Source organism: Sulfurovum sp., assembly GCA_026990595.1.
Lineage (GTDB): Bacteria > Campylobacterota > Campylobacteria > Campylobacterales > Sulfurovaceae > Sulfurovum.
The window spans coordinates 1-51,939 of sequence record JALXCZ010000030.1; the positions used below are offsets into that span (position 1 = coordinate 1).

The 51,939-nt window shown below is 38.9% G+C and carries 59 protein-coding genes and 2 tRNA genes; 15 read left to right on the forward strand and 46 right to left on the reverse strand.

The window, feature by feature from the left end; translation table 11 throughout:
- Window positions 1-243: 243 nt before the first annotated feature.
- From argJ to dbpA, 4 genes are all read left to right on the forward strand, one after another.
- Entirely contained in the window at window positions 244-1,440 is a 1,197-nt protein-coding gene (gene argJ / locus MVE01_RS06365; protein ID WP_472561340.1) for a bifunctional glutamate N-acetyltransferase/amino-acid acetyltransferase ArgJ, read from the forward strand.
- 67 nt (window positions 1,441-1,507) lie between these two features.
- The gene (locus tag MVE01_RS06370) at window positions 1,508-2,416 is read left to right on the forward strand and encodes a hypothetical protein (RefSeq protein WP_472561341.1); all 909 of its coding nucleotides are present in this window, start codon (window positions 1,508-1,510) and stop codon (window positions 2,414-2,416) included.
- A 105-nt stretch (window positions 2,417-2,521) separates the two neighbouring features.
- A complete protein-coding gene (locus MVE01_RS06375) occupies window positions 2,522-2,746 on the forward strand; it encodes a YdcH family protein (RefSeq protein WP_472561342.1) in 225 nt (74 codons plus the stop codon).
- Between the two features lie 82 nt (window positions 2,747-2,828).
- Window positions 2,829-4,190, forward strand: a complete 1,362-nt coding sequence (gene dbpA, locus MVE01_RS06380) for an ATP-dependent RNA helicase DbpA (RefSeq protein ID WP_472561343.1) — start codon at window positions 2,829-2,831, stop codon at window positions 4,188-4,190.
- Here dbpA and MVE01_RS06385 read toward each other — a convergent pair.
- The 28 genes from MVE01_RS06385 to gpmI all read right to left on the reverse strand — a co-directional run bounded on the left by MVE01_RS06385 (window position 4,187) and on the right by gpmI (window position 27,818).
- Window positions 4,187-4,801 (reverse strand): DedA family protein, encoded by a 615-nt coding sequence (locus tag MVE01_RS06385; RefSeq protein WP_472561344.1) that lies wholly within the window; start codon window positions 4,799-4,801, stop codon window positions 4,187-4,189. The two genes, dbpA and MVE01_RS06385, sit on opposite strands and share 4 nt — an antisense overlap.
- A 21-nt stretch (window positions 4,802-4,822) precedes the next feature.
- The gene (gene accA / locus MVE01_RS06390; RefSeq protein ID WP_472561345.1) at window positions 4,823-5,758 is read right to left on the reverse strand and encodes an acetyl-CoA carboxylase carboxyl transferase subunit alpha; all 936 of its coding nucleotides are present in this window, start codon (window positions 5,756-5,758) and stop codon (window positions 4,823-4,825) included.
- Window positions 5,759-5,767: 9 nt separating this feature from the next.
- The gene (locus MVE01_RS06395) at window positions 5,768-6,985 is read right to left on the reverse strand and encodes a beta-ketoacyl-ACP synthase II (RefSeq protein ID WP_472561346.1); all 1,218 of its coding nucleotides are present in this window, start codon (window positions 6,983-6,985) and stop codon (window positions 5,768-5,770) included.
- A gap of 93 nt (window positions 6,986-7,078) precedes the next feature.
- Window positions 7,079-7,306, reverse strand: a complete 228-nt coding sequence (gene acpP / locus MVE01_RS06400; RefSeq protein WP_008244620.1) for an acyl carrier protein — start codon at window positions 7,304-7,306, stop codon at window positions 7,079-7,081.
- A gap of 234 nt (window positions 7,307-7,540) precedes the next feature.
- The gene (locus tag MVE01_RS06405) at window positions 7,541-8,044 is read right to left on the reverse strand and encodes a hypothetical protein (RefSeq protein ID WP_472561347.1); all 504 of its coding nucleotides are present in this window, start codon (window positions 8,042-8,044) and stop codon (window positions 7,541-7,543) included.
- Window positions 8,041-9,009 carry a hypothetical protein gene (locus MVE01_RS06410; RefSeq protein ID WP_472561348.1) on the reverse strand — a complete coding sequence of 323 codons (969 nt, stop codon included), beginning with the start codon at window positions 9,007-9,009 and terminating at the stop codon, window positions 8,041-8,043. Before MVE01_RS06410 ends, MVE01_RS06405 begins: the two co-directional genes overlap by 4 nt.
- A complete protein-coding gene (locus tag MVE01_RS06415) occupies window positions 9,006-9,692 on the reverse strand; it encodes an ABC transporter ATP-binding protein (protein ID WP_472561397.1) in 687 nt (228 codons plus the stop codon). The genes MVE01_RS06410 and MVE01_RS06415 overlap by 4 nt, the downstream gene beginning before the upstream one ends.
- A complete protein-coding gene (locus MVE01_RS06420) occupies window positions 9,692-10,870 on the reverse strand; it encodes an ABC transporter permease (protein ID WP_472561349.1) in 1,179 nt (392 codons plus the stop codon). Before MVE01_RS06420 ends, MVE01_RS06415 begins: the two co-directional genes overlap by 1 nt.
- Window positions 10,860-11,114 carry a hypothetical protein gene (locus MVE01_RS06425; RefSeq protein ID WP_472561350.1) on the reverse strand — a complete coding sequence of 85 codons (255 nt, stop codon included), beginning with the start codon at window positions 11,112-11,114 and terminating at the stop codon, window positions 10,860-10,862. The genes MVE01_RS06420 and MVE01_RS06425 overlap by 11 nt, the downstream gene beginning before the upstream one ends.
- Window positions 11,115-11,789 carry a nitrous oxide reductase accessory protein NosL gene (locus MVE01_RS06430; protein WP_472561351.1) on the reverse strand — a complete coding sequence of 225 codons (675 nt, stop codon included), beginning with the start codon at window positions 11,787-11,789 and terminating at the stop codon, window positions 11,115-11,117. It lies immediately after the preceding gene.
- A gap of 151 nt (window positions 11,790-11,940) precedes the next feature.
- Window positions 11,941-12,678, reverse strand: a complete 738-nt coding sequence (locus MVE01_RS06435; protein ID WP_472561352.1) for a nitrous oxide reductase accessory protein NosL — start codon at window positions 12,676-12,678, stop codon at window positions 11,941-11,943.
- Window positions 12,679-12,745: 67 nt separating this feature from the next.
- A complete protein-coding gene (locus MVE01_RS06440; protein ID WP_472561353.1) occupies window positions 12,746-13,267 on the reverse strand; it encodes a PAS domain-containing protein in 522 nt (173 codons plus the stop codon).
- 11 nt (window positions 13,268-13,278) lie between these two features.
- Window positions 13,279-13,791 carry a nitrous oxide reductase accessory protein NosL gene (locus MVE01_RS06445; protein ID WP_472561354.1) on the reverse strand — a complete coding sequence of 171 codons (513 nt, stop codon included), beginning with the start codon at window positions 13,789-13,791 and terminating at the stop codon, window positions 13,279-13,281.
- Between the two features lie 9 nt (window positions 13,792-13,800).
- On the reverse strand, window positions 13,801-14,628 hold the full coding sequence (locus MVE01_RS06450) for an ABC transporter permease (RefSeq protein ID WP_472561355.1): 828 nt from the start codon (window positions 14,626-14,628) through the stop codon (window positions 13,801-13,803).
- The gene (locus MVE01_RS06455) at window positions 14,628-15,098 is read right to left on the reverse strand and encodes a hypothetical protein (protein WP_472561356.1); all 471 of its coding nucleotides are present in this window, start codon (window positions 15,096-15,098) and stop codon (window positions 14,628-14,630) included. Before MVE01_RS06455 ends, MVE01_RS06450 begins: the two co-directional genes overlap by 1 nt.
- A complete protein-coding gene (locus MVE01_RS06460) occupies window positions 15,085-15,726 on the reverse strand; it encodes an ABC transporter ATP-binding protein (protein WP_472561357.1) in 642 nt (213 codons plus the stop codon). Before MVE01_RS06460 ends, MVE01_RS06455 begins: the two co-directional genes overlap by 14 nt.
- Window positions 15,727-16,638, reverse strand: a complete 912-nt coding sequence (locus MVE01_RS06465; protein ID WP_472561358.1) for a NapH/MauN family ferredoxin-type protein — start codon at window positions 16,636-16,638, stop codon at window positions 15,727-15,729.
- A 16-nt stretch (window positions 16,639-16,654) separates the two neighbouring features.
- Window positions 16,655-17,185 carry a c-type cytochrome gene (locus MVE01_RS06470; RefSeq protein WP_472561359.1) on the reverse strand — a complete coding sequence of 177 codons (531 nt, stop codon included), beginning with the start codon at window positions 17,183-17,185 and terminating at the stop codon, window positions 16,655-16,657.
- A complete protein-coding gene (locus MVE01_RS06475; protein ID WP_472561360.1) occupies window positions 17,185-17,760 on the reverse strand; it encodes a c-type cytochrome in 576 nt (191 codons plus the stop codon). The genes MVE01_RS06470 and MVE01_RS06475 overlap by 1 nt, the downstream gene beginning before the upstream one ends.
- A complete protein-coding gene (locus tag MVE01_RS06480) occupies window positions 17,753-18,547 on the reverse strand; it encodes a 4Fe-4S dicluster domain-containing protein (protein WP_472561361.1) in 795 nt (264 codons plus the stop codon). The genes MVE01_RS06475 and MVE01_RS06480 overlap by 8 nt, the downstream gene beginning before the upstream one ends.
- Window positions 18,547-19,770, reverse strand: a complete 1,224-nt coding sequence (locus MVE01_RS06485) for a nitrous oxide reductase family maturation protein NosD (protein ID WP_472561362.1) — start codon at window positions 19,768-19,770, stop codon at window positions 18,547-18,549. Before MVE01_RS06485 ends, MVE01_RS06480 begins: the two co-directional genes overlap by 1 nt.
- A gap of 1 nt (window position 19,771) precedes the next feature.
- On the reverse strand, window positions 19,772-20,554 hold the full coding sequence (locus tag MVE01_RS06490; RefSeq protein WP_472561363.1) for a cytochrome C: 783 nt from the start codon (window positions 20,552-20,554) through the stop codon (window positions 19,772-19,774).
- Window positions 20,555-20,751: 197 nt separating this feature from the next.
- The gene (nosZ, locus tag MVE01_RS06495) at window positions 20,752-23,355 is read right to left on the reverse strand and encodes a Sec-dependent nitrous-oxide reductase (RefSeq protein WP_472561364.1); all 2,604 of its coding nucleotides are present in this window, start codon (window positions 23,353-23,355) and stop codon (window positions 20,752-20,754) included.
- Window positions 23,356-23,569: 214 nt separating this feature from the next.
- A complete protein-coding gene (locus MVE01_RS06500) occupies window positions 23,570-24,409 on the reverse strand; it encodes a sensor histidine kinase (protein WP_472561365.1) in 840 nt (279 codons plus the stop codon).
- Window positions 24,406-25,059, reverse strand: a complete 654-nt coding sequence (locus tag MVE01_RS06505) for a response regulator transcription factor (RefSeq protein ID WP_472561366.1) — start codon at window positions 25,057-25,059, stop codon at window positions 24,406-24,408. The genes MVE01_RS06500 and MVE01_RS06505 overlap by 4 nt, the downstream gene beginning before the upstream one ends.
- 81 nt (window positions 25,060-25,140) lie before the next feature.
- Window positions 25,141-25,884, reverse strand: a complete 744-nt coding sequence (gene fabG / locus MVE01_RS06510; RefSeq protein ID WP_472561367.1) for a 3-oxoacyl-ACP reductase FabG — start codon at window positions 25,882-25,884, stop codon at window positions 25,141-25,143.
- Between the two features lie 50 nt (window positions 25,885-25,934).
- Window positions 25,935-26,273, reverse strand: a complete 339-nt coding sequence (locus MVE01_RS06515) for a tellurite resistance TerB family protein (RefSeq protein ID WP_472561368.1) — start codon at window positions 26,271-26,273, stop codon at window positions 25,935-25,937.
- Window positions 26,274-26,336: 63 nt separating this feature from the next.
- On the reverse strand, window positions 26,337-27,818 hold the full coding sequence (gene gpmI / locus MVE01_RS06520; RefSeq protein ID WP_472561369.1) for a 2,3-bisphosphoglycerate-independent phosphoglycerate mutase: 1,482 nt from the start codon (window positions 27,816-27,818) through the stop codon (window positions 26,337-26,339).
- A 76-nt stretch (window positions 27,819-27,894) separates the two neighbouring features.
- Between gpmI and mraY the strand changes: the two genes are divergently transcribed.
- The 8 genes from mraY (at window position 27,895) to tilS (ending at window position 35,170) form a co-directional block, all read left to right on the forward strand.
- Window positions 27,895-28,953, forward strand: a complete 1,059-nt coding sequence (gene mraY, locus MVE01_RS06525; protein ID WP_472561370.1) for a phospho-N-acetylmuramoyl-pentapeptide-transferase — start codon at window positions 27,895-27,897, stop codon at window positions 28,951-28,953.
- A 78-nt stretch (window positions 28,954-29,031) separates the two neighbouring features.
- Window positions 29,032-30,312, forward strand: coding sequence for a UDP-N-acetylmuramoyl-L-alanine--D-glutamate ligase (gene murD / locus MVE01_RS06530; RefSeq protein ID WP_472561371.1), 1,281 nt, complete (start codon window positions 29,032-29,034; stop codon window positions 30,310-30,312).
- A 120-nt stretch (window positions 30,313-30,432) separates the two neighbouring features.
- Window positions 30,433-30,508 (forward strand) — tRNA-Phe (locus MVE01_RS06535).
- Between the two features lie 276 nt (window positions 30,509-30,784).
- Window positions 30,785-32,047, forward strand: a complete 1,263-nt coding sequence (locus tag MVE01_RS06540; RefSeq protein WP_472561372.1) for a hypothetical protein — start codon at window positions 30,785-30,787, stop codon at window positions 32,045-32,047.
- Window positions 32,048-32,216: 169 nt separating this feature from the next.
- Window positions 32,217-32,453, forward strand: a complete 237-nt coding sequence (locus tag MVE01_RS06545) for a hypothetical protein (protein WP_472561373.1) — start codon at window positions 32,217-32,219, stop codon at window positions 32,451-32,453.
- A complete protein-coding gene (locus MVE01_RS06550; protein WP_472561374.1) occupies window positions 32,450-32,734 on the forward strand; it encodes a type II toxin-antitoxin system RelE/ParE family toxin in 285 nt (94 codons plus the stop codon). Before MVE01_RS06545 ends, MVE01_RS06550 begins: the two co-directional genes overlap by 4 nt.
- A 5-nt stretch (window positions 32,735-32,739) precedes the next feature.
- A complete protein-coding gene (rimO, locus tag MVE01_RS06555) occupies window positions 32,740-34,059 on the forward strand; it encodes a 30S ribosomal protein S12 methylthiotransferase RimO (protein ID WP_472561375.1) in 1,320 nt (439 codons plus the stop codon).
- 145 nt (window positions 34,060-34,204) lie between these two features.
- Complete coding sequence (gene tilS / locus MVE01_RS06560) at window positions 34,205-35,170, forward strand: tRNA lysidine(34) synthetase TilS (RefSeq protein WP_472561376.1); 966 nt, start codon at window positions 34,205-34,207, stop codon at window positions 35,168-35,170.
- Window positions 35,171-35,281: 111 nt separating this feature from the next.
- Here the strand turns inward: tilS and MVE01_RS06565 are convergent, their stop codons facing one another.
- Genes MVE01_RS06565 through MVE01_RS06580 form a run of 4 tightly spaced genes read right to left on the reverse strand, consistent with a single transcriptional unit; the run spans window position 35,282 to window position 38,313 of the window.
- Window positions 35,282-36,121, reverse strand: coding sequence for a tyrosine-type recombinase/integrase (locus MVE01_RS06565; protein ID WP_472561377.1), 840 nt, complete (start codon window positions 36,119-36,121; stop codon window positions 35,282-35,284).
- Between the two features lie 10 nt (window positions 36,122-36,131).
- Window positions 36,132-36,752 carry a lysophospholipid acyltransferase family protein gene (locus tag MVE01_RS06570; protein WP_472561378.1) on the reverse strand — a complete coding sequence of 207 codons (621 nt, stop codon included), beginning with the start codon at window positions 36,750-36,752 and terminating at the stop codon, window positions 36,132-36,134.
- A 7-nt stretch (window positions 36,753-36,759) separates the two neighbouring features.
- Window positions 36,760-38,058 (reverse strand): tRNA (N6-isopentenyl adenosine(37)-C2)-methylthiotransferase MiaB, encoded by a 1,299-nt coding sequence (gene miaB / locus MVE01_RS06575; protein WP_472561379.1) that lies wholly within the window; start codon window positions 38,056-38,058, stop codon window positions 36,760-36,762.
- A gap of 15 nt (window positions 38,059-38,073) precedes the next feature.
- Window positions 38,074-38,313 (reverse strand): HP0268 family nuclease, encoded by a 240-nt coding sequence (locus tag MVE01_RS06580; protein WP_472561380.1) that lies wholly within the window; start codon window positions 38,311-38,313, stop codon window positions 38,074-38,076.
- Window positions 38,314-38,498: 185 nt separating this feature from the next.
- On the opposite strand from MVE01_RS06580, the gene nusA reads away from it, so the two are divergent.
- The gene (nusA, locus tag MVE01_RS06585; RefSeq protein ID WP_472561381.1) at window positions 38,499-39,662 is read left to right on the forward strand and encodes a transcription termination factor NusA; all 1,164 of its coding nucleotides are present in this window, start codon (window positions 38,499-38,501) and stop codon (window positions 39,660-39,662) included.
- 30 nt (window positions 39,663-39,692) lie between these two features.
- On the opposite strand, the gene MVE01_RS06590 is transcribed toward nusA, so the two are convergent.
- The 3 genes from MVE01_RS06590 to gap are packed head-to-tail and all read right to left on the reverse strand — an operon-like array spanning window position 39,693 to window position 42,611.
- The gene (locus MVE01_RS06590) at window positions 39,693-40,382 is read right to left on the reverse strand and encodes a triose-phosphate isomerase (protein ID WP_472561382.1); all 690 of its coding nucleotides are present in this window, start codon (window positions 40,380-40,382) and stop codon (window positions 39,693-39,695) included.
- A 21-nt stretch (window positions 40,383-40,403) separates the two neighbouring features.
- The gene (locus MVE01_RS06595) at window positions 40,404-41,597 is read right to left on the reverse strand and encodes a phosphoglycerate kinase (protein WP_472561383.1); all 1,194 of its coding nucleotides are present in this window, start codon (window positions 41,595-41,597) and stop codon (window positions 40,404-40,406) included.
- A gap of 15 nt (window positions 41,598-41,612) precedes the next feature.
- Window positions 41,613-42,611 carry a type I glyceraldehyde-3-phosphate dehydrogenase gene (gene gap / locus MVE01_RS06600; RefSeq protein WP_472561384.1) on the reverse strand — a complete coding sequence of 333 codons (999 nt, stop codon included), beginning with the start codon at window positions 42,609-42,611 and terminating at the stop codon, window positions 41,613-41,615.
- A gap of 61 nt (window positions 42,612-42,672) precedes the next feature.
- On the opposite strand from gap, the gene nadD reads away from it, so the two are divergent.
- Complete coding sequence (gene nadD / locus MVE01_RS06605; RefSeq protein ID WP_472561385.1) at window positions 42,673-43,593, forward strand: nicotinate (nicotinamide) nucleotide adenylyltransferase; 921 nt, start codon at window positions 42,673-42,675, stop codon at window positions 43,591-43,593.
- On the opposite strand, the gene MVE01_RS06610 is transcribed toward nadD, so the two are convergent.
- The 10 genes from MVE01_RS06610 to MVE01_RS06655 form a co-directional block, all read right to left on the reverse strand.
- A complete protein-coding gene (locus MVE01_RS06610; protein WP_472561386.1) occupies window positions 43,590-43,919 on the reverse strand; it encodes a hypothetical protein in 330 nt (109 codons plus the stop codon). The two genes, nadD and MVE01_RS06610, sit on opposite strands and share 4 nt — an antisense overlap.
- Before the next feature lie 54 nt (window positions 43,920-43,973).
- Entirely contained in the window at window positions 43,974-45,671 is a 1,698-nt protein-coding gene (gene argS / locus MVE01_RS06615) for an arginine--tRNA ligase (protein WP_472561387.1), read from the reverse strand.
- 139 nt (window positions 45,672-45,810) lie between these two features.
- The gene (locus tag MVE01_RS06620) at window positions 45,811-46,032 is read right to left on the reverse strand and encodes a Sec-independent protein translocase subunit TatA/TatB (protein ID WP_472561388.1); all 222 of its coding nucleotides are present in this window, start codon (window positions 46,030-46,032) and stop codon (window positions 45,811-45,813) included.
- 78 nt (window positions 46,033-46,110) lie between these two features.
- Window positions 46,111-46,731, reverse strand: coding sequence for a guanylate kinase (gmk, locus tag MVE01_RS06625; RefSeq protein WP_472561389.1), 621 nt, complete (start codon window positions 46,729-46,731; stop codon window positions 46,111-46,113).
- A complete protein-coding gene (locus tag MVE01_RS06630; protein WP_472561390.1) occupies window positions 46,732-47,520 on the reverse strand; it encodes a hypothetical protein in 789 nt (262 codons plus the stop codon).
- Between the two features lie 261 nt (window positions 47,521-47,781).
- Window positions 47,782-47,858, reverse strand: a tRNA-Arg gene (locus tag MVE01_RS06635).
- Window positions 47,859-47,908: 50 nt separating this feature from the next.
- A complete protein-coding gene (locus tag MVE01_RS06640) occupies window positions 47,909-48,607 on the reverse strand; it encodes a uracil-DNA glycosylase family protein (RefSeq protein WP_472561391.1) in 699 nt (232 codons plus the stop codon).
- Window positions 48,597-48,926, reverse strand: coding sequence for a sigma-70 family RNA polymerase sigma factor (locus tag MVE01_RS06645; RefSeq protein WP_472561392.1), 330 nt, complete (start codon window positions 48,924-48,926; stop codon window positions 48,597-48,599). Before MVE01_RS06645 ends, MVE01_RS06640 begins: the two co-directional genes overlap by 11 nt.
- Entirely contained in the window at window positions 48,927-49,817 is an 891-nt protein-coding gene (gene mqnP, locus MVE01_RS06650; RefSeq protein ID WP_472561393.1) for a menaquinone biosynthesis prenyltransferase MqnP, read from the reverse strand.
- Window positions 49,818-49,834: 17 nt separating this feature from the next.
- Window positions 49,835-50,392, reverse strand: coding sequence for a CDP-alcohol phosphatidyltransferase family protein (locus MVE01_RS06655; protein WP_472561394.1), 558 nt, complete (start codon window positions 50,390-50,392; stop codon window positions 49,835-49,837).
- 64 nt (window positions 50,393-50,456) lie between these two features.
- Here MVE01_RS06655 and miaA point away from each other — a divergent pair, with 64 nt between their 5' ends.
- Window positions 50,457-51,353, forward strand: coding sequence for a tRNA (adenosine(37)-N6)-dimethylallyltransferase MiaA (gene miaA / locus MVE01_RS06660; protein WP_472561395.1), 897 nt, complete (start codon window positions 50,457-50,459; stop codon window positions 51,351-51,353).
- Between the two features lie 25 nt (window positions 51,354-51,378).
- Here miaA and MVE01_RS06665 read toward each other — a convergent pair whose 3' ends face one another.
- On the reverse strand, window positions 51,379-51,777 hold the full coding sequence (locus MVE01_RS06665) for a proton-conducting transporter transmembrane domain-containing protein (protein WP_472561396.1): 399 nt from the start codon (window positions 51,775-51,777) through the stop codon (window positions 51,379-51,381).
- Window positions 51,778-51,939: the final 162 nt, after the last annotated feature.

The following is a 51,939-nucleotide window of genomic DNA, read 5'->3' on the forward strand; positions in this document are numbered from 1 at the left end:
GTAAATTCATCCCTATGCCAAAAGGGGATACCATTATTATGCCTGAATCCAAACTGCTTCTGATCGGTACAGGTGACGGTATACGCCATGCAAAAAAGATCATCCGTAAAAAGACAAAACCTGAAGAACTTAAATTTGTTTAATGCCTCAGTTTTCGGAAAGTAAAGACTTTAGTCTCAAAAAATACAAGAGGTGGGACGAAAGTCTGCACTTCCACATAATGCTACAAAAAAGGTTATTTATATGTTAAACTATACTATTAAACCATTAGAAAATGGGCTGGAAAATGTGCAAGGATTTTTTTGTGGAGCAACCAATGTAGGTATGCGTCCAGATAAAAGAGAGGGAGATATAGCGTTCATACGCTCCAAAGTACCCTGTGACATCTCAGCGGTCTTTACATCAAATACCTTTCAGGCTGCACCCATTAAACATTTTCAGAAATATCCCAAGGATTTTAAAACAGACTTTATACTCATCAATGCCAAAAATGCCAATGCCATGACAGGCAAGAAGGGTATTGAAGATATTGAAACTATTTTTGATACACTCTCTTCCAAAATGGAGGTGCATAACCCTGTCATGTCCTCCACTGGAGTGATCGGGTACCGTCTACCGCTTGAGAAGATCATTTCAGCTTTTGACAAGTTGGATTTCAATGCCAAGAATTCAGACCACGCTGCACGTGCCATTATGACCACAGACAGCTTTAAAAAAGAGTTGGCATACAAAGTGCAACTGCAAAATGGTGAAAGTTTCAACATTGCTGCCATCTGCAAAGGTGCAGGGATGATAAACCCTGCCATGGCAACCATGCTCTGTTTTATTATCACTGATGCAGATATACCAAAATCCGATATGGATACCCTGCTCCCAAATGCAGCAGAACAGTCATTTAACCGTATCAGTGTAGATGGAGATACCTCTACCAATGATACAGTGATGCTGTTTGCCAATCAACAAAGTGATGCATATGACAAACATGCTTTCAAAGAAGTGCTTGAGAAGATCATGTTTGAACTTGCCATGATGATACTGCGTGACGGCGAAGGGGCAAGCAAATTGGTTGCTTTTGAGGTAAGGGGAGCAAAAAACATAGAGGATGCAAAAAAAGCTTCTACGGCACTCAGCAACTCACTACTTGTTAAAACAGCTCTTTTTGGTGAAGACCCGAATTGGGGACGTATTGCTTCTACCATAGGGGCAAGCGGTATAGCCTGTAACGAAAGCAAACTCACTATCTATTATGATGATCTACTTATCTATTCTGATGCATTTAGAGAATTAGACAAAGCACGTGAAGAACAAGCATATAAGATCATGAAACAGGAGAGTTACAAAGTAACATGTGATGTTGGTTTAGGGGATGCTGCCTATACTTCCTATGGTTGTGATCTCAGTTATGAATATGTAAAGATCAATGCGGAATATAGAACTTGACACTTTTGACTTTTTTTGACTTTTTTAATATATACTACCATTTAAATTTAATTTCAAAGGGGAGATAATGATCTCAAAAAATATCAAAAGAAGAGTTACTATACTGCTTGGTATAGCTGTATTAAGTTTTATTATAAACGGTTGTGGTGGCGGAGGAGGAAGTTCTTCTCCTCAAGCAAGTGCACCTACTGAAAAAGAACAGGCTCCCATTACACAACAAAACAGTAAAACTGTTTCCACTGTTGCAACAGATTCCATTAAGTTAGGTTTTGGTGCACAAAGAACTTCCGGTGGAGGACTCTTTAAGATCACAGGAGAAACACAAACTGATACTGCTGCTTTAAACTTAATACGAAATACCATTAGACTGGATAAGCGGGTTGAAGGATATTGCGAAAAAGGTTTTATTGATGTTACCAATGCCTCATCTACAAGCGGAACCGTTACATTCAGCAACTGTCAGACAAATAATATGATCTATGACGGTACAGTAATAGTTTCTACTAACAGCAGCCAGACCTCTTTTTCCGCAACTTACAGTGATTTTAAAATTACAGATCTTACAGATAATGCCTATGTCTATTTTGAAAGTATGAAACTTTCCTTTAAAAAAGATGACTACAGAATCACTGAACTTACAGTTGCAATGGACGGATATGCAGAAGATAACGGAGAAAGAATTGATTACAGAAACTATAACTTTAATATGAACCTTTCAACAACTGATATGATGCGTATCACAGTAAACGGATACATTAAAACAAAATGTTTAGATGGCTGGATCGGTATCAAAACAGACCGTACTATTATTACATCAAACAATGATGCTTGTCCAATAGCAGGAAAGATCATGGTTGACGGACAAGATTCTTCATTGGAAATGACTTTCAACAGTGATCATAGTATCGATGTTACAGTAGCTGGAGAAACAACCCATTATACTGACTGTAGTGAGCTTGGATCTGCCTGTAATTGATTGTCTGTCTTATGCTTTGTCAGATACATTATTGACAAAGCATATTTTCAATATTCTCTAACCCCAAAATAGTTACAATAAGATATATCAAAATGAGGAATTAACATGTTACACGAATATAGAGACGATATCCATGAACTTAAACAAAAAGATGCACACTTTGCAAGAATTTTTGAAAAGCATAATGAACTTGACCAAAAAATAGAGCATGCAGAATCAGGTGATGTTCCTATGACCGATATGGAACTTGAAACCCTAAAAAAAGAGAAGCTTCTTTTAAAAGATGAAGCCTACAAAATGATCATGGATCATAGAAAATCCAAAGCATAATCATGACGTGAGCTTCGGCTCACAACACTCTCTCCTCTTAACACAAAATATCCTATACTTACACAAAAAAGAGACAATAAATATGGCAGCATTCAATACAATTACCAATATTCCTCAGGCCCTTTTAGATACACTGCAAACACTTGATTTTACCACTATGACTGCAATACAGGAAAAAGCAATCAATCCTATACTGGAGAACAAAGATATCTTAGCACAATCCAAAACAGGGTCAGGAAAAACATTGGCCTTTGGTCTACCCTGTATAATGCGAACTGATACGAACAACTATAGACCTCAATCTATTATTATTACCCCTACCAGAGAATTAGCAGATCAAATTGCTACCCAACTCAGAAAGGTTGCTTCTTATAAAGCCAATCTCAAAATACTTACACTTTATGGCGGTGTGCCTCTCAGAGCACAGGCAGATTCATTGGCAAAAGGAGCACATATACTCATAGGTACACCTGGGCGGATACAAGATCATTTGGCAAAAGAAACATTAACACTCGAAAGTATTAAAACCCTCATACTGGATGAAGCTGACCGCATGCTGGATATGGGTTTTTATGACGAAATAGTCAAAATTGCCTCCAACATGCCAAGAGCTAAGCAAACACTCCTCTTTTCTGCAACATTCCCGGAAAAGATAGAAAAACTCTCCATTGCACTCCTCAAACAGCCACTCACCATTAAAGTAGATACGATCCAGGAAACTACAAAGATAGATGAAATTCTTTATGAAACAACAGATAAATTTAAAACACTTAGTGCACTCATAGGTTCATACAAACCTGAATCACTACTTATCTTCTGCAATACAAAAGCTGAAGTGATCTCACTCACTGACAGACTCTATAAACAGGGTCATTCTGTAATTGACTTGCATGGCGATCTGGATCAAAGAGAACGTAATGAGTCTGTAATCGTATTTTCCAACGGTTCCAAGCGTATTATGGTAGCCACTGATGTAGCCTCACGTGGACTTGACATTAAAGACATCTCGCTTGTTATAAACCATGACCTCCCTTTTGATGCAGAAGTCTATACCCACCGCATAGGACGAACAGGACGTGCCGATGCTGTAGGCATAGCACTCTCCCTTTTTTCACCCAAGGACAGCGATAAATGTGCTTACATACTTCAAAAGGCTAAAAAAGCTGAACCAAAAGAGTTACGGGTAGATGCAAAGTTTAAAATGGTAAGTGACTATGATACACTTTGCCTTAACGGCGGCAAAAAAACAAAGCTGCGCAAAGGTGATATTTTAGGTACCCTTTGCAAAGAAATAGGCATCGATAATCACTACATCGGGAAAATTGATATTACCGATACAAAATCCTATATAGCACTGCATCATACAGTGATAGATAAAGTATTTAAGGCTTTGAAAAAAGTAAAGATCAAAAAGAAGAAGTATATAGCATGGATATTGGACTAATCCTCCAGTATCTCTTTTCGTCTTCTGTTCCTGACTACATAAAAGATCGTGATTAATATTACACTAATCAGAGCGATCACTGTTGCTGATCGGAGATATTCAGAGATAAGTGCTTCATTAGAGCCCAGAAGATAGCCTAAAGCTACCAAAACGATCACCCAGATACCTGCACCTAATGCTGAATATAGAGAGAATTTTACTATATTCATACGTGCCAGACCTGCCGGAAGTGAGATAAGTTGACGGATACCGGGGATGAGTCTTCCATTAAATGTAGAGAGTTCTCCATGCTTAAAAAAGAAAGTCTCCAGTTTATCCAAAGTCTCCTTTTTAATAAAAAAATACCTACCATATTTCAAAATAAATTTTCTTCCAAAATGCATCGCCAGATAGTAGTTAAAAAGTGCTCCAGCCACTGAACCTATGATACCTACAATGACAACTATATAAAGATTCATCTCACCTTTAAATGCAAGATAACCTGCAGGAACCATAATAATTTCACTGGGAAAAGGGAAAAAAGTACTTTCGAGGAACATAAGAAAAAAGATACCCAAATAGCCCATCGAACCAATGGTATTTAAAAGATATTGGGCTATTTCGTGTATCATGAATTATATTTGATTCTAAACTTATTCGCTAAAAGCACCGACTGCAGTCAATTTTTTATAACGCAGATCAAGCATCTCATCTATTGAAAGCTCTTGTAGTGCTTTAACACTCTCCAAGAAATATGTTTTTAACACTTCTGCAGCTGTCACCTTATCCCGATGGGCACCGATCAGGGGCTCATCCAGTACATCATCAATAAGTTTATGTTCTAAAAGATCATTAGGTGTGATCTTAAGGGCTTTGGTTGCAGTCTCCACTTTGGATGGGTCATTCCATAAGATCGCAGAACACCCTTCCGGAGAGATCACTGCAAAAATAGAATAACGCATCATTGCCAGCTTATCTGATACACCGATAGCAAGTGCACCACCGGAACCACCTTCGCCGATGACCACTGAAACCATAGGTACTTTGACAGATGAAAATTCAAAAAGGTTTTTGGCAATAGCTTCACTTTGCCCTCTCTCCTCTGCACCAAGCCCTGGATAAGCACCCGGAGTGTCAATGAGCATCAATACAGGAATATCAAATTTCTCTGCCATTCTTACTGCTCGCAGAGCCTTTCTATAGCCTTCAGGATTAGGCATACCAAAATTTCTTTTGATCTTATTTTTAACCCCGCGCCCCTTCTGTTCACCGATCACCATGGTTTTTTGACCATCGATCCAACCAATATAACAAAGAATAGCAGGATCATCACGAAATGCTCTGTCCCCGTGAATCTCATAGGCATCATCCAAAAGTAGTTTAATATAGTCCAATGCATAAGGTCTGTCAGGATGACGTGCAAGTTGAAGTTTTTGGTAATCACTCAATGATCCAAAGGTCTTTGCAACCTCTTTTTCCAACTCTTTTTGATACTTTTCAACCGCTTCTAAATTGGCAATGGCATGGGCAGATACGATCTCTTCCTGTATCTTCTCAATTTTACTCTCAAAGTCTAAATAGGTTGCCATTTTGAATCCTTATATTTTCTTAAAGATGACCACACCGTTTGTTCCGCCAAAACCAAATGAATTACTCATTGCAATATTGATATTTGCTTTCCTTGCCCCCTCAGTCACATAATCAAGGTCACAGTTTTCATCAGGTGTTGTATAGTTGATAGTTGGGGGGATCACACCGTCCCTCATTGACATAAGCGAAATGACTGCTTCAATAGCACCAGCAGCACCAAGACAGTGTCCTATCTGACCTTTTGTAGAACTCACAGGAGGACAGTTCTCTTTTCCTCCAAGCAACTCTTTAATTGCAGCTGTTTCATTTTTGTCATTCACCGGTGTAGAAGTACCATGTGCATTGATGTAATCTATCTTGGGTTCACCAGCCATCTGGTAAGCACCTTTCATAGCACGAAGCGGTCCATCCATGGTCGGCGTGGTAATATGGTTTGCATCACCGCTCTCACCGAATCCAATAACCTCACCATAAATTGTAGCACCGCGTGCAACAGCATCTTCATAGCTTTCAAGTACCAATGCTCCTGCCCCTTCGCCCATGACAAAACCGTCACGATCTGCATCAAATGGTCTGGAAGCTGTTTTAGGATCATCATTTCTCGTAGAGAGTGCTTTCATAGCTGCAAAACCACCTACACCAACAGGACAGATAGCAGACTCTGCACCCACAACCAACATCTTGTCAGCAGTGCCTACCATAATGGATTTAGCTGCTTCTCCTATGGCATGTGTTCCCGCTGCACAGGCAGTGACAGAAGCAAGATTCGGCCCTCTGAGTTTTTGATAAATAGAAACAAATCCACCAAGCATATTGACCAGTGAAGAAGGGATGAAAAAAGGAGAAATTCTTCTTGGCCCTCTGTTTTCACATACAACAGAGTTTTTTTCAATATTCGGTAATCCGCCGATCCCTGATGCGGAAGCCACACCAAATCTGTCTCTATCCACATCTTCAGGAAGTTTTGCATCTTCTATCGCTTCCGCTGCAGCTTTGAGTCCAAGTTGAATGAATCTGTCTGCTTTTTTTGTCTCTTTAGCATCCATGACCGTAAGGGGATCAAAATCCATGATCTCACCTGCGATCTTTGCAGATTGCTTTTCAACATCAAATGACTCTATCACTTTGATACCGCATTTTCCCTCCAATATAGCAGAAAATGCACTCTCTTTTTCAAGTCCTAAAGAATTGATCATCCCTAAACCTGTCACTACTACTCTTTTCACTGCTTCTCCTATGTCTGCTTAAATAAGATATATATAAATATTTCGAAAAATAGTTAGATAACTCTTATTCCCCCGAAGGGAAATAAATTCAATTTATACGTTTTCGATAAATTTGATCGCGTCAGCTACCGTTGCAATAGCTTCTGCCTGGTCATCAGGAATTTCGATATCGAATTTCTCTTCAAGTGCCATTACCAACTCAACAACATCAAGACTGTCCGCCCCAAGATCTTCTACGAATTTAGACTCTTCTTTTACCTCATCCGGGCTCACATTTAGTTGTTCAACAACTACTTCTTTTACATCATCAAATAATGCCATTGATTACTCCTTAAGTTTGTTAAAAATACGCACAAGTATAACAAAAAAATGATAATAAAGCCTATAATTTTATATGAAATACCTGTTTGTGCTGTAATAAATCAAATTTTAGTGTAGAAAAAGTGAAAAAGTATTGACTTTCTCACCTTAGCTACGGCTAGGGTTTCAAAAGAGTGCCTAACCTAGACAAAAGCTAGAGATGTTGTGAACGTCTAGGTTATTCAGAGGGTTCAATTATTTGCCCAGAAGCTTTTTCTTGATGAAAGGGTCATGCAGGTTTTTACCTTGAAGCATCATTATTTTCATCTTATCATAATTGATAAGTCCCTCTTTTTTTACTTCTACTGCTGCAAATCCATACCCCATAGGGTCATGAGCAATACGTGAATACCATGCTTTTTTTGCATCTATCCATTGATGGGTATCGAGTGTTTGTGTGACTATTTTTACAACAGGAACTTTATGATTTTCAAGCCAAAGCACTACACAGCCGATATCATCAAAAAAATAAGTATCTCCATTTTCTGTAATGATCTGTGCAGCATACTCTAATTTCTCAACATCCATATTACATTCAGAACATTGATACTCTTTGGGTTTTATTGGCACGATTTGATGTGTTGTGTTTCCTTTATAGACATACCGGGCTCCCTCTTCACTTCCTAATGAGAGAAAAAGTATAACAATAATAGCTACGACTATCACAAGTGTTAAAAGATTAATGATTATTTTTTTCACAGGAAAACTCCATTTTTTAGATAATAGACTATGACATAACTTCCGCAAAGTATAACAAACAGACTGAGCAATAGTAACGAAATTCTCTTTAGAGCTTTGGTTTGTTGGTGAAACACAAACTGCATCAGTGCATTATCAATGGTGAAGAAAATACCAAAAAGTAAAAGACCCCAAACTGCATAACCTATATAATAGTAGTGATCCTGCAACATACAAAAAGGACATTTATGTGTGGGGAGTTCATAAATATACGTACCAAAGAAATAGACCACAGCATAATATGCCACGACACCAAAAAGTAGACTTGCACCGATACTAAGCATTGCCATATTGGAGAGTGTTGCTAAAACAACCAAAGCAAACAGCAGATAAAACAGTATCAAAAGTTTGGGAATATCCAAACCAAAAGGCAATCCGTTTGCCCCTGCTGTCTGTCCAAAGATAACAGAACAGCAACTAACCGGTTTAGTGGTTTCAATATGGGTAAAATAGAGAATATCCAAAAGAAACTCTGCACTCAACAAGAGAAAAATAAGCAGAAAGAACCATGCTTTCAGTTTCATATAGGGGTAACGCTTTGCTTTGAGGTCTAGCCCGTTGATGTTCAGCCAGAGTCCACTTAAAAAGAGGATCACAATTTTAAGTGCCAACAAAGGATTACCATAGGCATTTGCCTTGATGACACCGGCCCCACACATTGCACCGGGAACAAGATCGGAAAGAGCATCAATGGTATAGACAAAATAGGGCAGTAGTATCATCTTCAGTACCATAGCAAAAAAGATAATGGTCATCACTAGATAGGAGCGATTTTCAAGGTTAAACTGTTCTGTAGTAAAGTGATCAAAGTTCCACTTTTTGAGTAATCCAAGTGTGACAAGAAATGCAACAAAAAGCAGTATATAAAGTACTGTCTCGGAAAGCAGATAAACAATGACTGCATTGTTTAGGAGTATCTCATTCATTCTCGCTGCTCGCTGTTCACTATCTCACCATCTTCCATAGATAATACTTTGCTTACAAAAGAGAGTCCTTCAAACAGAGGATCATGTGTAGCAACAATGACTGTTTTTCCCATAGCGTGCAAGGATTGGAGTATCTCTATGAATTTCAGTGAATTGGCTCTGTCCAGATTGGCAGTAGGTTCATCACAGAGAATAAGTTCAGGCTCATGAACAAGTGCTCTGGCAATGGCACAACGCTGTTTTTCTCCACCTGAAAGTGCTTTGACTTCTTGTGATGCTTTGTGTGAAATAGCTGCAAGTTTCATGCTTTTCTCTGCCATAACAGTGATGGTCTGCATGTCTAATCCAGAATTGATCAAGGGAACAATGACATTCTCTTCTACACTGAGTGATTCTAAAAGATTAAAGTGTTGAAAAATAACACCAATCGTTTTAGCACGGTAGGCAGAAGCATGCAGATCAGGTAATTTAGAAATAAGTTCACCCTCTACAACAATCTTTCCTGAGCTTGGTTTATCAAGCCCGGCAATCAGTGAAAGAAGTGTTGATTTTCCACTTCCACTTACCCCACTTAAAATAGCTACCTCACCCTTGTTTATATGCATATCAATAGACTTCAATGCTTCAAACGCCTGAGATGTTCCCTCATTATAAATTTTGCTAACACTGTTTAATTCAACCATCATAACATCGCCTCTTTAGGTGGTGTCACTGCTATCTTCCATGCTGGTATGAGTACTGCTGCCAGAAAAGGCACGGCATAAAAAAGAAAAATAGAACCAAGGATACCAAATTTTATCACAGGTACAAAAGTAACATGATTTGCAAGATTGGCACTTCCAAGGAAAATATGATTAAGCAGTGGTGCATCAAGCATAAACACATAGAGGTATGCCAAGACTACCCCCAATGTGAAACTTACCAGAACGATTACCAAATTTTCATAAAATTTTAATTTCAGAATATCTTTAATGCTCCATCCTACCGCACGTAAAATACCTATCTCTTTTCGTTCTGTAGAATAGACCATAGAGTAACGCTGATAAAGAATGAGCATAAATGTCACAATACTTACAAGATAAAGGATCAAAAAAAGTCCTCCTTTATAGTTGTAAAGATTTTCATACGCTTTTTTCACTGCTTTTTTATCGACTACCCTCACATCATAGAACATGAGATGCAGTTTGGTAATAATATTGTCCCACTCTGCATCGTTGGGAACATTAAATGTAATATCTGTTACCTCACTCTCTTTCATACCAAAAATCTCTCGTGCAAGCTCTATAGGCATAACAATCATATCATTATCTATGAGTGAAGCTTGATGAGGAAGTGTTTGGACGATATGCACTTTTTTAAATGTTCCCTTGGGTGTTTTAAATGTAAAATTCTTTTTAAAATAATGTGCCTCAAGAAAATGCTTTACTCCGTTACCTACAAGCATACTGTCTTGGGACAAGAAATTTTTTAAATCTATATTTTTCACCAAAGCTTGCAATGCCTGAGCATTTTGTTCATCAAAAAAATCAATACCAACCACTAAAAAACTCTTTTGGCGTGGTGTGAAAAAATAGCGTCCATAGACTCTGGAGGCTACGTGGGTGACACCATTGACCTCAAGTATTTTATCAATCCATGCTACGGGTGTGTTGGCAGGTTTTCCTGCCTGTATGCGAGTCACCGTAAAATCTCCCTGCTTGTCTAATGTAGAGAGCAGAGAATCTTGCAATGAAGAAGAGAGAAAAAGTACACTGCTTAAAAGAAAAATAATAATGACAGAGATGAGTACTGCACCCATATGTTTACTTTTTTGTTTAAACAGCAGGAGCGTTAAAAAGTGTAAGAAAGCACTATTTTTCATAGACAAAATCCATTCTGTTTATTGGCTGCATCTGAGGATATGCAGGGTTTGAAGCTGTTTCATAAAAAAGTATTCTTGGTTCATAATAAGCTACGCTCAAGGAAGGTATAGAAAACTGTGTTAAAGCGGTTATCTTCTGATTTGCTTCTTGCAATACTTCTCTGTCATAACTAAGATAATGTCCTGCCATAAAAATAACAGACAATACCAGTAGCATTACCAGTGCAAAAAAAGGCTTGATCATTTACTGTTCTATCCCGTCTAATGCCATAACCATAGCATCGGTAATTTCATTAAATCTTACGATCTTTTTACCATGATGTTCAGTCATGAATGTCTGGGCACTTTTTTTATCCTTAAAGGCTATAAGTTCATGTCCCATCGGTCCAAATACATCTGCATCCAACACATAAAATGCTTCTTTTGCAGGGATCTCATCTATGGTGTAGTAGTCACTGACGATCATCTTGGAAATATGACTGCGGTCATAGGGAAAATCTCCATCAAAGATATAGTATTTCATCATATCTTTTACACCGTCAAAATAGTACACTTTTCCATCATGTTTCATCATTGCAGCCCATTTTGGATATTTGGAAACGAACATACCGCATACTGGACATTTTGCATCATCAGGAACTACTAAATGCTGACTGTTCTCTTTAATGCTTCCCTGCTGTAGATAATAGGCTACTGCTTCCAGTTTGTCAGGAGAGAGATGTTTACAAGATCCGGAAGAACGGATCTTTTTTTCAATTGTTTCAATATCACCTGTAACATGAGGAAGCTTACTTTGCTCACACATCACCTTGACAATACGTTCCCCTTTTTGTGCAAGTTTCATTGCTTTGATAGCATTACTCTCATCTGCAAAAAGAGATACCAGACTCCATAATGCTATAAAAATAATTTTTACCATGTTCATTTCCCTTGTGGGGTGTTGTCACGCGACAACACCATCAATATATAATTTTGTATCTCTTTGAATTATCAGTGTTGTAAGGGTACAAATATTAAAATGCAGTGCAAGCAAAGCACTAAATGCTGAGTCATACAACACTCTATGCACATTATCTGTTTTTCAGATACAATCCAACAGCCTGTAATTGTTTGCCGTTCAACCCCTTACAAAGTTCATTACTTACAATGAATGCTTTTGCTTCAGCAGTAGAAGCAAACTTCTTATCGGTTTTCTGACACATTTTAGCATACATCATTTTCCCTTTTTGAGCCATCATTGCCTGTTTTTTAGCAATCATCTGACTGTCTTTGGCAAACTCTGCTTTGGCTGCTTTAAGTGCTCCATTAAAGTCTGTCACCTTACCACCGTTTGCTTTGGCAAAAGCTTCTGCATCTACTTTTTTTGCAAACGCATATTTACTAACAGCTGACATTGTCCCTTTTTTACGACTTCCCACTACGTATATTGCTTTCTCTACTGGGATGAACTTCAGTGTTGTTACATCTACCACTTTCATTTCTGTAAGCTTGGTACCTTTTTGCAGATCTTCTGCCAAACAGTGAAGAGAACAATACTGCTTCACTTTACCATTAATAGTAGCTGCATGATTTGTTTTATAAAACATTGGAAGTGTCATACCACACTCAGGACAAAAGGCTTTTGCTTTTCCATCTTGCAGGAGTGTCGCTTTTTCTTTAGAAACAGACTGGAACATTTTCATCATTTTCTTAGGCATAGCAGATACCTTCATCGCTCCCCCACATTTTCCGGGTGCACACTTCATTTCAGCGTGTGAAAAACTTACCATAGTCCCCAATACCAACACAGCCAATAACAGTTTTTTCATTTTGTATCCTTATATTTTTAATAATTTATCATAATACATTAGTGTTAAATTAGTGTTAAGGAATCCTCTAATAAAGTCTATGTATCTCTTCAAGCATATTATCTACAGTAATATCATCCCCATGGGACTCTAAAAAATCAGTCAAATATTTTTCAGAGGCTTCCATACCTCCCTCTTTCTCTACTTCAACCAGTTTTTTATAAATAGGATCAAGTACATTAGTCACATGTTTGGAGATCTTTTTTCTTGAAGCTTTGTAACCTGTGGCATGACCATTCTCATCTTTAATGACTTCAAAATCTGTAAACACCCAATAGTATCTTCCGTCTTTTGCCAGATTTTTAACAGCTGCAACAAAATTATGTCCGTTTTCTATACGATTCCAAAGTATTTTAAAGAGTATTTTAGGCATATCCGGATGGCGGACAATGCTATGTGGTTGCCCGATCAGTTCCTCTTTGGTATATCTGGAAATTTCTGCAAAATAGTCATTGACATAGGTAATAATCCCCTTAAGATCGGTATCACTCTCTATATACACATTGTTTTTGAGTTCAATCTCTTCATTCATAGGTTCTGGTCTTTTCATTTTTTTTCCTTTTACATATCTAGGTAACGTAATAAACCTGCTGTAATTTTAGAATATGGCAACAGTTTGGTACCACCATGCTTCATCATAAACAGCTTTGCATTAGTCTCAGACACAAACGGAATGAGGTCATCTCCATGAGGCCCTACAACTCTACTTCCAAACACATAAAGCGCTTGTTTGGCATCTGCTTTCTCTCCGGTGAGATAATCTTTTATATAGATCTTATCAATAGGTGCTTCAAGAAGATTTCGTTTAAGAAAATAGTCCTGATGTAGATAGACCTGCATCATAGATTTTACTGAAATAAATTCTGCTTTATGTCCATTCTTAAGCAAGGCATTGGTATGCCATTTTGGATACTTACTTAAAGGGATATCAAACATAGGATCAAGCTTTTGTTGCAATTGTGTGATCTTTCCTGTAAAAGGTTGGACAGGTTGCACAGGTTTTGCCTTAAAAGGCTTTGGTGTTTCTGCCATTAGCAGAGCACCAAAAGTAATTAATACGATAAATTTTTTCATCATTTTTCCTTATAAAAGATCTTTTTTTCTAAAGGCAATATAGCCTATATAAGAGAGTAATAATCCTATCACAATAGGGTAAACAAAGGCATAGACGATCAACCATGTTGAACCTAGTGTATCAAGAAGATAGTAAGCAACCGGACCAATCACTGTCAACTCAGGGTCAAACAATGAAATTGCTCCGATGCGGAATACCTCTATGGGGTTGAGCATTGCCAGCGTGATCACAACGTCATCACTTACTCTATTTTGCAGCATCAAGCCCATAAGTGCAATATCGATAAATGCCAACAAAACAATCCAGACAACAAATGAAGCCCCTAATGCAATATCAGTTGATTTAAGTATAGTGGAAAGGAAAAATGCCAATCCTAAAAAGACAAAACTTAGAGAAAAAAGGAGTGCTGAGTAAAGAAATATCATCTTCCATGGAAGTACACCACCTTTAAGCATACCAAATACTACCCCCAGTATCAATGCTAAAAATACTGGTAGAAAAACAGTAGAAAAACGCCCAAGCATTTTCCCCCAGTAGTAGTCTTTCAAAGAGACAGGAAAAGAGAGCATATACTCTAAGACATTACTCTCTCTGTCTCCCGAGATAGATTTTACTGTGGTAATCAATATAAAAATAGGCAAGATAATAATCGTTACCTGTATAAAGATAAGTAGTGTACGGCTAAGCCCCGTAAATCCCATTACCACAGAGTCTGAAACACCGGTAATAAAAAAGAGTGCCATTAAACCACCAAAGACTACAGAATACACATAAAACCATTTTGAACGTAAAGACTCCTTGACATCCAAATATGCAATCAATAAAAGATTTTTCATTAATACGCCTTCACTTTTGTTGAATTTTCTTTCTCTATCTCTACTATTTTTTTAGCTACATAAGGGTAATCAAATACCTTATTCCCTTTGGGAAGTGTTGCATCAGAATAGGCTGCAAAACCATAGGCCATAGGCGTAATGGCATCATTTACATATTTTGCTTTTCTAGCATCCATCCATACACCTGTTTTGGCATCGGTGATCCAAATAATCGCCTGATCTGCCCAAGGAATTTTCTCTTCTTTTAACCACAGTACTGCACAGCCAAGATCATCAAATTTATAATCTTTTCCTGTTTTTGGGTCAATAATCTGTACTGCAAATTTACGCTCACTGATTGCCATTTTGCAGCGTTCACACATATCCCTGTCCCAGTGCATCTTCTCTACACCACCAATAGGTTTTTTTTCACATCCCGAAAATCCAAAGAGAAGGAGAAGCGTTAAAAAAAGAAAACTAAATCTTTTCATCTTCAACTACCTTTCCCAAATCCATATAGATTTGTCGATTAACCAGACCTTCTATCTCATCTAAACGGTGGGTAATAAAAAGCGTAGAACATGAAGGATCTATCTCTGTAAGTAACTCATAGAACTTCTCTCTGCCTTTAGGATCAAGGTTTGCTGTGGGCTCATCGAAAATAAGCAAATTACTTTTTTTAGACAGGGCAATAGCAATAAGAAGTTTCTGTTTCATACCGCCTGAAAGTTTAAAGAATGGTTTATTTAACTGATTTTTCAAATCCAAATCCATTCTCTCTGATTCTAAAAATATTTTTTCTCTGGAAATAGCAGAGCTTTTCTCTACAAAAGAAAGCAACTCTTCGATACTCAGCTTTACAGGAGGAGGCAATTGGGGAATAAAACTGATATGTTTCAGCACATCTACCCTGTTTTTTATGGGATCCGCTCCATTTACCCGAATCTCTCCACTGTCTATGTGGTAAAATCCAAGTAAAGCACGTACAATAGTCGTCTTCCCTGCACCATTTGGACCCATCATCGCAATGCGATCACCCTGATTAATCATTAAATTTACATTGTCAAGTACTTTAGTACCCATAAAACTTTTAGTTACATCTTTTGCAACAGCTAACATCTATACCAAATCCTTCAATCTAAATTCATAGTTATATGCATCTGTATGACACACATCAAAACATCTACCACACATGGTGCAGTCTCCATTAACAACCAACTGTGTCTCTATCCCTTTTTCTGCACGTTCTTTATCATGTTTAGGTTTAATAAATTCAAGTACATGGTCTTCAAAACAAGCATTTAGACAGGCACCACAGTGGTCACATTTGTTCATATCCCATTTTACTTTTGTCATACTGACCCAGCCTAGCATATTGTAGGTAGTTCCTACAGGACAGACATATTTACACCATGCTCTTCTGGAGTAGAATATCTCTATACCAAGCACGACAAAAACCCAAATAAATGCCAAACTCCACCCATATGTAATAGCTCTGCTTAAATACCCAATAGGGTTTATCACTTCAAAGACAAGATAGCTGTCTATAGCCGCGGCAACAAGGAAAATAATCCAAAAAACAAAACGTATATTAGGATTAAACTTATGTTCTTTGATGATCTTTCTACGTATAAGTATCTGGTGGATACGTTCTCCTATTTCACTGAGAAAACCATAAGGGCAAACCCAGGAACAATAAGCTTTCCCGCCTACAAGAAAATAAAAAACGATCAGCGTTACACTTCCGATGATCACATTAATGTGAAAATGATGTTCCGCTGCGAAGATCTCAAGTGCCGTAAAAGGATCAATCAGATGGAAGCCGAAAAGTCGTGAACCGTTCAATGTCCCTTCAAGCATCTGTATATCAATATGGAATGAAAGAAAAAAGAGCAAATTGATAATAAAAATACTCAACCATCTCCATGCTCTTATCGTAAGTCTGAACTTACCCTCTTTGGTTTTGTAGTACAGTGTGCTTAACAAAGAGGCATTCACAATCTCCTTGATGCTGCTGTTATATCTATCCATCTCTTATCCTTTCAGCTTACTGCTGTTGATACGCTTTAAGTTTCTGCTCAAACGATCCTATCTCATCAGAAAGTGCTTTTAACTGCTCCTCATCCATTTTACTGAGCAATCCATACATAACATAATTTTTTCTCTTTCCAGATTTAAAATCAGTCAATGCCTGATGTATTTCTCCCGCACTTTTACCAATAAGTTTAGGACCAATAATTCCTCCACCGTTGACGCCGTGACAAGAAGCACACTTTTGTTTATAGAGTGGACTTACCTTGAAAGCTGCCATATTTCCTGCTTTACTTTTCAGTGCACTGAGTTTGTCATCAAGCTCTTTTTTCTTTTTCGCCTGCTCTTTTTCTACCTCTTCGTTTGATGCTGTCTCTATTTTCTGCTGTGTTTCCGTCACATCGTTACCCAAATTTACTTTTACCTGTGACTTGGCAATGACTTTATTAATCTCATCAATTTTATGTACTTCACTGTCTGATTTATAGACTATAAATGCCGCTCCTACCGCTAAAAGTGTTGCTATTGCCGCTAGTATATGTTTCATTATCGTTTACTCCTCATCTCTTTAATTTGTCTGTTAAATCTCTCAATCTCTTTGGCGATCGCCTTAAGTCTTTTTTCATCAATACGATTCACTAACTGCTTCATAAGAGGATTTTTTCTCTTACCTGTTTTAAATTCTTGAATCTGATTAAAAATAAAGGTAGCATTTTTATCTAAAAGTGCAGGACCTACCACACCGTTGGCATAGTCGTCATGACATGCTGAACATAGTAGACGATAGTCAGGACTCAGTTGCTGGATCATAAGAGTAATCTGTATACGTTCATAGGGCGATCTAATATCCCTATACGCATCCAACTTCGTTCTTACTTTGGAGGTGTCGGCATTGTATTGACCCACTTCTTTATCTTTCTCTTTATTATATGAGTAATAGAACTGTCCGCTGTTCTCTTTACTTTTTGTCTCTTTTTTCAATGCCTTCACAGCATCTTCTGTTACAACAATCCCACTGGAATTTGCTACTTCGTTTGTCTGTGTTTTTGTTTTTTCATTGCTACAACCACTTAACACTAAGAGGGCTGTACCTAACGAAAAGATCATGGATCTTCTAAACATGGTTTGTTCCTTTTTTCTTTTCATACACATCGGCATAAGTTGCATATGGCAGGATTTGTAATACTTTGGTAGGGCAGAGCTCTACACAGGCACCACAGCCAACACAGGCATCTCGTATCTCAGGGAAAAGTCCACCACTTTTATCAACCATACCAATAGCTTTACTCGGATCAGGGGTAAATGGACAAAGGTCAGCACAAAGATTACAACTTTTACCTTCATGCGTATTCAACTTCTGTAAAAGTGTCTTTTGTAATCTTACTTTTTCCGTGTCGTTGTCATATATCTCTACTTTTCTGTTCACACGTTCTGATTCAGAGATCACAGCCGTATGATCATAGATCCTGCCGATCATCTCTTTGGTTACTTTTTTACCCTCCAAGGCAAGACAGGCACTCTCATTGACAACGATCGCCATACCCATATGTACTTTTTCTATAACATTTGATTCATGATCAAGTGCTCCTGTAGGACAGGCAAGCACACAAGGAAAAGCTTCACAAAGGTAGCATCCACGTGCCAACGGATCAATATATGCTGTTCCTACACCTGCTTTACCGTCTATATCTTCCAGCTTAATAGAATCATACGGGCACACTTGTAGACACTGTCCACACTTAATACACATAGTAAGAAATCTATCTTCCTCTACAGCACCGGGAGGACGCAGTCGGTTTTCGCCCCGTTTGAAATCTTTGGCTGCCCATATACCGCCTGCAGCAGCAAGACCCAATACACCGAGCCCTGCTGCCTGCCTCATAAACTGCCGTCTTTTTTTCTCTTGCATTACACCTCTCCTTCATACATTTTAGGATGTTTATCACTTAAAAGCAGTACCGGCTCAGAAAACGGTGCCAGCTTTGCCAAAAAATTCAATATAGAGATCACAGGCGAGCCGTAAAAGAATTTTATGTTGGGATTAAGTAACCATACTTTGTCTGCATAGGCAAAATAATTATATGGTCCATCACCTATCCCATCATTGTTTTTATCAAACCCCTCATAATCATCCCAGTAATTTCCGTCAAATTTATTTTCTGTCACCTTGGTATTGTAGGAATCATTGATCACATTTTCTATATTGCCTTTAAAAATATTATTGACAAATCGGTTATGCAGACTCAAAGAGTGAAAATGTATTCCTTCACTGTTATAGATGATCTTGTTGTTCTCTATCACATTGACCGTATCAGGTTCATAAGGCGAACGGTCAATAAACAGCCCTCTGGCACAATAGATGATCGTATTATTCTTCAGTACAAAATTACTGGCATCTTTCATCCCTATACCCAATCCTGTGGTTCCCAGAGAATTCTCTATCAAATTCCCCGTGGCAGTTGTATCTTGGGAATACATAAAAAAAATCCCTACAGAATTATGTTTATATATATTGTTTTTAACAATATTTTTACCTGTATACATAAAATGCAAAGAGTATCTTCCATATTCACCCAAATTTTTCTCTATCAGATTCCCATGTGAATACCACACCACAAAATCACGTGATTTGTAAAGATGATTACTGCTTAAATGATTGTCATTACTATACCATAGACGTACACCATCTCCTCTAAGACCCAGGTCAAAAGGTTTGGATTCAATATAATTTCCAATGATCTCCGATCTGCTTACCTGAGCCATATCGATACCAAAAAGACAATCTAAAATTTTACAATGTTTCACTGTGCACTGCTCTACTTTTTTCAATGCTACTCCTGCATCTACACGCTCATGCTCTGCACCACTGTGTCTGATAGTTACATTCTCAACTGTTACACGCGAAGCTGTAATGGTAATTACCGTCCCTTTACCATCACCTTCGATGATCGCTTTTTGATCTTTCCCATCAATGATCAATGGTTTGTCTATCACAATATTACCGTGGTAAACCCCTGCCGGCAACTCCAAACGTGAACCCGCCTTTGCATGATCAATAGCCTCTTGCAGTACATTGTTTGCACTGAGCAAACTTGACAGTAATAAGAGAGAGACTGTGATCATTTTTACCATTTTAGGCTACCTGCTCACTTTTTTGATATTTGCGTTTTGCCGCTAATGCTAAAATACTTAAAATACTGATCGCTACCAAAAGCCAAAAACCAATACTGGGATAAGAGTGTGTGGTAAACTGTGCCACTTTTCCGTCTCCAAATACCGTGGGGGTGAACGGCTTTATCTTAAACGCTCCCCATGCATGCATATGATGTCCGAACCAATAGAGCCAATAGGAGTAAAATCCTATAAAGATCAAAGGCAATGAGATAGGAATCAACATCAGCAAATTCCATATTCGACCGTCATAAATAAGGAACATTGCAAAGATCCATGCCACAAAGATCAAAGCATAGGGTGCCAGCATACGAAGGTATGGTGCACCTCTCTCCATAGGATCCATCCCAATGTAGTGATTGATGGTATTCATCTCATGCACGTCTCCACTAAATCCATCAAAATGGTAAAAGACGGGAATTCCTTCAGGGAATGCATCTTTAGGGTAATTAGGCGCCTCAAGTGAAACGTACCAAATCGGTGCTGTTACCACATTCAACTCCATATCATCTGCAAGCATTTTAGCCAAATCATTTGCATCTTCTTTGGGAATGTTCGGAGAAACATATTTTCCTTTTTGAAAGAAATCCCATGCTTTTATGGTAAGGGGTGATATTTTCTCCGCTTTCCCCTGTCGTCCCATTTCTACGACATTATGTGTCAGTACCGCAGGTACAACAAACCAATAAAGCAGTATACCCAGCGCCAGCAGTGCAAATATTTTTGATTTTGCAAGTGAACTCATTTTTTATCCTTTCTTCATACATAGTGTAAAAAACGCTTTACGTTCTTTAAACTATCCATACCATAACTTCTTTATTTTACAGCAAACCCTTTAGTATAACCTTGATAGGCATCAATTTAAATTATATTTCAAAAAAATAAGATGAAGTTATAATAAAGATACAGGGGAGATCGACTTCCCTTGTATCTTTAGTGTTTCTAGAAGAGGTTTGCGTTTTCGTCGATCCATTTTAGATATTCAATAATATCGTCTGTTTGCTCTTTTGTCATACCCTGGTTAGGCATACGAAGGTTGAAGTAGTTGATCATAGACTTGATATAGTCATCATCATACATTTTTTCAGGATGCATGATCCACTGTTCTGCCCACTTCTCACCATTTTCATGTCTCTGAAGTACACCTGTCAAGTCTGGACCGGAACTTACTTTTCCGATAACGTGACATCCGTTACATCCACCCTCTTTATAGGCTGCTTCACCACGTTTTGCTGCCTCGCTCATAGGCTTAGCTACCTTTTTAACCAAGAGATCTCTTGCTCTGATACCAACATCTGCGGTCTTAACCATATACTGCCAGATCATGTTTTCAAAGAGAATTGCCTTATTCAGATCTCCAGCTTTTACAGCCTCATCTGATTTTGCTTTTTGTGCAGCAATCTTACCATACTGATCAAGTGCATCTTCCACCAATGCTTTAATCGTTGGATACTTTTCATAATGGTTCTCTTTAAGGAACTTCACAACACTCTGGATGACTTTATCTGTGGCAGCATTCACTGCAACAGTCTGGTCATACTCTTTTTTAAGCTGTTCTGGACTCATTGATGCCATTTTAAGTTTTTTCGCTGCTGTATACTTCTTGTTAGGGTCTTTAACCAACAGGTAACCCATCATTTCCAAGTGTAGTGCAGAACAGAACTCTGTACAGTAGTAAGGGAATACACCTTCTCTGTCAGCTTTAAATGTCAAGGCAACTGTTTTACCAGGCTCGAGTGAAGCATGTACATTATATTGATCCACAGTAAATCCGTGTGTCTCATCTTCGGCTCTTTCAAGGTTAGTCAAATAGAAAGTGACTGTATCGCCTTTATTTACAGTAACGTGTTCCGGGTTAATATGTGATCTAACCATTGTTCCGTAAACATATACATGGTTACCCTTACGAACGATCTTCTCTTGACCACCAAGTGTTTTACCTCTATGAATTTTACCGGTAAACGGATTGGTTCCCATTTTGTATCTTACTTCATGCTTGATCTTGTCTGCACGGATCGCTACTGCCTGGTGAGGTTCACCTAGAGGGATCGGCATATCATAAAGCAGTTGCATTTTCTTACCGCGAATATCGATCAACTGGTGGTTTTGCGGGTGTAACGGCCCGATCTCGTTAAATCTGTCAATTGCAAGCTTGTTCAATGCAATGATGTAATCTCCCTGAGGGTCTTCCGTTTTACCTTCCATACCGCAAAGGTGACCAATGTTGTAGTTAACATTTTGTCTGTCTTCTACTTTACAGGTATGGTAGTTCCATTTTACCACTTGGGAATCTACATAAAGTGACGTATAGATTTCACCTTTATCTTTCCAGTTTTTACCAAACTGGTTATGTAATGGTCCAAGTCCCAACTCTGCTTGACAAGACATAGTTTTTTTCAGATCGAGAATAGGAATACCATACGGGTCTTTCCCTACATACTCTTTATTTTTGATTGCACTTTGAATTTTTGCAAAGTCATATACCGTTGCATGCGTATCAAGCTTACCACAAACGACAATATTTTTACCGTCTGGTGATACATCAACACCGTGTGGTGACTTTGGCTCAGGAATAAGGAAGAGACAATCATTTTTCACTGCTACATCCATTGGTATAACACGTGCACCATTGATGATCTTCACATTCTTGTCATCTTTGGCAAGTTCAGCCAGCTTTTTCCAGTTGTAAACATGTAAAAAGTCCGTATCGTTTCTTGAACATCCTGCCTCAAATGGCGGAAGTCCTTTTTCGATACCCCCTGTATACATCTCTGAGTTGAATGAGTTGGTGAATCCCCAACCATAACTCGCCTCTTTACCGGCATCGGAAAGATCCTGCATATATGGAGGCATTTCAATTACAAATGATTTTTTCGGTTCAATTTTCCCTATTTCGTGATTAAACTTCCAAACCATTACTCCACCACGATAAGTTTCTTTATATTCATCCATTGGATGATAGTTATTATCAAGTGGTGCAGCATACTGACATGCTTCAAGAATATACTCAGAATTTGGCGTAAAGAATGCTCCACCATGATCAGATTTGAATACCGGATTCACCACGATCTGCTTGGTTACCATATCGTTTAGGTCAATGACTGCAATTCTCGGGTTGGCTTTATCGTTAATGACCAGCCATTTACCATCATATCTACCATTGGTTTCAGATATACCTGGATGGTGTGTGTCACCCCAGGTGATCGATTTACCGCGAATGTTACCTTCTGCAAGTATCTTCTTGGTATCATCATCATACCCCCACCCTTGCCAAGGCTCCGGTGTAAAGACACCGATATATTTAAGTATTCTCATAGACGGTACACCATAGACCATCATCTGTCCAGACTGTCCGCCCGAACTGAATACCAGATATTTATCACGTCCACCACTTGGTGTATAGGTTTTAGCAGCTGCCAACAGGTCAGTCTGTGTTAAACCACGCTCCTTCATCACTTTGTCCAAAGCACTTGCACCAAAAAGTGTCGAGACACTTAATGCAGAACCAAGAACAAGAGATGCAAATTTACTGAGTTTGTAATTCATTTTTCCTCCTTCAATTACGATATAAACAGATCCAAACTTCTTTGGATCAACGCTTATTTGTCCAATAGTTATAAGAAATATTATAACTATCATCAAAACACTCTTCATTATAACTAATCATAATGTTCAATATAATTGATTCAGATCAACTATTTAACACTAATTTAACAATTATAAAAGAAAAAAATGTCAAAACTTGTCAAAATAGGGGAAATTAGTTTTTTATGTTCTTTTTTAAGTCTAAAAATATAGTAGTGCCACTGTTTTTCTGTGATTGTATTTGAATATCAATATTCTCCTCGTCACAATAGGCTTTTACCAAAGCAAGTCCTATGCCCTCACCCTCTTTTTTACTGTCTCCCTGATAGTAACGTTCATAGACACGAAGCAGTTGTGTCTCATCCATACCTATTCCTCTATCGGTAATAGTAAGCAGATCATTCTGTAAGCTAATAGTTACAGGAGAATTTTTAGGAGAATATTTCATGGCATTCATCAGTAGATTATCTATCATTTTCTCAAACCCGATCTTATCTGCTTTAAGTAGACATTCTTCCATCTTTAGATCAAAACGGTTCCTTCCGAATGCTTCCAGTACCTCTATACGTTCATGTAACAATTTTTTCAAAGAAAAGAGCTCTTTCTCTACAGGATGTATCTCTTTTTTAATACTGTAAACCAACTCTTTATAGAGTCTTTCAAGCCTTAATGAAGAAGATTCTATGCGCGCTAAGCGTTGCAGATTTTTTTCATCCTGCAAGCGTTTTTTCAGCATACTGCTGTTGGCCCGTATAGTTGAAAGAGGAATGTTGAGTTCATGCAGTATTTCAGAGCTGAGTTGAGAAAGGCTCTCATCAAGCTGAACCTTGGGAGCAAGCAGATGCGTAGAGATCACATACCCCCAGCCCGCAGCCAAAAGAAGCACCATAAACCCTGCTATGAGAAAATTACTCTCCGTAAATCCTTCATTTTCCAAAAACCAGTACAAAAAACTCAAAAGCATTGCCACACTGGTGAAGTAGCCCAATGCAGCTAACAATGTCTTTTTTTTCATGACACCCACTTGTATCCTATACCTCGAACATTGACAATATTGTCAGGAAAATATTTTTTAAGCTGTGTAACATAGACCCTGAGCGATCCGTCACTGGCATGCTGCCCTGCCGCCCAAAGTCTGTTTTTAATGATCTCAGAGCTCACTACTTCACCTTTTGCTTCCACAAGCAGTACCAGTAATTCTACTGCTTTTTGTGTCACTTCCAGTGCTTCATCTTGCAAATAAAGTGTTTTTGCAACTATATCCAGAACATATGCACCTATGTTTACTCTATCTTTTCTTGCTTGTCGACGTAATAACGCTCCAATTCGAAGTAAAAGTTCATCAAGGTCAATAGGCTTTTTCATGTAATCATCCGCCCCTGTCTCAAAACCTTGTGTCAGAGAAGCTTTATCTTCTCTGGATGTTAAGAAAATCGTAGGGGTCACATCACCACTCTCTCGAAGTTTTTTCAGTAGGTCAAATCCATTCTCATAAGGAAGGTTCACGTCAAACAGATAAAGATCATAGGGGTGTTTATAGCTAAGATCAAGTGCAGAATAAGGATCCAATACAGTATCAACTTCAAACCCCTCTTCCTCTAAAAAATCCTGAAGGGTTTCATTAAAAAGCTTGTCATCTTCGAGCAGGAGTATTTTTATAGACATATTTTTCCAATTCGTAGGGGTAAATTCCATATTGACCCATGATACCAATAAGGGTAGATATGGAATCTGCCCCCTACACATTTACATCAACATCCCACCATTTACTTTCAATGTTTCACCTGTAATATATGAAGAGTAATCTGAAAGTAAAAATGCTACAGCATCTGCCACTTCATCAGGCTTTCCAAACCTTCCCATAGGGATCTTTACTGTAAATGCATCTTTTACCTCATCTTTAAGTACCTCTGTCATCTCTGTAGCAATAAACCCGGGAGTAATGGTATTGTAACGTATACCGGAGGTTGCTGCCTCTATAGCAAATGATTTTGTCATTGCGATCGTGCCGCCTTTAGAAGCAGCATAGTTCGTCTGTCCTGCATTACCTGTCTCACCTACGATAGAAGCAATATTTACTACCGAACCAAAACGTTTTTTTCGCATTACCTTAAGCGCTTCTCTGCACCCTATGAATGTTGATTTTAAATTCGCATTGATCACATCCATGAACTGCTCTGTTTTCATACGCATCGCCAAACCATCCTTGGTAATACCTGCATTGTTCACAAGATAAGAGAGCTCACCGTCACATACAATGATCTCTTTGATACCCGCTATAAAAGCTTCTTCATCACTTACATCAAATCCGATCACTTCAGCTTTGCCACCCGTTGCCTCGATCGCCTCTTTGACGGCATTTGCCTCTGCTTCACCTGAACGAAAGTTCACCCATACCTTCAATCCCATAGCTGCCAATCCCTTGGCGATCTGTGCACCGATTCCCCTACTTGCACCTGTAACCAAAACATTATTACCTGTAAATTTCATCTTTACCCTTTAAAATATTTGGAGATATTGTAACACGTGAGAGATTAGAGCTAACACTCAAACAACTTATTCTTAATATCCTCAAAGATTTTATAATCATCCGGACTGATCTTATCAGAATAGATCATATGATTCAGCTGTTCCAAAAGATGAAATTTGGAGAGCCTGTCTTCACAAAGTGCCTGGTTAATAATAGCAACATGGTCGTCAAGATTATATTCTTTATTCATCATGGTATGAAGAAACTCTTTTGCTTCCTTTTCCGAACACTCAAAATTCTCTCCCATTATCTCACAAAAAAGCGGTGCTTCTTTCTCCACATCTCTATGGTCAACTTTAATGATATGAGCCAAAAGCGTGCCAACAGATTCTTTGATCTTTTTTTCCATAATTCTATCCTCCTCTAAAAAGGTTTAATTTTTATATTACTATGAAAAAGAGATTTAGTCAAATTATACGAGTGGTTCATCCATCTCTTCAGGGATTTCAACTCCCATCAACTTCAATACGGTAGGGGCAATATTATTCAATCCATAGCCTTCTTTGACCTTTTTTACACCCTCTGCTAGGACAAAACACCATACTTCACCTACTGTATGGTTGGTCAACACATGCCCCTGGGCATCACACATCTCTTCACAGTTTCCGTGATCTGAAGTCAATACTATATTGTACCTCTGCTCTTTTGCTTTTTCTATGATGAGACCCAATTCTTTGTCAACAGCACTCACTGCTTTACATGCTGCATCATAATTACCCGTATGCCCTACCATATCACCATTGGCAAAATTCACTACGATGAAATCATATGCCTCATCCATTGCCGTTCTTACTGCCTTACCTACCTGAGGCGCAGACATTTCAGGCTTCATATCATACGTCTTGACATCCGGACTTGGGATAAGCACACGACTCTCACCGATCATCGGCTCTTCTATCCCACCGTTAAAGAAAAATGTCACATGAGCATACTTCTCTGTTTCGGCCGTATGCAGTTGTCTTAATTTTGCCCTGGCGATCACCTCTGCCAGCGTATTTTTCGGTGCGACTTTAGGGAAAAGCACCGGGTAGGGGAAACTGGCATCATACTGTGTCATAGTAGCAATATGCAGGGGAATATAGGTTCGCTCAAACACGGAGAAATCTTTGTCACCCAAAGCGGTTGTGATCTCCCTGACCCTGTCTGAACGGAAATTCGTCATGATCACGGCATCCCCTTCCTTCATGCCGTCATACCCTTCAAATGCAACAGGTTCTATAAACTCATCTGTCTCATTCTTTGCATAACTCTCTTCTACATACGTTTTAGGATCCAAGGTTGTCGAAGGTTTGGCTTCTGCAATAGCCCTGTATCCCTTTTCTACTCTCTCCCAGCGATTGTCCCTGTCCATCGTGTAAAAACGTCCACCGATCGTTGCAATGCACACAGCTTCATCTGTGATCGCTTCTATCTGTTCTATGTAGGTTTTTGCAGAGGTCGGGCTGACATCTCTTCCATCTGTAATGAGATGTAAAAAGACTTTTTTTCCTCTGGCTTTTGCCAACTTTGCAAGCCCTATAGTATGTTCTATATGAGAATGCACCCCACCGTCACTAAGCAGTCCAACAAGATGTACCCGCCCACTTTTTGCCAAGGTATCATTTAAAACCCTGTTTGTTCCCATACTTCCATCTTTCAAAGCCAGCGATATCTTCACCAGATCCTGATACAGAATACGTCCGCTTCCTATGGTCATATGCCCTACTTCGGAGTTTCCCATCTGTCCTTCAGGTAATCCGACACTAAGTCCATGCGTAGCGATAAGTGCTTTGGGTGCAGTTTTCAAAAGTGTGTCATAGGTAGGCTTTTCGGCACCTTCAAAAGCATTACAGCTACCTTGAGGTTTATATCCTATACCGTCAGTAATGATTAAAATTGTTTTTTGCATATCCATATTTTTTTTCTTTTTCCTAATATTTATTGAAATAATAGTAAAATAAACTTGCTTAAACATAAAGGAAAAAGAATCTATGTTGTATCAACTCTCCCAATTTTTAGATATTAATCTATTTGGATATATCTCTGTACGCGCAGGGTTTTCCTTTTTTATTGCATTTATATTCACCCTGCTGATCATGCCGAAATATCTGGCATGGGCGATCTCAAAAAAAGCCAATCAACCTATCAGCAAATATGTTCCTGCTCATGAAGGGAAGCGTCATACTCCTACTATGGGAGGTGCTGTCTTTTTGGTAAGTACCATGATTGCTGCGCTACTGACTGTTGATCTTTCCAACATCTATATCTGGGGAGGGCTCATCACCCTGCTTGGTTTCGGACTTGTCGGATTTCAGGATGATCTGGGGAAGATCATCTCGGGAGACAATCTTGAAGGGCTGACTCCCCGCGGCAAGATGGGACTTCTAGCTGTTATTGCAGCTATTGTTGCAGGACTTCTGCTTTATGCCGGTTTCCCTACAGAATTCTATGTCCCTTTCCTTAAAACACCGCTCTTTGATATGGGTTACTTTGCTGTTCCTTTCTGGGTACTCGTCTTTTTGGCTACTACCAATGCTGTAAACCTCACAGACGGACTTGATGGACTGGCAACCGTTCCCTCAGTTATAGCCCTTTTCTCTTTAGGTGCCATCATCTATGTAACAGGGCATGCTATTTTCAGCCAGTATCTTCTTGTCCCCAATATTAAAGGAGTAGGTGAAATGACGGTACTGGCTACAGCACTGGCAGGAGGGTTGCTTGGCTTCCTCTGGTACAACTGCTATCCTGCAGAAGTCTTCATGGGTGATACAGGAAGCCTTGCCATCGGCGGTTTTCTGGCATACCTTGCTATTTTGGGTAAAAGTGAAGTCCTTCTTATTCTCATAGGAATCATTTTTGTCATTGAGACCGTCTCGGTTATTTTGCAGGTAGGAAGTTTTAAACTCCGTGAAAAACGCATCTTCCGTATGGCACCCATCCACCACCACTACGAACTCAAAGGCTGGGCAGAGAATAAGATCATCGTACGTTTCTGGATGATCGCCTTTATAGCAAATATACTAGCCTTAATCAGCTTTAAATTCAGATAAATGTAGGGTGTTGTGCCCTCACAACACCCCTTTTAAATTATTGTGTTGTGAGAACACAGCACATTGCAAAGGATTCATATGAACAAACCCACATTATTCGGATATGGATTAACAACAAAGGCGATCGCCAAAAAACTCGGAGGCGGCTGCACTTTTTTTGATGACAGATGTGAAAAAACCTATACGGATGAAAACAATAATACCATCAAACCTTCCAGTGAATTTAACCCTGATGAAAGTACTCTTGAAATCACAACACCAAGCCTGCCACCGAAACACACTCTTATTCAAAAAGCAAAAAATCTTTTAAGTGAATATGACTACTTTTTAGGCAGTGTGTTGTGCCCTCACAACACCAAAAATATAATACACCATACGCAATCGGTGTTGTCCTCTGACAACACCCTACAAAAAAAACCATTTACAGTTTGGATCTCCGGAACCAACGGTAAAACCACCACTACCCAGATGCTCACACACCTTCTTGAAAAAAGAGGGGCTGTAAACGGAGGGAACATTGGTACACCTTTGGCTGACTTAGATGAAAATGCACCTATCTGGGTACTGGAAACAAGTTCCTTTACCTTGCATCATACCCATAGTGCTTCACCGAATATCTATCTTTTATTGCCTATTACACCCGATCATCTGGACTGGCACGGTACACCAGAACAGTATGAAGCAGACAAGCTTAAACCACTTCTTACTATGAAGGAAGGAGAACTGGCACTCGTACCCAAAGGCTTGAACCTTCCCAAAACCCATGCCTATGTAGTAGAGTATGACAACAATGATTTTTTATGTGATTATTTTAAGATGGATGCATCAAAGCTCAACTACAAAGGTGCTTTTTTGCAGGATGCCCTGCTCTCTCTTGCTATTACAAAAGTACTTTTCGATGAGACAGACTATGCGCTGCTCAATACCTTTCAAAGAGATGCCCATAGGCAGGAAGAGTTCAGCGATGCCAAAGGTCGCCTCTGGGTCAATGACTCCAAAGCGACCAATCTGGATGCTACGATCCAGGCTATAAAAGGCTATGCCCACAGACATATTCATCTCATTCTCGGAGGTGATGATAAAGGGGTGGATCTTACACCGCTTTTTAAGGAAATGAAAGGGCTCCTCCTTACACTATATACTATAGGAGCAAATAACGACAAGCTTTTACAACTTGCCAAAATCTACAAGATAGAGGCTGTAGAAGCAAAAAACATAGAAACTGCTGTCAAGCAGATAGATGCCGCTCTCTCTTTAAAAAGTGTGGGTTTACTCTCCCCGGCAGCTGCCAGTTTTGACCAGTTCAACTCCTACAAACATAGAGGAGAGACTTTTATAGACTTGGTAAAAAGCCTGTAAATAATAATTTTTTGCAAAAAATCATACAAAAATTTTTAATTTTTAATTTTTAATTGTTAATTCTTAAGCTTTAGCCGTTATAATTCTATCCACTAAAACAGATAATTTGTTTTAAGTCACGGCTCCATAGCTCAGTTGGTAGAGCAAAGGATTGAAAATCCTTGTGTCGGCGGTTCGATTCCGTCTGGCGCCACCATTCTTTACAACTTTATATAAAAATCCGGAAAATCCCTTAAATAGTTAACAAAAAATTTAAAACTTTGTTTACTTTTCTTAAAAAATACTCTTTTTTTACACTAAAAACACTGTTTTATGTTATTTAATATAAATTTAAGTATCCCCTAAATACCGTATTTTCGGGCTGTCTGGCTCAATTTATTAATATTTCGTTAACTTTTCGTTTATTTTATTGACTTTTAGTAAATTTATGTGTTATAATTCTTTTGTATTCAAAAAAATCAAGGAGATTACAATGAAAAAAACATTATTACTTTCAGTAGTAGCGTCAACAATGATTATGGCTGGTGGAGATATTGCTCCAGTTGAGCCAGTAGTAGAGACTCCAGTAGTTGCAGAAGCATCTGGTTGGGATTTCTCAGGACAAGCGGTAGTATATTACCAAACAAGAGACAATGCTGTAAACGATCTTTTTGATCAAGAAGCTTCAGCAGCAGATGCTGGTCTTCAGTTAAGAGCAGTAAACAAAGATGTATTTGCAGGTATTGGTGCAGGATTTGAAGTAAACGGACTTTCTACACTTAACCTTGAGAACTCTGTAGTTTCTAACGTACCACAAGGTGTTGGTAAACCAGGTGATATTGATGATATGACTGATGGTGGTTGGATTTCTCAAGCATACCTAACTTACGGATTTGGTAACACAAGCTTTAAACTAGGTCGTCAAGAACTTCCAAAAGCTCTTTCTCCATTTGCTTTCTCTGAAGGTTGGAATGTATTTAAAAATACTTTTGATGCAGCCTTGGTTGTAAATACAGACCTTCCTGATACTACAATTGTATACGCATATGTATATGGTGGTAACCACAATGGTTTTGGTGCAGGAAACGACCTTTCTGACTTCAATAAATTTAATGATCATGATGGTATACATATGCTAACTGTTCAAAACAAATCTATTGAAGGTTTGACATTGACAGGTTCTTACTACTATGCTCCTAATCTTGATCAGGCAAATGGTAATGATGCACACATTCTATGGGGTGATGCAAAATATGCTATCTCTGATTATGCGGTTGCTCTTCAAGGCGGATATATCTTCGGTGATGCTGTAGATAACCATGAAACAACTTCATTCGGTGCAAAAGTAGGTGGAAACTTCGGTATGTTCGATGCTTCATTGGCTTACTCTTATGTAGGTGACGAAGATATGGCAGCAACTGTTACAAACTTCGGTGGTGTAAAAACTCCACTTTATACACAAATGATCCTTAACCAAGGTGTCATCGAAAATGACTCTCAGTACATTAAAGTAGCTGCAGGCGCTAAAGCACTTGGTGGTAAATTTGGTGTTGCATATGGTCAAAGACTTGCTGCAGACAATAATACACTTGATGATCACAATCCATATGAGTTAGATGTGACTTATAAAACTAAAGTATTCAACGACTCTACAACACTATTCGCTGGTTATGTCTTAACAGATGCTGACGATAATGCTGTAAACAACGGTGATTCTCAAAATATGATCCGTGTATGGGGTAGATATAACTTCTAAGAATTCTCTTAAAAGTTTTCTCAAACACTTTAGAGTCCAGACTTCGGTCTGGCTCTAGCTTCTTTTCTTTTTACAATCATTTTACATTTTTTCAACATACTCACCTATAAACTCTTTCTTAATTTATGTTATAATATTACCGCACTAAGTAAATACATAAAGGGAACCTATGCAACTTACCATTGATGTAGATAAACACTTTATAGAAAATCTCAAAAAAGAATTTCACACAACAAACATTAAAGATGCCCTATCGCAACTGCTTGATTTCTATAAACAAAAAAATAAAAATCTGGACAGAGAAATAGAAAACAGAATAGATGCATATAAAAATGGCTCCTTGGAAGTTAATACATTTCATGATGGTCTGAATGAAATAAGAGAAAATATATTAAAACAAAAATGATTTTAATAAAATCTGTAAGATTCAAAGAAGAACTCCAATCTATAGTACTCTTTATCGCTCATGATAACCCAAATAGAGCTTTAGATTTTTTTGATACTCTTATCTCTAAAATAGAGAATATTCCACTCAATCCCTATAGTCACAGAAAAAGAGACGCATCAAAAGATATTTATACCAGAGAATTAATATTTAAAGGCTATACCATACCTTACTATATTGATACAGAAAAAAATAAAATAATCATACTTGGTATTTTTAACCAAAATGAATGGGAAAACTAAAAACTATGCAAAAAAAATTACACCTTGTCAGCCTCGGCTGCACCAAAAACCTTGTTGACTCCGAAGTGATGCTCGGACGCCTTAAAGCGTATGAGATCACCGATGACAACACACAGGCCGATGTAATCATCGTCAATACCTGCGGGTTCATTGATGCCGCCAAAGAGGAGAGTATCAACACGGTACTTAACCTGCATGAAGAACGTAAAAAGAACTCTGTTCTGGTGATGGCAGGGTGTCTGTCCGAGCGATATAAAGAAGATCTTCAAAAAGAACTTCCTGAAATCGACATCTTTACAGGCGTGGGCGATTATGAGAAGATTGATGCTCTCATCGCCTCTAAACAGAGTACCTTTTCGCCTGAAGTCTACCTCGCAACTGAAACAAGCGGCAGAGTCATTACAGGTTCAAACTACCATGCCTATATCAAGATTGCAGAAGGGTGCAACCAGAGCTGCTCTTTCTGTGCGATTCCAAGCTTTAAGGGAAAACTGCATTCACGTTCTCTTTCTTCCATTGTCAAAGAAGTAGATATGTTGGTCAAGGAGGGTTTTTATGACTTCTCTTTCATCTCTCAGGACAGTTCAAGCTATGGAAGAGATATGGGACTTCAGGATGGCTTGATCGACCTCATTAAAGCTATAGAAGCTATAGAGGGTGTCAAAAGTGCCAGAATCTTGTACCTTTACCCCAGTACGACCACATTTGCACTCATCGATACCATTGCGGACTCAAACATTTTCCAAACCTACTATGATATGCCCATCCAGCACATCGATGATACCGTGCTTAAAACCATGAAACGCGGCTTTGGAGAAGCAAAAACCATTGAGCTGCTTGAACATATGAAAAGCAAACCCAATGCCTTTTTACGTACCTCTGTCATTGCAGGACATCCCGGAGAATCAGAGGAGAGTTTTGAAAAACTCTGCTCTTTCATGGAAGAGTTCGGCTTTGACCGTTTCAATACTTTCCACTACTCCAACGAAGAGACCACCACTGCTTACGAAATGGAGCAGATCTCCCAGGAGATCATTAACCAAAGAGCAGACATATTAGGAGCTATAGCCGATAAGAGTACACAAAAGTCTTTAGAAAATATGCTAGGCAAAACAGTTACATTGGTAATAGACGGCGAAAGTGATGAACACGAATACCTACTAAGTGCCAGACCACTAAACTGGGCAGTTGATATAGATGGAGAGATACTTGTAAATGATACTTCAGACTTACCTGTAGAATATGGTAAGATATATGAAGCAAAAATTACAGAGCTAGTAGGCACCCAACTTTTAGCAACCCTACTAAAACAATGCATGCGATAGCACATCCATCAATCACGCTTGCGTGCCCTGTCTCTCCGAACGACCTTGAAAGCAAAGCGATTCGAGAGGAGAGACGATTTTTTGCTTCGTTTTTTCTAAAAAAATGAAGAGAGAAACAACGCCTCAATTGAAGAGAAAGGGAATCTTGCTAAACATAAATACAGCCCATTTAAAAAATAAAAAAAACCTATTAGCATTCTCAGCAGGAGTAGACTCCTCAGCACTCTTCTTCCTACTTATAGAAAACAACATCAAATTCGACATCGCCATTGTTGACTATGGCATCAGAGAAGAGAGTAAAAAAGAAGTAGCACATGCCAAAGCACTGGCAAAAGAACATGAACTCTTTTGTCATACCATTCAAGCACCTAAGTTTGATACGCACTTTGAAAGCAAAGCACGAAAGTTCCGTTATGAGTTCTTTGAATCACTCATCAAAGAACATACTTATGATACACTGATCACCGCACATCAGTTCAATGACCAGCTCGAATGGTTTCTCATGCGCCTGACCAAAGGGGCGGGAGTTTCTGAACTTATAGGGCTGGAACCTGTCACGCAAAGAGAAGGTTATATCTTGATACGCCCGCTTCTTGAATACAGCAAAGATGAACTGCTTGATTATCTGAAAGAGAACGATCACCCCTATTTCATCGATGAAAGCAACAGTGATGAAAAGTATGAGAGGAACAAGTTCAGACAACAATTCTCTGACCCTCTTATAAAGGCATATAAAGAAGGAATCAGACGCAGTTTTGAGTACCTGAGAAAAGACAAAAAGGAACTTGAGAAAGGTTTTGAACTTATTCATACTGAAAAAAAATTGCGTATTATCAAATTGTACAATCCAAAAACAAAAACAAAAGCGACAGACATCGCACTCAAAAATTCAGGATACCTCCTCTCAGCATCTCAACGTAAAGAGATAGAAAATGAGAATAGCCTTGTCATAGGTGGAGAGTGGGCAGTGGAATTAGAAAATGATCTGCTTTATATTGCACCCTATGTCACTGCCGATATGCCAAAACCGTTTAAAGAGCAATGCAGAATAAAAAAAATTCCCTCGAAAATCAGACCCTACCTATTTAAAGAGAATATAGATATTTTGTAGGTCGGGGTACCCTTACCCAGACAGTACAAACCCCATAAACCAATAAAGCTTTTTCTTTATGCATATTATTGTCGGGGTGGGGCATCCCGACCTACAGCAATTCCTCGTTGCTCACTCCTCACTAACTAGAGGGTGCGCTTTCATATACTCCTGCATCTTCTTCGCACTCCCAAGCTTGGTATAGACCTGTGTGGTTGCCATAGTTGCATGTCCCAAAAGTTCGCTTACATCCGCAATGCGTGCCCCGTTGTTAAGCAGGTGGGTAGCAAACGAGTGACGTAACTGGTGGGGGGTGACCTTGATGCCTGAAGCTTTAAAGAGTTTCGTGATCTTGTAACGTAGCTGTGCAGCATTCATCGGGCTGTTGCCTTTCTCAAACAGATACTTTTTAGGCATATACTGCTTTTTATAAAGCGTGATCAAACTTTGCAACTCTTCTAAAAGCGGCAATTCCCGTACTTTGTTCCCTTTACCATGGATCTGGACCCATTCTTCTTTAATATCTGTAAGTTTCAGTCCACTTAACTCAGAGATACGCAGACCTAACCCATAGAGCACTGAAATAAGCAATTTTTCCTCTAAATTTGCCTTGTCTAGTACTTCTACTATGTAAGCCTCCTCTATAGGCTTAGGGAGGCTCTGGGGCACTTTAATCGATTCATCTGCTATCAGTTTGACCGGCATTAGACACTGATCTTCCAAATACTTTACAAAAGAGCGTACTGCAGAGAGTTTTTTAACAATCGTCTTTTTACTGTTTTTGACAATAGCAAAGCGAAAAGGAGTAATATCCAACACCCACTCTCCCTCTTCTTTATAGAAGTTGCTCACTTCTACCATCTGACGCAAGGCAACTTCATAGGTTTCAACCGTAGCTTCGGAATATCCACGTACGTCAAAAAGATACTCAAGAAAATCTTCACTATATCTTTCTAATTCCTCACTCCTCACTCCTCACTCCTCACTCAATAGTGTGTTCCAGCATCTTTTCCAGCAGGTATGCTCGAGCCTCATCAAGTGCCATGCCTTCAAGAGAAATACTCTGTATATAAAAATCCACTTTTGTAAAAGGTTTGGGGATGACAAATCTGTCCCAACTCTTTAACTGCCAATAATCCTCAGCTTTAAAGTTCATGATGAAAATAGGAAGCTTGCTCTTCAGTGCGATGCCTATGGCTCCGTCACTCATAGAGTGTCTTGGCCCCTTGGGTCCGTCAGGGGTGATAAGTACTTCTTCTCCACGTTTAATACTTTTAAAAGCTTGCATCAACACTTGTTTTGCCCCCTTTCGGGAAGAACCTCTAAGCGGTCTAATATGTAATAAATTTAGTGTACCAGCAATGAGAGAACCGTCAAAATGAGAAGAAATGATCGCTGAAGCAGGATGTTTTTTATGAATTTTCCTATATGCTTGTGGACTCATGAAAAGTTCACCGTGCCAACAGACACAGACATGCTGTGCTTCGTCTATAGGTGTAATAAAATGAAATTTTCTGGACGTAGTAAACCAGACGATACGCATGAACACATAAACGATGGGCGGAACAACCCTCTGTGCTATTTGCTGTAAAAAGTGCTTCATTCTTTACCTAAACAAGCACACCGTCGAGTGCTCCTCTGGAAGTTTTAATGATCTTCACATCCAAGATCTTTCCAAGCAATTCTTCACTTCCTTTAACAAACACCAGTTTCCCGTCATCAGAACGTCCGGAGATCCTTCCTTCTGATTTGAGTTCATCAAAATAGACCGAATGTATTTTCCCCAACTGGGCATCCATGATCTCATCAAGTATTTGGGTATGTCGTGCCTGCAGTCTTGTCAGACGTTCTCCCGAGAGGGCATTGTCGATTTGGTTTTTAAATTCGGCTGCTTCCGTATGCGGGCGTGCAGAATATTTAAAAGAGAACATTTGTTCAAAACGTACCTTTTCAAGAACATCCATCGTATCTTCAAAATCTGCATCACTCTCACCGGGGAAACCGACAATGACATCAGTAGAGATGGTTGCTTCAGGACAAAGCGTACGTATTTTTTCACAACGGTTTAAAAAATTCTCTTTGGTATACCCACGTTTCATTGCTTTTAGCAGTGAGGTGGAGCCGCTTTGCAGCGGCACATGTATCTGCTTGCATATTTTAGGGTTGGAAGCAAATTCCTGAATGAATGCATCATCCATATGCAAAGGATGCGGAGATTGAAACCTGATACGCTCCAATCCCTCAATGGCTGAGACTTTACGCAAAAGCTGCGTAAAATCACACTGCTCTTCCAAGGATCCAAAACGTCTTCCGTAGTTATTTACATTCTGCCCAAGGAGCATCACCTCTTTGGCACCGGAAACGACTGCTTTTGTAATTTCCTGTACTAAAAGATCACTGGGAATGGAAATCTCTTCACCCCGTGTAGTGGGAACAATACAAAAGGTACAGGATTTGTCACATCCCATAGAGATGTTGACCATGGCTTTAAAAGGGTTGCTTCTGTAGTCACCAAAAGAGTACATACTTTCATCAAAATCCGTATCTACTTCAACTGCATGTTTCCTGTCAACCACTTCTGTGATCTTGGAGACATTCCTGGCACCCAGTACAAAATCAACCGAAGGAGCTCTTTTAATGATATCTTTTCCCAAATGACTTGCGGTACATCCGCAGACACCTATCTTCGCACCCTCTTTTTTATATTTGTTAAATACGCCTATCTCAGAAAAAAGTTTTGCTACAGGCTTCTCCCGTACAGAGCAGGTATTGATAATGATAAGATCGGCTTCGGAAAGTTCTTGGGTAAGTTCGTAAGGTTCTTTTTGGTTCAACTCTGCGATCATATGCTCGCTGTCGCGAACATTCATCGCGCAACCGAGTGTTTCTATAAATAATTTTTTAGGCAATTAATTCTCTTTGCTTTAGGCAATAATATGTACTTCATAGATATATTCATTATCATCCAATCCATACTTCACTTCGCGCATGTAAACAGAATAGCCCTTTTCTTCAAAATGTTCAATAAGTTCTTTCAACTCTTTATGTGAGTTATCCTTATCAAAATAAAATATAGATCTGTTTGCTAGTTCATCTTCCAATTTTTTCAACTCTATTGTTTTTGGCTTCGCTTTAAGTGTTGTTCTAGCAAGTTTTAGTTTCATCTATATTCCTTTGATTTCTATTCAATAATTGATCTGATTATACTTTATTTTCAGTAAAGGTTTGATTAGCTATAATGCTAATCTTCAAAAACACCACCTCATAGATGTACTTAATACTGTTTTGTTACCTCTTGTAGCGGGTATGATTGAATTTTTATCAAAAAGATTTATTAAGGGAAAAATAGATGGAAAAAATATTAGACATTATAGAAGCTATTGCACATGAAAAAAACATCTCTAAAGAGCATGCGTTGGATGCTTTCAAAGAAGCTTTGATCAATACGGCAAAAAAACTTACAACATTTACAAGCAATTTTGAAGTACTGATCGACAACGATACAAAAACATATTCTGTCAATAAAGTGATCACTGTTGTTGCTGATAATGATGAACAGCTTTTTGTTGAAGTAGGCAAAGAGGATCATAAAGAGAAAATACCTTCCGATGCATTCATACCTCTTTCTGAAGCAAAAGAGTTTGACGATTCACTTGAGCTCGGTGACCAACTTAAAGAAGAATTTGTGCTTGAAGATCATGGACGTACCGCTTCTGCAAACCTCTTTAGGGAGCTTGAATACCATATCCAAAGACGAATAGAACAGGATCTTTTTGAAAAATACAGAGAAAAAGTAGGTTCTGTTATGTTGGGTACTGTTAATCGTGTAGATGCTGATGACAATACCCATGTAGAGATCGGCGAGCTTAAAGGTATTTTAACGCTTAGAAACCGTATCAAAGGGGAGAAATTTAAACGTGGTGACACTATTAGAGCACTACTGCGTTATGTCAGTGTTGATCCACAATACGGTCTTTTTCTTGAACTTACGCGCACTTCTCCTAAATTTCTTGAAGCACTGATGGCAAATGAAGTACCTGAAATTGAAGATGGTGTCGTTGAAATTATCGGTGCTGCAAGGATCCCCGGTGAAAGAGCAAAAATTGCCCTTAAGACAGAGCAAATGAATGTTGATCCTATCGGTGCAGCCGTCGGTGTAAAAGGTGTACGTATCAATGCTGTAAGCCAAGAGCTTAACGGTGAAAATATCGACTGTATCGAGTACTCACCTATCCCTGAAGTTTTCATTACCAGAGCACTAAGCCCTGCGATCACACAAAGTATTAAAGTAGATGCGGAGGAGAAAAAAGCAGTCATTAACATTACCGGTGACCAAAAAGCGAAAGCTATTGGTAGAAGCGGTATCAATATCCGCCTTGCATCTATGCTGACAGGTTACACCATAGAACTTAATGAAGTAGAAGGTGTGACAGAAAGACAAACTGAAACTTCAGAAAGTGGAGAAATGGAGAAAACAAAAGATACAACTGCATTGGCTGATCTGTTTAAATAACATACAGGTCGGGATGGTAGCAACTCGACCTTACAGTATCATCTGAGAAAAACTCTCTGCATTCAGTGATGCACTCCCCACTAAAACCCCATCTACCCCGGCGATACTCGCAATTTCCTTAATATTGGCAGGTTTAGCAGAGCCGCCATAAAGTAATGGTTTACTATTGATAACTTTTTTAAGAGCACGATGCGTAGTAGATATCTCCTCAACTGTAGCACTTCTTCCTGTACCTATCGCCCAAATAGGCTCATATGCCACAATAAGATTTTCATAATGAATATCTATCCCATTAAACTGTGCTAAAAGATATTTCATCACCGCTTCAAAACCTTTTTCACGAATCTCTAAAGGTTCACCGATGCAGTAGATGATCTCAAATCCCTGCTCTTGAAAAAAAGCAAATTTGACTGCTACTTTTTCCTGTGTCTCTGCCATATATTCACGTCTTTCACTATGACCGATAAGGATGGTTTTTATATCAAACTCATCTAACTGCTCCAAGCCTATCTCACCGGTATATGCACCATTATATGCCGGATAGGCATTTTGCACACCTATCGTGAAATCACCCTTATACCTATCCAATGCTGTGGAAGGAGGGAAAATATATACCTTATCATCAGGCTTTTTTACAGATAATTTTTCATTTAATGCTTTTATATACGCATATGTACTTTTTCTGGTATGGTTTGTTTTAAAGTTGGCGGCATATATCATTTTATATCCTTTCAGAAGCTGCTATTTTTCCAATGCTTCAAGACCAGGGAGCTTGATACCTTCAATCAATTTCAGACTCGCACCTCCACCTGTACTGACAAATGTCATCTCATCCACGTCTCCTGCTCTTTGGGCAACATCAGCAGTATCTCCACCGCCTACAATAGTCGTTGCATGCGTCTCGGCAATATGGTGTGACATCATGATGCTTCCTTTGGAAAATTTGTCCATTTCATACACACCCATAGGACCGTTCCAGATGATCGTCTGTGCATCATTAAGGACTTCTCGGAAAAGTCTTGAACTTGCAGGTCCCGTGTCAAGTCCCATCCAATCTTTAGGGATCTCTTGTGACGGAAGATATTTCACTGCCGTATTTTCAGAAAATTCCGGTGCAACAACAAAATCAACAGGCAGATAGAACTTCACCCCCAGATCATGCGCTTTTTCCATAATATCTCTTGCTTCATCTATAAGATCATCTTCAACCAGAGATTTACCTATTTCATAACCTTGGGCTTTGAGGAATGTAAATGCCATACCTCCGCCGATGATCACTTTGTCTACTTTATTGAGAAGATTTGTCAATGCCTGTAATTTTCCTGAGACTTTGGAACCCCCAACTACAGCAATAAACGGTCTAATAGGGTTTTCAAGTACTTTTCCAAAAAAGTTCACCTCTTTGCTCATCAGAAAACCTGCTGCTTTATGCTCTTTATCGAACTGTTCAGCTATAGCATAGATCGAGGCATGCTTTCTGTGGCATGCCCCAAATGCATCATTGACATAGATATCGGCAAAAGAAGCCAATTCTTTTGCAAAAGCTTCATCATTGCTTGTCTCTCCTGCTTCAAAACGCAAATTCTCCAGTAAAAGTACATCTCCCGCTTGCATTTTTGCTGCCTTTGCCTTTGCATCAGGTCCAACCACATCTTCTGCCATAAAAAGGTTATTTTTGATCTTTAAAAGTGTTTGAAGTCTTTTGGCAACAGGTTTTAAAGAGTACTTTTCTTCATATTTTCCAGGCTCCGGTCTTTCATAATGTGATGCAAGAATGACCTTGCAGTCCCTGTCGATACAATAACGGATCGTAGGCAATGCCGCACGGATACGTCTGTCATCAGTAATATTACCAAACTCATCTTTAGGAACATTAAAGTCACATCTTATAAATACTCTTTTACCGTCAATATCAATATCTTTGAGTGTTTTCATTTTTACTGCTATCCCCTACTGTTTTTTACTGACAAAAACTGCCATATCTACCAAACGACAGGAGTAACCCCACTCATTGTCATACCAGGAAAGTACTTTTACCATATTCCCCCCGATCACCTGAATAGTATCTAACGGAACTACTGTACTCTGCTCTTCACCTACGAAATCCTGAGAAACCCTATATTCTTCATCTACACCTAAAATACCTTTATGTGAGCCTTCACTCGCACGTTTGAATGCTGCTTTTACTTCATCAAGTGTGGTATCTTTAACCAGCGTGACTGTAAGGTCTACCATAGAAACATCCGGTGTCGGTACCCTGATCGCCTGGCCATTGAGTTTGCCTTCAAGTGAAGGCATTACTTTTGAAATAGCTTTTGCTGCACCTGTAGTTGTCGGTACAAGGTTAACTGCTCCTGAACGCCCTTTTCTCGGATCTTTTTTATGCTTTGCATCCAGGATAGGCTGAGATGCGGTATAAGAGTGGATCGTGGTCATCAGTCCTTTTTCTATACCGAAATTCTCATCAAGTACTTTGGCTATCGGTGCTAAACCATTAGTGGTGCAACTGGCATTGGAGACCACTGCTTCACCTGCATATTCGCCCTCATTTGCCCCAAGAACAAAGGTGGCTGTGTCATCTTTAGCAGGGGCAGAAAATACAACTTTTTTAATACCGTTTTCAAGGTAAGGCTGTACACTCTCCTTGGTTAAGAATGCTCCTGTACACTCCAAAACGATCTCTGCTCCAGCAGAAGCAAAATCTATCTTATCCAGATCACGTTCAGCAAATTTTTTGGCTTTTTCGTTACCAATGTGCAAATAGCCGTTCACAACACTTACATCATTTCGTTTTCCATGTACCGAGTCATACTTAAGGTTATATTCAAGCATCTCATCCGATCCGCTCGCATTTACTGCCACAAGTTCAATGTCATCTCTATCTGCAATGATACGTGCCACACATCTGCCGATTCTTCCAAGTCCGTTGATCGCTACTTTTACAGCCATAGTTTGCCCTTAGTCATATTATGTTAGAATTGCATAATTTTACAGTAAATGAGGTTAGCATTTGGTTAATCAGTCCAAGCCTACAGCAGCAATCTTCGGCGGAAGTTTTGACCCTCCACACAGAGGACATCAAAACATTGTTGAAATAGCTATAAAGAATTTGGATATTGACACACTGCTTATTGTACCGGCCTACTTAAACCCTTTTAAAACATCTTCACTGGCAGATGCAAAACAACGCCTAAAGTGGTGTCACACTCTTTTCGATGACATTCCTGATGTTATGGTGGATGATTATGAGATAAAAGAGGGCAAAAGTACAACAACTTCACAATCTGTAAAATATTTCAACAGAGTATTTGATGTCAAATATCTCATTATAGGTTCTGACAATCTGTCAACATTGACAAAATGGCATGAATTCAAGTGGCTCAACAGTCATATTGTTTGGGTGATCGTCACCAGAAAAGGTCACCCCGTCAAAACCAATATGCTTAGAGCGTGGAAAATATTGGAGCTTGATGTTCCGGTAACTTCAACCGATATACGAGAATTAAAAGATCTGACCTATGTTGACAAAAAAATAAAAAAATCTGTAAAGAAAACAGTTAAAGGACAACCATCAATGACCACTGAAGAGAGAATTGAGAGTATTGTAAAAATACTTGATGAGAAAAAAGCTGAAGAGATAGAAGTATTTAATCTGGATGATGCAGACTACATTGCCGACCGTGTCGTCATAGCAAATTCACTGAACTTAAAACATACACAGGCACTTTTTGATCATCTTAAAGAGGGATTAAAACCACAGGGAGAGATATTTCTTCATTCAGATGTAAGTGATGAGTGGATCGTTGCTGATCTTGGAGATATACTTATCCATATTATGATACCTGAATATAGACAGCGATATTCACTGGAAACATTTTTAAGTGAGCTTGTTGAAAATCAACAGAAAAACAAAGAAGCAAAAAACCTCTAACCCAGGATCCCATGCCTGGATCCGTCGAGAAACTCTAAAAGTAAAAAAAGTCCTATCGTTACTATGGGAGAGAAAATGATCCACCAGAAATACTTCTCTTTCATTAGATAGTACATCAATCCACCCCATGCCAATATGAGTAAAATAATATGTGCCATGAAAAGTGGAATAATGGGTCGTGTCACATTCCCTACTACAGCCAGTGAGATGATCATCCCGAATGTTGCTAAAGCAATAAAGAGTTTTTTGATATTTTTATTTCTGCTATATTGAAAGAAAATAATTCCAAAAGTAGCAAGTATCGCTAAAATCATAAGTGCTTTCACAGAACTACCCCTAATTTCTAATTTCTAATTTCTAATTTCTAATTTCTAATTTTATCACAGTCTGTCTACAACTTCAATTCCAAGTATATCAAGCCCTTGCTTAATAGTTTTGGCTGTTAGGTCAGCTAGTTGCAGACGGCTCATTTTTGTCTTTTCATCCACACCCTCTTTCAAAATAGGGTTATGCTCGTAAAAACGCATAAAGAGTGTTGCCAAATCATAAAGATAGGCTGTGATCTGGTTTGGTGTAGCATTGTCAGCTGCACTCTCCAGCATATCTTCAAAACGCAGAAGCATTACGCTCAGGCGATGTTCCAATGCATCACCTATGACAATATCTCCCTTGATCTCTCCATTGAACTTTCTAAAAATACTCTGTATTCTTGCATAGGCATACTGCATATAGAGTGATGTATTACCATCAAATGAGAGCATCTTATCCCAATTAAAAATATAGTTCGATTCACGGTTGATGGCAAGATCAGCATATTTGACTGCACCGATCCCGATGATCTTCGCAAGTGCTTCTACCTCTTCTTTACTGTAGCCCTCTTTGTCTTTTATGGCACCTTTTGCCTTGACAACAGCTTCATCTAGCAAGTCAATAAGCTTTACAGTACCTCCATCACGTGTTTTGAATGGTTTACCGTTTTTATCCATCATCGTACCAAATGCAATATGCTCCAACTTGACATCTTCAGGTACAAAACCGGACTCTTTTGCCACTTTAAATACCTGTTTAAAATGTCCTCCCTGTCTTGCGTCGACTACGTAAGCAATACGTTTTGCCTCCAATACATTAGCTCTATAACGAAGTGCTGCAAGGTCGGTAGTCGCATAGAGGTAACCGCCGTCACCTTTTTGAACGATTACAGGGATCTCTTCACCTTCAAGAAAAATACATTGTGCGCCATCACTTTTGGTAAGCATGTTTTTTTCAAGCAGTTCTTCTATGACTTCCGGAAGATCTTTGTTGTAAAAGCTTTCTGCCTTAACATCATCCCGTGTCAACTTGACACAAAGTTTGTCATAGACATCTTCACAGTGTCTTAATGAAATATCGATAAATTTCTGCCAAAGTTTCAGACAGTGTTCATCCCCGCTTTGTATCTTGACAACATACTCTCTGGCTTTATCTGCAAAAGCCTCATCGGCATCAAAACGTTCTTTGGCATCTTTATAGAACTGTTCCAGATCTTTCAGGCTTCCAGAACCGTCTTCATCTGTCTCTTCGAGATAAGCGATCAACATACCAAACTGTGTGCCCCAGTCACCAATATGGTTTTGGCGTATCACCTCATCTCCTAAAAACGTAAGAAGATTTGCCAATGTATCGCCGATGATCGTTGAACGCAAATGTCCCACATGCATTTGTTTTGCCATATTAGGTCCGGAGTAATCTACGACTACTTTAATAGGATTCTCTCTCTTGCTTACACCTAATCTTTCATCATGCAATGCTGATTGCACTTGCTGAGCTATCCACAAAGGGTTGATCCAGAGATTAAGAAACCCAGGTCCTGCGATCTGGGCCTTGACAACTATACCTGAGAAATCAAGATTCTCCATGATCATCTCTGCAATCTGACGCGGATTTTTACCTAAACGCTTTGCCAATGCCATGGCTCCGTTGAACTGATAGTCACCAAATTCCGGTTTCGTTGCTTCAGTAACAGACATAGGTTCATGCTCTATACCGGCTTTTACAAAAGCATTCTTAATAACATCATTGATTTGTGATTTTAATTTCATAGATTTTCCGTAATATTTTTCTCGTTCCCATGCTCTGTGTGGGACTGCATATACAGTATTTGTGAGTAGGAGGGAGTCTTTAGCATTTACAGCTTAAATATCTATTCCCGTCGAAGATGACAGGAACATATTTTGAAAACTAAGCGTCTTCACTCTTTTTGGCTTCGACCTTTGTTTCCGTTTCTTCTTTTGAAGCGATCTCTTTGGTCTCTTCTTCTGTTTCTTCTTCTTTCATGGCACCTTTGAACTCTTTTATCCCTTTTCCCATACCTTTGGCAAGTTCAGGGATCTTCTTAGCTCCAAAAAGTAATACAACGATCGCTAATACGATCAATAGTTCCGGCATACTTGGCATACCCATAATTCATCCTTTACTTACATCCCAAACGGATATAATTTTAAAATTTTAATAATTATACTTAAAAATGTTTAACCCAACCTAACCCAGCCACGTTTGAATAAATTTCTCTTCCTCTTCTTTGCTTTGTTTGAGTCTTGCAGCTTTAGCTACGATCACAAATTCTCTAGCTGAAACTTCTACAGTATCATTAATGATCGTAAAATCATATTCTCCCAACGCGTTTATCTCATTTTTGGCATTTTCAATGCGATTGACGATCACGGATTCATCATCTGTGCGTCTTGCACGCAGCCTTTGCTCCAACTCTTTTAACGTAGGCGGTGTAATGAATGCTGACGTGGTAATATCGTTCATTTTGGCACGTACAAGCCTGTGCCCCTGTACATCAATGTCAAAGATGACCAGTTTACCCTCATTCAGTGCCTCTCTTACAGGTTTGAGAGAGGTACCGTAATAATTACCGTGTACTTCAGCATACTCCAAAAAATTTCCTGCTTTTATATCCTCTTCAAAACTCTCTTTGGTCACAAAAAAATAATCTACACCGTTTTGCTCTCCTACTCGTGGTGCACGTGTGGTTGTTGAAATAGAAAAATAGTATTCCCCTATCTCTGAGGAAGCGGCATTGATAATAGTACTTTTACCTGCACCGCTTGGACCTGAAAGTACTAAAATAGCTCCTTTATGTCTGCTCTGCATCTACTTTTTGCCCTTAAAATCAATTTTAATGGTCACCTCTGCACCTTTGAGAAGCTTTTTTATCTTCTTGACCTTCATACCTTCTACAGCTGAGAGAAGCGCTTTTTCAAAATTAAAGGTCTCTTCTTTATTTTTTTTAGACTTGTTTTTCTTTTTCTTTTTGGGAGCTTTGCTACTGAGTGCTTCTACATACTCCTCTTCTGAAACGATTTCCAGACCGTCTGCTTCAAGCTGCTGCTTGATCATTTCTACCTTGCGAGCCTCTATCTCCTCTTCATCGAGTGCTTCCACACTCGGCACTTCATCCTCTTCTTCCATCTCCAAAAGCGCTTTGATCTTCTCTATCTCACTACTGTCCAGTACATTAGTATCATTCACTCTCTCAATATCATCTACATGCTCTTGGGCTGTTTCCTTTTCGGAAGCAAGAGGAAAAATAGAAGGTACATCCACTGCTTTCTCCACACTCTCACGCTCATCCATACCTTTGAGTACCGCACGTATCTGAGAAGGCAAGAAAGGCTTTTTGATCACCTCATCAAAAAATTCTGATATCTCTTCATTTGCCTCAGTACCGGACAAAAAGACTTTTTTACGTATCATAAGGTTCTCAAGCACTCTTTTTGTATCTTCATTATAAGATCTGTCATCCACAAAAACAATGGCATATCTGTCAAGTGTCACATCATTCACACTTTTCACCTCTTCAAAAACAGTATCTTCTTCACGCATACAAAGAGAAATAAGCCGAGAGACCACAGGGTTGGAATTTATGAGTAAAATATTCATGGCAGAATGCTCCAAAAAGTAATAATACGATTATAGTATAGATTTGGTTAGGGGTTGTTTTTACATAAAAATCTCTTTTTCTTGATCATATTCAGATTTTGCGTCTTCTTTGCGAGGTATACATCAGGTACATTGAGTAAAAATGAATGAAAATAATAAGTGCTTCTCTTTAGTCAAGTGCAATTTTTACGTGCTTTGAGTGAGGCATACATCAAGTATGTCGATCGAAAACGTGTAAAAGTGTGATTGAATAAAAAAAAGTGGTACACTCTACAGGATTCGAACCTGTGACCTTCGGTACCGCAAACCGATGCTCTATCCAGCTGAGCTAAGAGTGCACTGTTTTGTAGATGCGATATTTGGTGAGCGAATTGTATCGAAAAAACCTTTATTTTTCAAGTAGTTTCATTGAGCCGAAAAGCTCCAAGGCTTTTTCGTTGCGGATAAAGCTGTGGTTATAGGGATGTTCTATCTCTATAGATTCAAATATTTCAAGGGAAAACTGTTTTTTAAGTGCTTTGGCATGGGTACCGAACAAGATGAGTTTTGGTGTATCCTTTTGCAGTTGTTCCAAAAGTGTCTGCATAAAAGGTTTCCATGCTTTGATATGTCTGGATGAACTCTTTTTATCGGTAAATATGAGTGCTGTATTAAGAAGCAGGACACCATTCTTTTCAAAATTTAAACGCAATGCCTCTATGGAGTCAATAAGCGGTGTTTTGTCTACTTGAGCAATGCCCTCCTGGGAAAGGTCTTCTTTAAGATCGCCTCTTGCCACAAGAGCCATTTTGACAAAGTTACGCAGACTGGTAGCACGGTTGACCTCCTTGCTTAGTCCTGTAGCTGAAAAAAGTCTCTGTACCTTTTCATCAATAAAGGCATATCCTCCTGCACTATCAGGACGCGGATAGGGGTCTTGTCCAAAAAGAATATATTTTACTTTTTGTCTGGGGAGTGTTTTAAATGCATTCAGATAACTCTCTTTTGATGGGAAATAGCCGTTATCTTCTTCCAAAAAGGCACGATATGTATGATCCAAGCTCTCATACGCCTTTGAAAGTACTGCCTTCCAACTGTTATGAGGCACTTTTCTGCTCTTTTTTAATTTTGTCAAATTTAATGATAAGTTCTATTTTATTAAGAGGAATACCAAGTTTTTCAGAAATACTCTCTCTGCTCTCTCCTGCTTCAACCAATCCCATTACCTCTTCCTGTGACGAGAGGTTCTCTATAACATCTTTAACGCTCACGCGTGAAGCTTCAAGATTGGAGATGGTGGTATCTTTAATCGCCAGTACTTCTTTGAGTATTTTGATCTGATCTGCCAGTTTTCTGTTATTGTTATACAGATAAAGCAAAATAACCGCCAAAATAAAAACCAGTACCAAAATAATAGTGTATTCCATCTAACTCACCTCTATAATAATTAAAAACAAAAAGACAAAGCCAAGATATCCGTTAACCGTAAAAAAAGCTCTGTCTATTTTTGTAAAGTCTTTGTTGACAAGGTAGTGTTCATACCCCAACATCCCTGCTGCAAATACCACAGCAATCCATGCCCATATTCCCAAATCTGCACTAGCAACAAACAAGGTCCAAAACCCTACAGCCAACAGATGAAACACTCTGGCAATATACATTGTCTTGAGTGCACCAAAACGTGAAGGGACAGAGTGAAGGTTATGTGCCTGGTCAAATGCTATATCCTGCAAAGAATAAAGCAGATCAAACCCTGCTACCCAAAACATGACCCCTATGGCAAGATAGACAGACCAGGCAGTGATCTCTCCGCTAACTGCCACAACCCCGGCTATGGGAGCCAGACCAAGACTAATGCCCAATATTAGATGTGCCGCAGCAGAGAAACGTTTAAAAAGCGTATAGGCACCCAAGACCATAAGGATAGGCACTGCCAATTTAAACGCCAAATCATTGACAAAATAGGCAACTACTATGAATAGCATTGCATTGACAACGATGAACCCAAGCATCTGTACATCACTTACTCTACCATCTACTGAGGGTCTTCCTTTTGTACGGGGGTTAAGTTTGTCAATATCTCTGTCAAGATAGCGGTTGACACCCATGGCAAAGTTACGTGCACTTACAGCTGCCAAGGTACCAAGAAACAAAAGTTTCCAGCCAAACCAGCCTGAACCACTGTTCAAATAGGAAGCTACCAACATTGCTATAAAGATGAACGGCAATGAAAATACTGAATGTTTAAACATTACAAGCTCAGCGAAGTCATTCAACTTCTCAATAAAACCTTTTTTCTTTAACTGCTCACTGCTCACTGCTCACTGCTCACTTTCTATGGATGCGGAATTTTAAGTTTAGAGTTCATAGACCATGCAATAATAACTACCAAAAGGGTGATCACTGCTACAGAAGTAATAATACTATTACTAAAAAGCAGATAGAGAACCCACAATAAAATAGCGCCAAGGGGTGTAGGTACACCTTCAAAATACTTGGCAACTTCTCCTGCATCTACTTTGAGGTTAAACTCTATCAGTCTTCTCAGACCTGCAATAATATAGGCAATGAACACCAAACCAACGATCAACTCTTCCATACTGCTTGTCATACCGCTTTTAAGTGCATAAAAGAGTAGAAAAGGAGGCATCACAACAAAGGAAAGAAAGTCGGCAAAACTGTCCAGCTGTATACCGTACTCAGTAGAAAGATTATATTTACGTGCCAGTTTTCCATCAATAATATCACAGGCACCTGCCATCCATGCCAGAATAATGGCTGTAAAAAAATCACCTTTTACGATGAAGTAGATCGCCACTACACCCAATGCTACATTTAAGTATGTTACTAAATTTGCTATATTAAAACGGTTATGCTTGTCAAATAAATTCATATCGTATTTTACACTCTTCGTACTTAACCCTTAACACTTAGCAGTAACTTGTTATGATTGCACTATGGAAGAGATCAAACAATTGGCACTTATCGGTTCTACAGCATCAGGGAAAAGTTCCCTTGCAATAAAAACTGCTCAACAGATAAATGCACATATACTCTCGTTGGATTCACTCTCTATTTACAAAGAGATTGATATTGTTTCAGCAAAGCCGACAATAGGAGAGAGAGATGGGATAGTACACTTTGGAATAGATGTCATTTCTCCGAATGAATCGTTTGATGTGACTACATTCATTGCACTCTATCTTGATGTCTATCGAAAGTGTCAAAAAGAGCACAAGAATCTCGTCATTGTCGGAGGTACGAGTTTTTATCTTAAAATGCTTTTAGAGGGGGTCAGCACACTACCGACTATCAGTAAAGAAACACAAAAAAAGACAAAAGCACATTTGTTTGACCTCCAAGAAACCTACCAATGGCTCTATGGTCTTGATCCCCTCTATATGTCGAATATAGAGAGCAGTGATATGTACCGCATAGAGAAAGTACTAAATATCTATTTGGAGACAGGGAAAACAGCAACAGAATATTTTAAAATTTATCCTCCCAAGCCCATAATCTCTACTCCTCTTCCTATTTATCAGATAGAGTGGCAAAGAGATCTTTTACGTCAGCGTATCGCACAACGTACCAAAATCATGCTCAAGTATGGATTGATAGATGAAATCTGTATGCTGGAAAAAAAATATACACGAGCACCAAACTGCATGAAAGCTATAGGGATCAAAGAGACTTTGGCATATCTCGACGGTATCTACTCCAAAGAGATAATGACAGAGAAGATCACTACCAATACCGCACGTCTTGCTAAAAGACAAAGAACATTTAATAACTCTCAGTTTAACAATGTTATAAAAGGAAGTGTAGAAACATTGGAGAAACTATTACTTAAGTAGGCAACAGTCACCTGCTGCCTTTATTTTAGTATCCGCTTGCGCTGATCATATAGTAAAGATAAGAGACGAGTGGCTGCACATAGAATATTGCTCCTATAGTCGCTACTGTTGCTAAACCAATGACTGCCATCAGCGGCTTGGAAAGGTTATAGTAAACCGTATCTACATCTTTTACAGGATCTTTTAGGAACATATAAACGATCAACTTCAAATAGTAATATGCTGCAATCGCTGAGTTAAGACCCATAACAATCGCCAACCAAATATACCCTGAATTCACCGCTGCCTGCATTACATAAATTTTACCCCAAAATACTGAGAATGGAGGAACACCTGCTAGAGAGAGCATAAAGAGTCCCATGATCACTGCACCTATAGGCATGATATGGATGAATCCTGCGATAGTATCCTTAAAAGTTCGCAATTTCAAACTCCTTCAATTTATTAAGCTACACTTTGCAGCAACTCTTCACGCTTAACCATCACCAGTTCCAGCTTTTGTGGTTGAATATAGCTTCTTTCTACCTCCCATTCCTCAGTATATTCCATCAGATAAGATGTCAGCAGTCGCAGATAAGCATCTCTA

What these genes read in the sequence shown, in the direction of transcription:
- MVE01_RS06590 (WP_472561382.1), bottom strand. Translation starts at nt 40,382, where the DNA reads ATGATATATGCCGCCAACTTTAAAACAAACCATACCAGAAAAAGTACA.
- MVE01_RS06470 (WP_472561359.1), bottom strand. Translation starts at nt 17,185, where the DNA reads ATGAAACATATACTAGCGGCAATAGCAACACTTTTAGCGGTAGGAGCG.
- MVE01_RS06455 (WP_472561356.1), bottom strand. Translation starts at nt 15,098, where the DNA reads ATGAAAAGATTTAGTTTTCTTTTTTTAACGCTTCTCCTTCTCTTTGGA.
- argJ (WP_472561340.1), top strand. Translation starts at nt 244, where the DNA reads ATGTTAAACTATACTATTAAACCATTAGAAAATGGGCTGGAAAATGTG.
- MVE01_RS06580 (WP_472561380.1), bottom strand. Translation starts at nt 38,313, where the DNA reads ATGAAACTAAAACTTGCTAGAACAACACTTAAAGCGAAGCCAAAAACA.
- fabG (WP_472561367.1), bottom strand. Translation starts at nt 25,884, where the DNA reads ATGAAATTTACAGGTAATAATGTTTTGGTTACAGGTGCAAGTAGGGGA.
- gpmI (WP_472561369.1), bottom strand. Translation starts at nt 27,818, where the DNA reads ATGGATATGCAAAAAACAATTTTAATCATTACTGACGGTATAGGATAT.
- miaA (WP_472561395.1), top strand. Translation starts at nt 50,457, where the DNA reads ATGGAAGAGATCAAACAATTGGCACTTATCGGTTCTACAGCATCAGGG.
- MVE01_RS06445 (WP_472561354.1), bottom strand. Translation starts at nt 13,791, where the DNA reads ATGAAAAAATTTATCGTATTAATTACTTTTGGTGCTCTGCTAATGGCA.
- MVE01_RS06655 (WP_472561394.1), bottom strand. Translation starts at nt 50,392, where the DNA reads ATGAATTTATTTGACAAGCATAACCGTTTTAATATAGCAAATTTAGTA.
- MVE01_RS06645 (WP_472561392.1), bottom strand. Translation starts at nt 48,926, where the DNA reads ATGGAATACACTATTATTTTGGTACTGGTTTTTATTTTGGCGGTTATT.
- nusA (WP_472561381.1), top strand. Translation starts at nt 38,499, where the DNA reads ATGGAAAAAATATTAGACATTATAGAAGCTATTGCACATGAAAAAAAC.
- MVE01_RS06500 (WP_472561365.1), bottom strand. Translation starts at nt 24,409, where the DNA reads ATGAAAAAAAAGACATTGTTAGCTGCATTGGGCTACTTCACCAGTGTG.
- MVE01_RS06415 (WP_472561397.1), bottom strand. Translation starts at nt 9,692, where the DNA reads ATGGTTGAATTAAACAGTGTTAGCAAAATTTATAATGAGGGAACATCT.
- MVE01_RS06440 (WP_472561353.1), bottom strand. Translation starts at nt 13,267, where the DNA reads ATGAAAAGACCAGAACCTATGAATGAAGAGATTGAACTCAAAAACAAT.
- MVE01_RS06620 (WP_472561388.1), bottom strand. Translation starts at nt 46,032, where the DNA reads ATGGGTATGCCAAGTATGCCGGAACTATTGATCGTATTAGCGATCGTT.
- MVE01_RS06465 (WP_472561358.1), bottom strand. Translation starts at nt 16,638, where the DNA reads ATGGATAGATATAACAGCAGCATCAAGGAGATTGTGAATGCCTCTTTG.
- mraY (WP_472561370.1), top strand. Translation starts at nt 27,895, where the DNA reads ATGTTGTATCAACTCTCCCAATTTTTAGATATTAATCTATTTGGATAT.
- rimO (WP_472561375.1), top strand. Translation starts at nt 32,740, where the DNA reads ATGCAAAAAAAATTACACCTTGTCAGCCTCGGCTGCACCAAAAACCTT.
- gmk (WP_472561389.1), bottom strand. Translation starts at nt 46,731, where the DNA reads ATGCAGAGCAGACATAAAGGAGCTATTTTAGTACTTTCAGGTCCAAGC.
- nosZ (WP_472561364.1), bottom strand. Translation starts at nt 23,355, where the DNA reads ATGAATTACAAACTCAGTAAATTTGCATCTCTTGTTCTTGGTTCTGCA.
- accA (WP_472561345.1), bottom strand. Translation starts at nt 5,758, where the DNA reads ATGGCAACCTATTTAGACTTTGAGAGTAAAATTGAGAAGATACAGGAA.
- MVE01_RS06375 (WP_472561342.1), top strand. Translation starts at nt 2,522, where the DNA reads ATGTTACACGAATATAGAGACGATATCCATGAACTTAAACAAAAAGAT.
- MVE01_RS06475 (WP_472561360.1), bottom strand. Translation starts at nt 17,760, where the DNA reads ATGTTTAGAAGATCCATGATCTTTTCGTTAGGTACAGCCCTCTTAGTG.
- MVE01_RS06460 (WP_472561357.1), bottom strand. Translation starts at nt 15,726, where the DNA reads ATGTTAGCTGTTGCAAAAGATGTAACTAAAAGTTTTATGGGTACTAAA.
- MVE01_RS06480 (WP_472561361.1), bottom strand. Translation starts at nt 18,547, where the DNA reads ATGCAAGAGAAAAAAAGACGGCAGTTTATGAGGCAGGCAGCAGGGCTC.
- MVE01_RS06550 (WP_472561374.1), top strand. Translation starts at nt 32,450, where the DNA reads ATGATTTTAATAAAATCTGTAAGATTCAAAGAAGAACTCCAATCTATA.
- acpP (WP_008244620.1), bottom strand. Translation starts at nt 7,306, where the DNA reads ATGGCATTATTTGATGATGTAAAAGAAGTAGTTGTTGAACAACTAAAT.
- MVE01_RS06545 (WP_472561373.1), top strand. Translation starts at nt 32,217, where the DNA reads ATGCAACTTACCATTGATGTAGATAAACACTTTATAGAAAATCTCAAA.
- MVE01_RS06630 (WP_472561390.1), bottom strand. Translation starts at nt 47,520, where the DNA reads ATGAATATTTTACTCATAAATTCCAACCCTGTGGTCTCTCGGCTTATT.
- MVE01_RS06450 (WP_472561355.1), bottom strand. Translation starts at nt 14,628, where the DNA reads ATGAAAAATCTTTTATTGATTGCATATTTGGATGTCAAGGAGTCTTTA.
- MVE01_RS06595 (WP_472561383.1), bottom strand. Translation starts at nt 41,597, where the DNA reads ATGAAAACACTCAAAGATATTGATATTGACGGTAAAAGAGTATTTATA.
- MVE01_RS06410 (WP_472561348.1), bottom strand. Translation starts at nt 9,009, where the DNA reads ATGAATGAGATACTCCTAAACAATGCAGTCATTGTTTATCTGCTTTCC.
- murD (WP_472561371.1), top strand. Translation starts at nt 29,032, where the DNA reads ATGAACAAACCCACATTATTCGGATATGGATTAACAACAAAGGCGATC.
- MVE01_RS06425 (WP_472561350.1), bottom strand. Translation starts at nt 11,114, where the DNA reads ATGATCAAGCCTTTTTTTGCACTGGTAATGCTACTGGTATTGTCTGTT.
- MVE01_RS06540 (WP_472561372.1), top strand. Translation starts at nt 30,785, where the DNA reads ATGAAAAAAACATTATTACTTTCAGTAGTAGCGTCAACAATGATTATG.
- MVE01_RS06485 (WP_472561362.1), bottom strand. Translation starts at nt 19,770, where the DNA reads ATGGTAAAAATGATCACAGTCTCTCTCTTATTACTGTCAAGTTTGCTC.
- MVE01_RS06570 (WP_472561378.1), bottom strand. Translation starts at nt 36,752, where the DNA reads ATGAAGCACTTTTTACAGCAAATAGCACAGAGGGTTGTTCCGCCCATC.
- MVE01_RS06420 (WP_472561349.1), bottom strand. Translation starts at nt 10,870, where the DNA reads ATGAAAAATAGTGCTTTCTTACACTTTTTAACGCTCCTGCTGTTTAAA.
- dbpA (WP_472561343.1), top strand. Translation starts at nt 2,829, where the DNA reads ATGGCAGCATTCAATACAATTACCAATATTCCTCAGGCCCTTTTAGAT.
- MVE01_RS06430 (WP_472561351.1), bottom strand. Translation starts at nt 11,789, where the DNA reads ATGGTAAAAATTATTTTTATAGCATTATGGAGTCTGGTATCTCTTTTT.
- argS (WP_472561387.1), bottom strand. Translation starts at nt 45,671, where the DNA reads ATGAAATTAAAATCACAAATCAATGATGTTATTAAGAATGCTTTTGTA.
- MVE01_RS06435 (WP_472561352.1), bottom strand. Translation starts at nt 12,678, where the DNA reads ATGAAAAAACTGTTATTGGCTGTGTTGGTATTGGGGACTATGGTAAGT.
- MVE01_RS06385 (WP_472561344.1), bottom strand. Translation starts at nt 4,801, where the DNA reads ATGATACACGAAATAGCCCAATATCTTTTAAATACCATTGGTTCGATG.
- gap (WP_472561384.1), bottom strand. Translation starts at nt 42,611, where the DNA reads ATGGCTGTAAAAGTAGCGATCAACGGACTTGGAAGAATCGGCAGATGT.
- MVE01_RS06490 (WP_472561363.1), bottom strand. Translation starts at nt 20,554, where the DNA reads ATGAGTTCACTTGCAAAATCAAAAATATTTGCACTGCTGGCGCTGGGT.
- MVE01_RS06370 (WP_472561341.1), top strand. Translation starts at nt 1,508, where the DNA reads ATGATCTCAAAAAATATCAAAAGAAGAGTTACTATACTGCTTGGTATA.
- MVE01_RS06515 (WP_472561368.1), bottom strand. Translation starts at nt 26,273, where the DNA reads ATGGAAAAAAAGATCAAAGAATCTGTTGGCACGCTTTTGGCTCATATC.
- MVE01_RS06505 (WP_472561366.1), bottom strand. Translation starts at nt 25,059, where the DNA reads ATGTCTATAAAAATACTCCTGCTCGAAGATGACAAGCTTTTTAATGAA.